General features: G+C 72.3%; 50 protein-coding genes and 3 pseudogenes (2 of these 53 only partly in view). 21 read left to right on the top strand and 32 right to left on the bottom strand.

Going from position 1 to position 56881, the window contains the following annotated elements:
• The 7 genes from QOL88_RS33325 to QOL88_RS33355 form a co-directional block, all read right to left on the bottom strand.
• On the bottom strand, positions 1-1173 hold the 5' portion of the coding sequence (locus tag QOL88_RS33325; protein WP_097221950.1) for a LamG-like jellyroll fold domain-containing protein. The gene continues 654 nt to the left of window position 1, outside the view; the window shows 1173 of its 1827 coding nt (coding positions 1-1173); its start codon is at positions 1171-1173; its stop codon lies off the left edge, out of view.
• Between the two features lie 34 nt (positions 1174-1207).
• A complete protein-coding gene (locus QOL88_RS33330) occupies positions 1208-4141 on the bottom strand; it encodes a glycoside hydrolase family 2 TIM barrel-domain containing protein (protein WP_097223297.1) in 2934 nt (977 codons plus the stop codon).
• Complete coding sequence (locus QOL88_RS33335; RefSeq protein ID WP_097223298.1) at positions 4138-5016, bottom strand: alkaline phosphatase family protein; 879 nt, start codon at positions 5014-5016, stop codon at positions 4138-4140. Before QOL88_RS33335 ends, QOL88_RS33330 begins: the two co-directional genes overlap by 4 nt.
• A gap of 163 nt (positions 5017-5179) precedes the next feature.
• The gene (locus QOL88_RS33340; protein ID WP_097221951.1) at positions 5180-6028 is read right to left on the bottom strand and encodes a carbohydrate ABC transporter permease; all 849 of its coding nucleotides are present in this window, start codon (positions 6026-6028) and stop codon (positions 5180-5182) included.
• The gene (locus QOL88_RS33345) at positions 6025-6909 is read right to left on the bottom strand and encodes a carbohydrate ABC transporter permease (protein ID WP_097221952.1); all 885 of its coding nucleotides are present in this window, start codon (positions 6907-6909) and stop codon (positions 6025-6027) included. Before QOL88_RS33345 ends, QOL88_RS33340 begins: the two co-directional genes overlap by 4 nt.
• A 124-nt stretch (positions 6910-7033) precedes the next feature.
• Complete coding sequence (locus QOL88_RS33350; RefSeq protein WP_097221953.1) at positions 7034-8311, bottom strand: ABC transporter substrate-binding protein; 1278 nt, start codon at positions 8309-8311, stop codon at positions 7034-7036.
• A gap of 3 nt (positions 8312-8314) precedes the next feature.
• The gene (locus QOL88_RS33355) at positions 8315-9427 is read right to left on the bottom strand and encodes a carbohydrate kinase family protein (protein ID WP_097221954.1); all 1113 of its coding nucleotides are present in this window, start codon (positions 9425-9427) and stop codon (positions 8315-8317) included.
• Positions 9428-9576: 149 nt separating this feature from the next.
• Here QOL88_RS33355 and QOL88_RS33360 point away from each other — a divergent pair, with 149 nt between their 5' ends.
• The 5 genes and pseudogenes from QOL88_RS33360 to QOL88_RS33375 all read left to right on the top strand — a co-directional run bounded on the left by QOL88_RS33360 (position 9577) and on the right by QOL88_RS33375 (position 15862).
• Positions 9577-10341 carry a DeoR/GlpR family DNA-binding transcription regulator gene (locus tag QOL88_RS33360; protein WP_097221955.1) on the top strand — a complete coding sequence of 255 codons (765 nt, stop codon included), beginning with the start codon at positions 9577-9579 and terminating at the stop codon, positions 10339-10341.
• Between the two features lie 190 nt (positions 10342-10531).
• A complete protein-coding gene (locus tag QOL88_RS33365; RefSeq protein WP_097221956.1) occupies positions 10532-11872 on the top strand; it encodes a 6-phospho-beta-glucosidase in 1341 nt (446 codons plus the stop codon).
• A 71-nt stretch (positions 11873-11943) separates the two neighbouring features.
• Positions 11944-14985 (top strand): alpha-mannosidase, encoded by a 3042-nt coding sequence (locus tag QOL88_RS33370; RefSeq protein ID WP_097221957.1) that lies wholly within the window; start codon positions 11944-11946, stop codon positions 14983-14985.
• 4 nt (positions 14986-14989) lie between these two features.
• Positions 14990-15099, top strand: a pseudogene (locus tag QOL88_RS39010) (alpha-L-fucosidase); the annotation flags it as partial.
• A gap of 244 nt (positions 15100-15343) precedes the next feature.
• Positions 15344-15862, top strand: a complete 519-nt coding sequence (locus QOL88_RS33375; protein WP_097221958.1) for a cupin domain-containing protein — start codon at positions 15344-15346, stop codon at positions 15860-15862.
• A 4-nt stretch (positions 15863-15866) separates the two neighbouring features.
• On the opposite strand, the gene QOL88_RS33380 is transcribed toward QOL88_RS33375, so the two are convergent.
• A complete protein-coding gene (locus QOL88_RS33380; protein WP_097221959.1) occupies positions 15867-17045 on the bottom strand; it encodes an ATP-grasp domain-containing protein in 1179 nt (392 codons plus the stop codon).
• A gap of 258 nt (positions 17046-17303) precedes the next feature.
• On the opposite strand from QOL88_RS33380, the gene QOL88_RS33385 reads away from it, so the two are divergent.
• Together QOL88_RS33385 and QOL88_RS33390 are read left to right on the top strand one after the other, a co-directional pair.
• Positions 17304-18164: a metallophosphoesterase family protein gene (locus QOL88_RS33385; protein WP_097221960.1), complete on the top strand. Its 861-nt coding sequence runs from the start codon at positions 17304-17306 to the stop codon at positions 18162-18164.
• Positions 18161-18820 carry a 4'-phosphopantetheinyl transferase family protein gene (locus QOL88_RS33390; protein WP_097221961.1) on the top strand — a complete coding sequence of 220 codons (660 nt, stop codon included), beginning with the start codon at positions 18161-18163 and terminating at the stop codon, positions 18818-18820. The genes QOL88_RS33385 and QOL88_RS33390 overlap by 4 nt, the downstream gene beginning before the upstream one ends.
• Before the next feature lie 161 nt (positions 18821-18981).
• On the opposite strand, the gene QOL88_RS33395 is transcribed toward QOL88_RS33390, so the two are convergent.
• The 3 genes from QOL88_RS33395 to QOL88_RS33405 form a co-directional block, all read right to left on the bottom strand.
• Positions 18982-19206: a hypothetical protein gene (locus tag QOL88_RS33395; RefSeq protein ID WP_031109019.1), complete on the bottom strand. Its 225-nt coding sequence runs from the start codon at positions 19204-19206 to the stop codon at positions 18982-18984.
• A 176-nt stretch (positions 19207-19382) separates the two neighbouring features.
• On the bottom strand, positions 19383-19913 hold the full coding sequence (locus QOL88_RS33400; RefSeq protein ID WP_097221962.1) for a toxin-antitoxin system, toxin component: 531 nt from the start codon (positions 19911-19913) through the stop codon (positions 19383-19385).
• A 32-nt stretch (positions 19914-19945) separates the two neighbouring features.
• Positions 19946-20605 carry a helix-turn-helix domain-containing protein gene (locus QOL88_RS33405; protein ID WP_097221963.1) on the bottom strand — a complete coding sequence of 220 codons (660 nt, stop codon included), beginning with the start codon at positions 20603-20605 and terminating at the stop codon, positions 19946-19948.
• A 237-nt stretch (positions 20606-20842) separates the two neighbouring features.
• Between QOL88_RS33405 and QOL88_RS33410 the strand changes: the two genes are divergently transcribed.
• The 7 genes and pseudogenes from QOL88_RS33410 (at position 20843) to QOL88_RS33440 (ending at position 27273) form a co-directional block, all read left to right on the top strand.
• Positions 20843-21508, top strand: a complete 666-nt coding sequence (locus QOL88_RS33410; protein WP_179879025.1) for an MmyB family transcriptional regulator — start codon at positions 20843-20845, stop codon at positions 21506-21508.
• A 100-nt stretch (positions 21509-21608) separates the two neighbouring features.
• The gene (locus tag QOL88_RS33415; protein WP_097221965.1) at positions 21609-22763 is read left to right on the top strand and encodes an NAD(P)/FAD-dependent oxidoreductase; all 1155 of its coding nucleotides are present in this window, start codon (positions 21609-21611) and stop codon (positions 22761-22763) included.
• Positions 22760-23056, top strand: a pseudogene (locus QOL88_RS33420) ((2Fe-2S)-binding protein); the annotation flags it as partial. The gene QOL88_RS33415 and the pseudogene QOL88_RS33420, both read left to right, overlap by 4 nt.
• 172 nt (positions 23057-23228) lie before the next feature.
• A complete protein-coding gene (locus QOL88_RS33425; RefSeq protein ID WP_097221967.1) occupies positions 23229-24593 on the top strand; it encodes an FAD/NAD(P)-dependent oxidoreductase in 1365 nt (454 codons plus the stop codon).
• The gene (locus QOL88_RS33430) at positions 24590-25480 is read left to right on the top strand and encodes a dihydrodipicolinate synthase family protein (RefSeq protein WP_097221968.1); all 891 of its coding nucleotides are present in this window, start codon (positions 24590-24592) and stop codon (positions 25478-25480) included. The genes QOL88_RS33425 and QOL88_RS33430 overlap by 4 nt, the downstream gene beginning before the upstream one ends.
• Positions 25481-25561: 81 nt before the next feature.
• A complete protein-coding gene (locus QOL88_RS33435; RefSeq protein ID WP_097221969.1) occupies positions 25562-26563 on the top strand; it encodes a proline racemase family protein in 1002 nt (333 codons plus the stop codon).
• Positions 26564-26601: 38 nt separating this feature from the next.
• Positions 26602-27273 (top strand): GntR family transcriptional regulator, encoded by a 672-nt coding sequence (locus QOL88_RS33440; RefSeq protein ID WP_097221970.1) that lies wholly within the window; start codon positions 26602-26604, stop codon positions 27271-27273.
• Between the two features lie 83 nt (positions 27274-27356).
• On the opposite strand, the gene QOL88_RS33445 is transcribed toward QOL88_RS33440, so the two are convergent.
• From QOL88_RS33445 to QOL88_RS33455, 3 genes are read right to left on the bottom strand one after another with little or no spacing between them, the layout of a single operon-like run.
• Positions 27357-28292, bottom strand: coding sequence for a PDR/VanB family oxidoreductase (locus QOL88_RS33445; RefSeq protein WP_097221971.1), 936 nt, complete (start codon positions 28290-28292; stop codon positions 27357-27359).
• Positions 28289-28468, bottom strand: a complete 180-nt coding sequence (locus QOL88_RS33450) for a hypothetical protein (RefSeq protein ID WP_097221972.1) — start codon at positions 28466-28468, stop codon at positions 28289-28291. The genes QOL88_RS33445 and QOL88_RS33450 overlap by 4 nt, the downstream gene beginning before the upstream one ends.
• Positions 28465-29535: an aromatic ring-hydroxylating dioxygenase subunit alpha gene (locus QOL88_RS33455; RefSeq protein WP_179879026.1), complete on the bottom strand. Its 1071-nt coding sequence runs from the start codon at positions 29533-29535 to the stop codon at positions 28465-28467. Before QOL88_RS33455 ends, QOL88_RS33450 begins: the two co-directional genes overlap by 4 nt.
• Positions 29536-29697: 162 nt before the next feature.
• On the opposite strand from QOL88_RS33455, the gene QOL88_RS39015 reads away from it, so the two are divergent.
• Entirely contained in the window at positions 29698-30123 is a 426-nt protein-coding gene (locus QOL88_RS39015; RefSeq protein ID WP_097221974.1) for a peptidoglycan-binding protein, read from the top strand.
• A gap of 227 nt (positions 30124-30350) precedes the next feature.
• Positions 30351-31325 carry a hypothetical protein gene (locus tag QOL88_RS33470; RefSeq protein WP_257027963.1) on the top strand — a complete coding sequence of 325 codons (975 nt, stop codon included), beginning with the start codon at positions 30351-30353 and terminating at the stop codon, positions 31323-31325.
• Here QOL88_RS33470 and QOL88_RS33475 read toward each other — a convergent pair.
• The gene (locus tag QOL88_RS33475; RefSeq protein ID WP_097221976.1) at positions 31304-32587 is read right to left on the bottom strand and encodes an MFS transporter; all 1284 of its coding nucleotides are present in this window, start codon (positions 32585-32587) and stop codon (positions 31304-31306) included. The genes QOL88_RS33470 and QOL88_RS33475 overlap by 22 nt on opposite strands.
• A 169-nt stretch (positions 32588-32756) precedes the next feature.
• Between QOL88_RS33475 and QOL88_RS33480 the strand changes: the two genes are divergently transcribed.
• Entirely contained in the window at positions 32757-34808 is a 2052-nt protein-coding gene (locus QOL88_RS33480; RefSeq protein WP_097221977.1) for a phosphocholine-specific phospholipase C, read from the top strand.
• Here QOL88_RS33480 and QOL88_RS33485 read toward each other — a convergent pair.
• Complete coding sequence (locus QOL88_RS33485; protein ID WP_097221978.1) at positions 34798-35745, bottom strand: DMT family protein; 948 nt, start codon at positions 35743-35745, stop codon at positions 34798-34800. The two genes, QOL88_RS33480 and QOL88_RS33485, sit on opposite strands and share 11 nt — an antisense overlap.
• Positions 35742-36584 (bottom strand): phosphatase PAP2 family protein, encoded by an 843-nt coding sequence (locus tag QOL88_RS33490; protein ID WP_097221979.1) that lies wholly within the window; start codon positions 36582-36584, stop codon positions 35742-35744. The genes QOL88_RS33485 and QOL88_RS33490 overlap by 4 nt, the downstream gene beginning before the upstream one ends.
• 166 nt (positions 36585-36750) lie before the next feature.
• Between QOL88_RS33490 and QOL88_RS33495 the strand changes: the two genes are divergently transcribed.
• The gene (locus QOL88_RS33495) at positions 36751-37359 is read left to right on the top strand and encodes a TetR/AcrR family transcriptional regulator (protein ID WP_097221980.1); all 609 of its coding nucleotides are present in this window, start codon (positions 36751-36753) and stop codon (positions 37357-37359) included.
• 159 nt (positions 37360-37518) lie between these two features.
• Here the strand turns inward: QOL88_RS33495 and QOL88_RS33500 are convergent, their stop codons facing one another.
• The 4 genes and pseudogenes from QOL88_RS33500 to QOL88_RS33515 form a co-directional block, all read right to left on the bottom strand.
• Complete coding sequence (locus tag QOL88_RS33500) at positions 37519-38625, bottom strand: hypothetical protein (protein WP_373559358.1); 1107 nt, start codon at positions 38623-38625, stop codon at positions 37519-37521.
• Between the two features lie 210 nt (positions 38626-38835).
• A pseudogene (locus QOL88_RS33505) lies at positions 38836-38952 on the bottom strand (DUF2510 domain-containing protein); the annotation flags it as partial.
• Between the two features lie 53 nt (positions 38953-39005).
• Complete coding sequence (locus QOL88_RS33510) at positions 39006-40160, bottom strand: anhydro-N-acetylmuramic acid kinase (protein ID WP_097221982.1); 1155 nt, start codon at positions 40158-40160, stop codon at positions 39006-39008.
• A gap of 18 nt (positions 40161-40178) precedes the next feature.
• A complete protein-coding gene (locus tag QOL88_RS33515; protein ID WP_097221983.1) occupies positions 40179-41483 on the bottom strand; it encodes an MFS transporter in 1305 nt (434 codons plus the stop codon).
• A gap of 180 nt (positions 41484-41663) precedes the next feature.
• Between QOL88_RS33515 and QOL88_RS33520 the strand changes: the two genes are divergently transcribed.
• Entirely contained in the window at positions 41664-44348 is a 2685-nt protein-coding gene (locus QOL88_RS33520; RefSeq protein WP_097221984.1) for an ATP-binding protein, read from the top strand.
• 67 nt (positions 44349-44415) lie between these two features.
• On the opposite strand, the gene pcaDC is transcribed toward QOL88_RS33520, so the two are convergent.
• From pcaDC to QOL88_RS33555, 7 genes are all read right to left on the bottom strand, one after another.
• Positions 44416-45534: a bifunctional 3-oxoadipate enol-lactonase/4-carboxymuconolactone decarboxylase PcaDC gene (gene pcaDC, locus QOL88_RS33525; protein WP_097221985.1), complete on the bottom strand. Its 1119-nt coding sequence runs from the start codon at positions 45532-45534 to the stop codon at positions 44416-44418.
• On the bottom strand, positions 45531-46826 hold the full coding sequence (gene pcaB, locus QOL88_RS33530) for a 3-carboxy-cis,cis-muconate cycloisomerase (protein WP_097221986.1): 1296 nt from the start codon (positions 46824-46826) through the stop codon (positions 45531-45533). Before pcaB ends, pcaDC begins: the two co-directional genes overlap by 4 nt.
• Positions 46823-47428, bottom strand: coding sequence for a protocatechuate 3,4-dioxygenase subunit alpha (gene pcaG / locus QOL88_RS33535; protein WP_097221987.1), 606 nt, complete (start codon positions 47426-47428; stop codon positions 46823-46825). Before pcaG ends, pcaB begins: the two co-directional genes overlap by 4 nt.
• Before the next feature lie 5 nt (positions 47429-47433).
• Complete coding sequence (gene pcaH / locus QOL88_RS33540) at positions 47434-48207, bottom strand: protocatechuate 3,4-dioxygenase subunit beta (RefSeq protein WP_097221988.1); 774 nt, start codon at positions 48205-48207, stop codon at positions 47434-47436.
• A gap of 115 nt (positions 48208-48322) precedes the next feature.
• On the bottom strand, positions 48323-49525 hold the full coding sequence (locus QOL88_RS33545) for a thiolase family protein (protein WP_097221989.1): 1203 nt from the start codon (positions 49523-49525) through the stop codon (positions 48323-48325).
• The gene (locus tag QOL88_RS33550; protein ID WP_097221990.1) at positions 49522-50166 is read right to left on the bottom strand and encodes a CoA transferase subunit B; all 645 of its coding nucleotides are present in this window, start codon (positions 50164-50166) and stop codon (positions 49522-49524) included. Before QOL88_RS33550 ends, QOL88_RS33545 begins: the two co-directional genes overlap by 4 nt.
• The gene (locus QOL88_RS33555) at positions 50166-50921 is read right to left on the bottom strand and encodes a CoA transferase subunit A (protein ID WP_097221991.1); all 756 of its coding nucleotides are present in this window, start codon (positions 50919-50921) and stop codon (positions 50166-50168) included. Before QOL88_RS33555 ends, QOL88_RS33550 begins: the two co-directional genes overlap by 1 nt.
• A gap of 206 nt (positions 50922-51127) precedes the next feature.
• On the opposite strand from QOL88_RS33555, the gene QOL88_RS33560 reads away from it, so the two are divergent.
• Positions 51128-51592, top strand: coding sequence for a MarR family winged helix-turn-helix transcriptional regulator (locus QOL88_RS33560; protein WP_097221992.1), 465 nt, complete (start codon positions 51128-51130; stop codon positions 51590-51592).
• Between the two features lie 49 nt (positions 51593-51641).
• Here the strand turns inward: QOL88_RS33560 and QOL88_RS33565 are convergent, their stop codons facing one another.
• Positions 51642-52655: a DUF3048 domain-containing protein gene (locus tag QOL88_RS33565; RefSeq protein ID WP_441349298.1), complete on the bottom strand. Its 1014-nt coding sequence runs from the start codon at positions 52653-52655 to the stop codon at positions 51642-51644.
• Between the two features lie 173 nt (positions 52656-52828).
• On the opposite strand from QOL88_RS33565, the gene QOL88_RS33570 reads away from it, so the two are divergent.
• On the top strand, positions 52829-54019 hold the full coding sequence (locus QOL88_RS33570; protein WP_097221993.1) for a zinc-dependent alcohol dehydrogenase: 1191 nt from the start codon (positions 52829-52831) through the stop codon (positions 54017-54019).
• A gap of 226 nt (positions 54020-54245) precedes the next feature.
• Here the strand turns inward: QOL88_RS33570 and QOL88_RS33575 are convergent, their stop codons facing one another.
• The 3 genes in view from QOL88_RS33575 to QOL88_RS33585 are tightly spaced (at most 15 nt apart) and all read right to left on the bottom strand, a layout consistent with a single transcriptional unit that may run on beyond the window.
• The gene (locus QOL88_RS33575) at positions 54246-55670 is read right to left on the bottom strand and encodes a GH1 family beta-glucosidase (RefSeq protein ID WP_097221994.1); all 1425 of its coding nucleotides are present in this window, start codon (positions 55668-55670) and stop codon (positions 54246-54248) included.
• A gap of 15 nt (positions 55671-55685) precedes the next feature.
• Entirely contained in the window at positions 55686-56525 is an 840-nt protein-coding gene (locus tag QOL88_RS33580) for a carbohydrate ABC transporter permease (RefSeq protein WP_097221995.1), read from the bottom strand.
• 6 nt (positions 56526-56531) lie between these two features.
• A protein-coding gene (locus QOL88_RS33585; protein WP_097221996.1) for a carbohydrate ABC transporter permease crosses the window boundary here: on the bottom strand, positions 56532-56881 show its 3' end. Its footprint extends 610 nt past the window's final position; the window shows 350 of its 960 coding nt (coding positions 611-960); the start codon falls outside the window, past its right edge — the gene reads right to left on this strand; the stop codon is at positions 56532-56534.

Genomic DNA, 56881 nt, shown 5'->3' on the forward strand with positions numbered 1-56881 from the left:
CCCGGACAGGTCGCGGACCCTCCCGTCCACGGGCTTCTCGAAACGCCAGTACGCCACCGTGTCCGGCAGCAGCATCGTCGAGACGGGCCGAGCCGGCCGTGCGGGTACGGGCGCGAAGCCGGAGAATCGTTTCTGGAAGTCGATCTCGACGGAGAAGCGGTCGGCGTCGCCGCTCAGCTCCATCTCCTGCCGCTCCAGCTCGTTGAGCCCCTTCGCCGCCCGGCCCAGGATCCACGGCGAGAGCGTGTCCACGTCGATCACGCCGCGGTCCAGGTCGAAGCGGTAGAGGCGGATCATCGCCGCGCCGCCGAAGTAGCGGTTCTGGTAGTTCGTCAGATGCAGATGGACGTCGTGCCCGGCCGCGTTCTTCCGGGTCGCGCGGGCGGCCGGCCAGTAGTGCCCGCCCAGGGCCAGGAAGATCTGGTCGTGGTCCTCGATCAGCTGGTCCCACAGCTGCTGCCCGTAGTCCGACAACGTGTCGTCCTCGACGACCAGTTCGTGCGTCGTGAGGACCACCGGCGTCTTCGGGTGCTTCGCCAGTACGCCCTTCGCCCACGCGTAGCCCTGCGGCGACAGTCGCCAGTCCAGGGCGAGCACCAGCCACTCCCGGCCGCCCGCCTCGAACCGGTGGAAGGAGTTGTAGCCGTCCGGGGAGGCCCCGCCGAACGTCCGCTGCTCCCCGAACCGCCGCGGCCCGAAGGCGTCCAGGTACGGGGTGCTGCCGCGCTGGTCGGTCGTCGACGACTTCACGTCGTGGTTGCCGGCCAGGACGCTGTAGCCCACGCCCCGCCGGTCCAGCAGCCGGAACGCCTCCCCGATCGCGGCGAACTCCTCCTTCGCGCCGTTCTGCGTGAGGTCACCGAGATGCGACAGGAAGACGATGTTCTCCTCCCGGCCGTGCTCCAGCAGATAGCGCAGCGAGGCCTCGACCGGGGCCTTGTCGATGCTCGGCCCGTCGAAGAGGTACTGCGTGTCCGGCATCACCGCGAGCGTGAAGCGGCGGCTGCGCGGGTCGGGGCGCCACGTCGAGGCCGCCGCCTCGGCGGTGACGGCCGGCAGCGCGGTCACCGCCGCCGCCGTCGCGCCGAGCAGCGCCGTCGCACGGAGGAAACCGCGTCGTCCGGCACCGGCCTGGGGCGCCTCGCCCGGGTCGTGGTCAAGCGAAGTGCACACGGGTGCTCCATGAGGTGACTGAGAGGGGAGGAACTCAGAGAACGCGCAGTGTCCAGCTCCAGCGGTGGACGCCTGCCGCGACGAGGTAGGAAGCGAAGGTGTCGGGCCCGCAGGAGGCCGTGCCCAGTCCGCGGTGCGCCGCGTCGATGTGCACCACGCACCCGGCCCGCGGCACCAGTTCGTCATGGTGCGCGACGGCGGCGAGATCGGCCGCGCGATGCCGGGTCACGGAGACCTGGCGGGCCCGGTCCAGCCGCACCGCGAGGCCGGTGGCGTCGGGCGCGGACAGCGTGAACCGCCGTACGCCGTGCCGCCCGCCGCTCTCCTGCGGCCGCAGATAGGGCGTGAACAGCTCGTCCACCGGAAGGCGGTGGTGGCCGACGGGCGCGCCCGCGGCCCGGTCCGGATACGACTCCCAGGGGCCCTGCCCGAACCACTCCAGCAGGTTCAGCCCGGCGACCGTCTCGAACACGGTCCCGACCCGGGCCACGTCGTGCAGCGCCTCGGGCAGTACGGCGCTCTCGTCGACGATCAGCCCGCCGTCCACGGCCGTCAGCACCTGCTCGTGCCGGACGGTGCCGCCCGCGCAGAGGTAGTCGGACACCACGGCGACCCGGCCGGGGGACCGCCGTACGGAGACGACCTCGCGGGTGGGCGCCTGAAGACCCCAGTCTCGCCAGCGGTCCGCCATGCCGCCCAGTACGTCGTTGTCGGTCGGCGCCCGCCACAGCGACAGGGTGGGCGCGGCCGTCAGCAGCGGATGGACCAGCAGCCCGTCCTCGTCGACCTCGACCGTGCCGTCCGGGACCCGGGTGTGCGCCGGCGGGAGCGCCGCCCGCAGCCGCACCTGCGGCAGGCACACCACCGTGCCGCGCGGTGCCCATGGCTCGTCCCCGGCCGTCGTGACCCGCAGGGTCAGCCACGCCTCGCCGCCGTCCTCCGGCACCGCGAACGGCAGCGGCACCGCGGCCGTCTCACCGGGCCGCAGTGCGGGCAGTTCGGCGGGCGCCGTCAGGGTGTCGCCGTCGGCGAGGGACAGCTCCCACTCGCCGGACAGCCACTCCAGGCCCCGGAAGTGCTGGTGGTTGCCCAGGACGACGCCCTCGTGCCGGAAGGCGGCGATCCGCACCGGTGCGGCGATCTGCCGGTGCTCGAACATCACCGGCTTGGGGGTGCGGTCGGGGAAGACGACCCCGTCGGCGATGAAGGCGCCGTCGTGGTCCGTCTCGCCGAAGTCGCCGCCGTAGGCCCAGCGGTGCCCGGGCGCGGCGACACCGTTGTCGTAGAGCCCGGCGCCCCCGCGCCCGGCGGGTCTGCCGTCGTTCACACGCTGGAGGATGCCGTGGTCCCAGAACTCCCAGATGAACCCGCCCTGAAGACCCGGGGTGGCCTCGATGGCCGCCCAATGGTCCGCCAGCGTGCCGTTGCTGTTGCCCATGGCGTGCGAGTACTCGCACTGGACGAGCGGCTTGGTCTGCGTGCCGGACAGGGCGTGCGCGAGGCACTCCTCCAGCGGGGCGTACATCGGGCAGGCGATGTCGGAGGCCAGGTCCGGGTCGGCCCAGCCGCGCTTGGCCGCGCCCTCGTACTGCACCGGCCGGGTGGGGTCGTGCCGGCGCACCCACCCCGCCGCCGCGTCGTGGTTCGCGCCGTAGTCGGACTCGTTGCCCAGCGACCAGATGACGACGCACGGGTGGTTCTTGTCCCGCAGCACCATCCGCGCGACCCGGTCCACGAACGCGCCCAGGTAGCGCGGGTCGTCGGCGATCTCGTGCGCGTGGTCGTGGGATTCGATGTCGGCCTCGTCGACGACGTAGAAGCCGAGCTCGTCGGCCAGGTCGTACAGGGCCGGGTCGTTCGGGTAGTGCGCGGTGCGGATCGCGTTGAAACCGAAGCGCTTCAGCAGGACGAGGTCCGCGCGCATGTCGTCGTAGGTCACCGTCCGCCCGGTCAGCGGGTGGAAGTCGTGCCGGTTGACGCCGCGGATGAACACCCGCTCACCGTTGACCAGCAGGTCCCGGCCGTCGATCTCGACGTCGCGGAAGCCGACGCGATGCCGGGAGGTGTCGGCGACCGTGCCGTCGGCGCGGTGGAGGCGGACGGTCAGGCCGTACAGCTCGGGCGTCTCGGCGTTCCAGGTGCGCACGTCCGGTACGGCGGTACGCAGCCGCGCCTCCCCGAGGAAGTCGGAGACGCGCTCGTCCTCGGCGTTGGCCCGGTCGAACTCCGTGTCCTGCGTGAGCAGCTGCCCGTCCAGCTCCCCGCTGACGTACCAGCCCTCGGGCAGCGCCCCGCCCGCGTCCCGCACCCGGCACTCCACCAGCAGGTCGCCGTCCCGCCGGGCCCGCACGGTCACGTCCGCGAGATGCAGGGGGTCGACGGCGTACAGCAGCACCGAGCGGGTGATCCCGCCGTGCCACCACTGGTCCTGGTCCTCGATGTGTGAGGCGTCCGACCACTTCACCACGGTCAGGCGCACGGTGGCCCGCTCCCCGGGGCGCACCAGGCCCGTCAGGTCGAACTCGGCGGCCAGGTGCGCGTCCTTGGAGATCCCGACGGGCCGCCCGTCCACATGCACCAGCAGCACGCTCTCGGCGGCCCCCACCTGGAGGACGATCCGCCGCCCGGCCCACTCGGCCGGCACGTCCACACAACGCTCGTACACCCCGGTCGGGTTGGCGGCGGGCACACCCGGCGGGAACTCGGCGAACGGCATGCGGATGTTCAGGTACCGCGGGAGGTCGTGGGTGCCCTGCATGGTCCACACCCCGGGCACGTACGACGACCCCCAGACCTCCCCGAGCGGGGCGTCCGGCGCGGGCAGCAGCTGGAAGCGCCAGTCGCCGTCGAGCGGGACGGCTCCGGAGCGCCGGTCGACGGCGTTCATCGGCAGCCGGCCCCAGGAGGTCACCTCGGGGGCCTCCCAGGGGCGCAGGGCTGTCAGGGGATCGAGGGGTGCGTCGTTCATGACCATTCCGAAGTCGGTGCGGTGGGCCCGGGCAGCACACGGCCCTGCAGGCCCCAGGCGGGGTCCACGGGGATGCCGAGACGGTCCAGGACGGTGGGGGCGATGTCGACGAGGCGGGGTGTGTCGAGCCGGGTGCCTCCGCGCCGGGCGGGTCCGCCCGGTTCGGCGAGGATGACGAAGACCTCCCGCTCGGCGCGGGAGTCGCCGCCGTGGCCACCGGAGTCGAGGTGCCCGTGGTCCGTGGTGATCAGCACGGTCCAGTGCTCCTCGGCGCGGCCGGGGTGCGACGCCCGGGCCTCGATCGCCGCGAGCAGCTGCCCGAGGTGGGCGTCCTGGGCGAGGAGGGCCCGGTCGTAGGCGGGGGAGAGGGGGCCCGTGTCGTGACCGGCCTCGTCGGTGGCGCCGAAGTACACGAACAGCACGTCCGGGTCGGACGTGGTGAGCCAGCGCAGAGCCGTGCGGGCGACGCGGCGGTCCGCGGTCTCGTAGCCCCTGGATTCGCCGTTGTGGCGCACCCGCCGGCCGATGGACCGGCCGAGGGTGCCGCGGCGGACCAGGGCCGGCCAGGACACCGCGGCCGCCGTGCGCAGACCGGGCCTGGCGCGGGCGGCGCGGGTCAGGAAGTCGGGGTAGCGGGCGTAGTCGGCGCCTTTGAAATCGTTGCCGGTGACCCCGTGGCGGTCGGGCCACACCCCGGTGAGGATGCTCGACCAGCCGGGGCCGGAGTCGGTGTAGGCCGTGTCGGCCGAGGGTTCGTCGTCCGCTCGGCCGTAGGGCAGCAGGCTCGTCCCGACGGCGCCTTCGGCCATCAGGGCGTGCAGGACCGGGGCGTTGGCCGACGAGTGGGTCAGCCGGTCGTAGCGCAGGCCGTCCATGCCGACGAGGAGGACCTTGGGGCGTGGGGCCTCGGTGTTGACGTCCGTCACAGGGTGCCTCTCTTGTGTGGCTGCCGAGAGCTCGGGGAGGGCTGCTGCCCGTTCCCGGCCGCGCGCCCGTCGTGGCTGATCGCGCAGTTCCCCGCGCCCCTTCGGGGGCGCGTCAACTGCCCTGCACCGCCCCCTCCGTGGCCCCCGCGATGAACCCGCGGGCGAAGATCGTGAAGACCACGACCAGCGGCACGGACGCCATGAGGACACCGGCCATGACCATGCTGTAGTCGGTGGTGTGGCCGACGTGGAGCTGGGCCAGGGCCACCTGGAGGGTGAGGTGGGTGGGGTCGTTGAGCACGACCAGCGGCCAGATGTAGTCGTTCCAGGCGCCGACGAAGGCGTAGATGGCGAGGAAGGACAGCGCGGGCTTGATCATCGGCAGCACGATGTTCCAGTACTGGCGGAGGAACCCCGCGCCGTCGATGCGCGCGGCGTCGAGGAGTTCGTCCGGCACGCCGTTCTCTATGTACTGGCGCAGCCAGAAGATGCCGAAGGCGTTGGCTAGCGCGGGCAGGACGAGCGCCTTGAGCGTGCCGACCCAGCCGATGTCGGACATGAGGATGAACTGCGGGAGGACGGCCAGCTGGAGCGGCAGCATCATGAACCCCACCAGCAGGGCGAACAGCGTCTTGCGGCCGGGGAAGTCGAACTTGGCGAACACGAACGCCGCCAGGGAGTCGACGAACAGGACCAGGACGGTCGTGACGGTCGCGACGACGAGGGTGTTCAGCATCGACCCGAAGAAGTCGATGGTGTCCAGCACGTGCCGGATGTTCTCCAGCAGGTGGGAGCCGAAGGTCAGCTTCGGCGGGCTCTTGTAAATGTCCTCGGTGCTGTTCGTCGCCATGACGATCGTCCACACGAACGGGAAGACCGAGATCAGCACGGCCAGGGCGAGGACGATGTGCGCGGTCAGGCCCTTGGGACGCCGGGACCGCCTGGGGGCCACTGCGGTCATGACTTCCTCCCGCGCTGGACCAGACGCCAGTTGACGACGACCAGCACCATGATCAGTACGAAGAAGGCCCACACGATGGCCGCGCCGTAGCCGTAGTCGTTGTTGACGAAGGCCGACTGGTAGAAGTACAGCAGCGTGGTCAGGCCCGCCTGGCCGGGGCCGCCGAGGTTCGGGTTGGCGGCGTTGCTGCCGAACAGGACCTGGGGTTCGCTGAAGCTCTGCAGGCCGTTGATGGTCGAGATGATGACAGTGAACAGGATGATCGGCCGCATGATCGGCACGGTGATCCGGAAGAACGTGCGGATCGGCCCGGCGCCGTCCAGCCTCGCCGCCTCGTAGATCTGGGTGGGGATGGCCTGGAGGCCGGCCAAGTAGATGATCATGTTGTAGCCGGTCCACATCCAGGTCATCAGCAGCGCGATGACCAGTTTGATCAGCCACGGATTGCTCAGCCACGGCACGGGCGAGATTCCGGCCGTGCCCAGGATCGCGTTGACCAGGCCGAAGTTGTTGCTGAACACCGCGCCGAAGAAGATCGACACGGCGACGATCGAGGTGACGTTCGGTACGTACAGGGCGATGCGGTAGAAGCCCTTGAAGCGGCGCACCGAGTGCAGCAGCGTCGCCAGCACCAGGGCGCCGAACAGCGTGGGGACGGTGGACAGGACCCAGATCACCAGGGTGTTGCGGATCGACAGCCAGAAGACCGGGTCGTCCCACAGGAAGCGGAACTGCTGCAACCCCACGAACTGCACGCTGCCCAGGCCGTCCCAGCGCTGGAAGGCGAGATACAGCGAGTAGAAGACCGGCAAGAACGAGAAGACGCCGAAGATCAGGAAGAAGGGCGAGATCGCGAGGTACTGCCGCCAGTGGGACAGCACACCGCGACGCCCTGGCCGCACGGCACCCGCGGGCGGCGTACGCCGCGGCCGAAAGCGGGCCGGGCCGGGCCCGTCGTGGTGCCGGGGCACCGTGGCGGAACCGGTGACCGGAGGTGAGGACACCTCAGTTCACCCCCTGCCGCCGGGCGATCTGCTTGGCCTGACCGACCGCGTCCTTCCAGGCGGCCTCGGGCTTCTTGCCCTTGGCCTCGATGCTGGACAGCTCGGTCATGAAAGGCGCCATGACGGCGGCGTCTGCGGGTGCCTCGTATGTGGACGGGATGGCCTTGGCGGCCGGACCGAAGACCTCGATGATCTTCTGCCCGCCGAAGAACGGGTCACCGCCGGTCATGGCCGGCATGGCGTAGGCCGCCGGTGCGGCGGGGAAGATGGCGGCGTCGGTGAAGCCGCGGGCGTCGTTCTCCGGGCTGAGGATCCAGCTGATGATCTTGAACGCCTCTTCGGGGTTCCGGCACTGCTTGGGCAGGGCCAGGTAGGAGCCGCCCTGGTTGGCCGGTCCGCCGGGCATCGCGCAGACCCGCCACTTGCCCTTGGTCCGCGGGGCCGCCTGCTCGATGTCCAGGGCGTGCCAGGCGGCCCCGAGTTCGGTGCTCAGGGTCTTGCCGACGGCGGCGTTCCAGGTGTTGTCGTTGATCTTGGCGTCGAGACCCAGTGTGTAGGGGCGGACCGCCGTGTTCCACGCCTTGCGGATGTGGTCCTGGTCGCCGATGAAGTGGTTGTCCTTGTCGATGAACCGCTCGGTGCCCTGCCCGACCGCCATGGTGAAGACGGAGCCGATGTTGTTGACCAGGTAGGTGCCCGGCACCTTCTTGCGCAGCTCCGTGCCGAGCGCGAAGTACTCCTCCCAGGTTCCGGCCCGGGCGGCGACCTTGTCGGGGTCGGTGGGCAGCCCCGCCTTGTCGAACAGGTCCGCTCGGTAGAAGAGCGCGGTGGGGCCGATGTCGATCGGGAAGCCGATCTGCTTGCCGTCCTCGGTCTGGGCGAGCTTGGTCTTCCAGTCCAGGTACTGGGACGCGATCTTCTCGAAGCCCAGGTCGTTGAGGTCGAGGAAGCGGCCCGCGTTGGGCAGGAAGGACGCCATGTCCTCGCCCTTGATGCCGGTGATGTCGGGCACGGAGGCGCCCGCGGCGAGCGTGGTGGTGAGCTTCTGCTTGAAGTCGCCGCCTATCGAGGCGGCGGTGAGCTTCACCTGGCCGCTGAAGTGCGTCTTCGCCTCGGCGACCACCTTGTCACTGAGTGCGCCTCCCCAGTACCACAAGGTGAGGTTCTTGCCGTTCTTGCCGCCGGTCGATCCCGAGCCGCCGCCGCAGGCGACGGTCAGACCGGAGGCGGCCGCGGTCAGCGCGGCGGCCTGGAGGAAGCCTCTACGAGAAAGGTCCACGGGTCACTCCTGTTGTTCCTGTTCGACGTGCAGAGGGTGCAGAGGGGGAGGGGGAGAGAGTCTGTGCCGCCCTGTTCCGGAGGCGTGGGGACCGGAGGGGGCGGGAGGGCTCGGCGGGGTGACGGGGGCGTGGTGCGGGGTCGGCCCGGGGTCGGCCGGGATGCGGTCGGCGAGGAACCCGTAGGCGCGTCGCAGTCCGGGGTCGGTCTGGGAGCGCCACCAGCGTTCGACGCCGTACCAGCCGGGAGCCGCGAGGGCACCGCCGTGGTGGCGGACGGACAGCCCGGCCGCGAGCACCGCGAACCGCAGCCGCTCCGCCAGCGGCCAGCCGCCGAGGGAGGCCGCCACGAAGCTCGCGCCGAAGACGTCGCCGGCGCCCGTCGCGTCCAGGACGTCCGTGTCCAGGGCGGGGACCTCGGCGTACTCGCCGGTGATCTGGTCGACGGCGAGTGCGCCGTCCCCGCCCCGGGTCACCACGGCTACCGGCACCAGCTCGGAGAGGATGCCGAGCGCGGCCACCGCGCTGTCGGTGCGGGTGTAGGCCATCGCCTCGGTCTCGTTCGGGAGGAAGGCGTGGCACAGGGACAGCTGCTCCAGCAGGGCCGTCGGCCACTCCTGGGTGGGGTCCCAGCCGACGTCGGCGTAGATCTGCGTGCCGTTCGCGGCGGCCTTGGCGAGCCATTCGCGCGGCTCGGCCTCGAGGTGCACCAGGGCGGTCCGCGCGTCGGGCGGGTCGCCCATCAGTGTGTCCTGCGAGTACGGCGGGGCCTGTCCGTGGGTGAGCAGGGCCCGGTCGTGGCCGTACGCGACGGAGACGGTGACCGGGGTCGGCCAGCCGTCCGCGGTACGCGAGAGCGCGAGGTCGACGCCTTCCTGGTCGCGCAGGACCTCGCGGCAGTGCGCGCCGTAGAAGTCGTCGCCGAACACCGTGGCGAGGGAGGTCCTGAGGCCGAAGCGGGAGGCGGCCACGGCGAGGTTCGCGATGCCGCCCGGGCCGCAGCCCATGCCCCCGGTCCAGATCTCCTCGCCCGGGGTGGGCGGCTTGCCGAGGCCTGTGAGGACGAGGTCGTAGAAGAGCAGCCCCGTCAGCAGCACATCGGGCCGGTCATCGTCCACGGATGTGTCCTCTCGCTCAGGGCTTCGACGGAGATCGTCAAAACTCGTCATTTCTCTGGCCGGAATCGTGCGCTGCCCAGAGAGATTGGTCAATACCCGAGCAGAACTGAGCATAGAAATGATTGAAGATGACGAGTAGTGTTCCGGCCGTGCTGGCAGAACGACGACACCAACTCATCCTGCGGGCCCTGCGCGCCGGCGGGCCCGCGGCCGTGACCGACCTCTCAGAGCAACTGGGGGTGAGTCCCGCCACCATCAGGCGTGACCTGGTCAAACTGGAAGAAGACGGACTGCTCACGCGCGTGCACGGCGGCGCCGTCGTGGAGGAGGGCGACCAGCCCTTCGCCGAGGTCGCCGAGGTGCGCGTCGATGAGAAGGACGCCATAGCCGCACGCGCCGCCGCGATGATCGAGGACGGCGAGTCGGTGCTGCTGGACATCGGGACGACGGCCTACCGGCTCGCCCGGCAGCTGCATGGACGCCGGCTCACCGTGATCACCAGCAATCTGGTGGTCTACGAGGAACTCGCCGACGACGAGGGCATCGAGCTGGTCCTGCTCGGCGGCATGGTCCGCCGCGAGTACCGCTCCCTGGTCGGCTTCCTCACCGAGGACAACCTGCGCCAGTTGCACGCCGACTGGCTCTTCCTGGGCACCAGCGGAGTGCGGCCCGGCGGGCAGGTCATGGACACGACGGTCGTGGAAGTGCCGGTCAAGCGCGCCATGATCAAGGCCGGCGAGAAGGTGGTGCTGCTCGCCGACGCGGCGAAGTTCCCCGGCCACGGGATGGCGAAGGTCTGCGGGCCCGAGGAGCTTGACGCGGTGGTGACCAACGAGCCGGCCGACGCGGCGACGCGGGCCTCCTTCCAGGAGGCGGGCGTCGAGGTGGTCGTCGTGGGAAAGGCGCAGACGTGAACCCATTGCCGGCCGAAGCGGACGGACTCCCGGCCCGGGCGGCCCCGCCCTTGCGCGCACAGCAAGGTCACACCCCCTCGACGCCGGCCGGGCCGCAACCGGCCCGGGGTCGTGAAGCGAGTTCAAGGAGGCGGCGCGTGCCCGGTTCTCACGACGTGCCGCGCGCGGCCTACCGAATCGGAGGAACCCGGTGAAGCTGACGATTCTGGGCGGCGGAGGATTCCGCGTGCCGCTGGTGTACGGAGCGCTCCTCCAGGACCACGCCGAGGGCCGGGTGACCCATGTCGTGCTGCACGACCTGGACGCCGGACGGCTGTCGGCGGTGACGCGGGTCCTCGCCGAGCAGGCGGTCGGCGTCCCCGACGCACCCGAGGTGAGCGCCACCACCGACCTCGACGAGGCCCTGCGCGGCGCCGACTTCGTGTTCTCCGCGATCCGCGTCGGCGGTCTGGAGGGGCGTGCGAACGACGAACGCGTGGCCCTGGCCGAGGGCGTGCTGGGCCAGGAGACGGTGGGTGCGGGCGGCATCGCCTACGGCCTGCGCACCGTCCCGGTCGCCGTCGACATCGCGCGGCGGGTGGCCCGGCTCGCCCCCGACGCCTGGGTCATCAACTTCACCAACCCGGCCGGACTGGTCACCGAGGCCATGTCGCGTCACCTCGGCGACCGCGTCATCGGCATCTGCGACTCCCCGGTCGGTCTCGGCCGCCGCATCGCCCGGGTGCTCGGCGTGAAGAACCCGGGCGAGGCGTGGATCGACTACGTCGGTCTCAACCACCTCGGCTGGGTGCGCGGCCTGCGCGTCGCGGGCCGTGACGAACTGCCGCGGCTGCTCGCCGACCCCGACCTGCTCGGCTCGTTCGAAGAGGGCAAGCTCTTCGGCGCCGACTGGCTGCGCTCCCTCGGCGCGATCCCCAACGAGTATCTGCACTACTACTACTTCAACCGCGAGGCCGTCCGCGCCTACCAGCAGGCCGAGAAGACCCGCGGCGCGTTCCTGCACGACCAGCAGGCCCGCTTCTACGCCGAGATGAAGAATCCGCACGCCCCCGCCCTCACGGTCTGGGACCGCACCCGCGCCGAGCGCGAGGCCACGTACATGGCCGAGAACCGGGAGACCGCGGGCGCCGGCGAACGCGACGAGGACGACCTGTCCGGCGGCTACGAGAAGGTGGCCCTCGCCCTGATGCGGGCGATCGCCCGGGACGAGCGCACCACCCTGATCCTCAACGTCCGCAACCGGCGCACGCTGTCGGTCCTGGACACGGAGGCCGTCATCGAGGTCCCCTGCCTCGTCGACGCCAACGGCGCCCACCCTGTCACCGTCGACCCGCTGCCCGACCACGCCACCGGCCTGGTCTGCGCGGTCAAGGCGGTCGAGCGCGAGGTGCTGGCCGCCGCCGGCTCCGGCTCCCGCGCGACGGCCGTGAAGGCCTTCGCCCTGCATCCGCTCGTCGACTCCGTCAATGTGGCCCGCAGACTGGTCGAGGGCTACACCGAGGTCCACCCGGGGCTGGCGTACCTTAGGTGAACGCCGATCGGTAAGCGCTTTCCCCCGCCGCTTCCCGCCTGCTCGCTCTTCCCGCTTCCTGGAGACATCCCATGCACGACGAAAGCCGCCGCATCGAGGAGCGCGTGCAGCGCCTTCACGACCAGCGCATCAAGACCGCGGTCTACGCGGCCACCGTCCCCTTCGAGGTCGAGGCCTGGCAGGCCCCAGGGGAGCCGGTCCCGTTCGAGGAGGCCGCCGCCGCTTCCTACGAGCCGTTCGCGATGGGCACCCCGTGGGGGCCGCCCTGGGGCACCACCTGGTTCCGCATGCGCGGGCAGGTGCCCGCCGAGTGGGCCGGCAGGCGCGTCGAGGCCGTCATCGACCTCGGCTTCGTCGGCGACTGGCCCGGCAACCAGGCCGAGGCCCTCGTCCACCTCACCGACGGCACCCCGCTGAAGGCCGTCAACCCGCTCAACCAGTACGTGGCGATCGCCAACCCCGCGCAGGGCGGCGAGAGCGTCGACTACCTGGTCGAGGCCGCCTCCAACCCGGACATCCTGGCGGACAACTTCTCCAAGATCACGACCCTCGGGGACAAGCTCACCGCGGGCGACAAGCCCCTCTACACCTTCCGCGCCGCCGACCTCGCCATCCTCGACGAGGAGGTCTTCCACCTCGACCTCGACGTGCAGGTGCTGCGCGAGCTGATGCTGGAGCTCGGCGAGCACGACCCGCGCCGGCACGAGATCGCCCACGCCCTCGACCGGGCGATGGACCTGCTCGACCTCGACGACGTCTCCGGCTCGGCCGCCGCGGTCCGCGAGGCCCTGAAGCCGGCGCTGTCCAGGCCCGCGCACGCCAGCGCGCACACGATCTCCGGCGTCGGCCACGCCCACATCGACTCCGCCTGGCTCTGGCCGATCCGCGAGACCAAGCGCAAGACGTCCCGCACCTTCTCGAACGTCACCTCGCTCGCCGACGAGTACGACGACTTCATCTTCGCCTGCTCGCAGGCCCAGCAGTACGAGTGGGTCCGCGACAACTACCCCAAGGTCTGGGCCCGCATCCAGGAGTCGGTCAAGAACGGCCAGTGGGCGCCCGTCGGCGGCATGTGGGTCGAGTCCGACGGCAACCTGCCCGGCGGGGAGGCCGTCGCCCGCCAGTTCGTCCACGGCAAGCGGTTCTTCATGGACCACTTCGGCATCGAGACCAAGGGCGTCTGGCTGCCGGACTCCTTCGGCTACAACGCGGCCTATCCGCAGATCGCCAAGCTCGCCGGGAACGAGTGGTTCCTCACCCAGAAGATCTCCTGGAACCAGACCAACAAGTTCCCCCACCACACCTTCTGGTGGGAGGGCATCGACGGCACCCGCATCTTCACCCACTTCCCGCCGGTCGACACCTACAACGCCCGCTTCAGCGGCGAGGAGATGTCCCGCGCGGTCCGCAACTACTCCGAGAAGGGCGGCGCCTCCCGCTCCCTGGCCCCCTTCGGCTGGGGCGACGGCGGTGGCGGCCCCACCCGCGAGATCATGGAACGGGCCCGCCGGCTGGCCGACCTGGAGGGCTCCGCGAAGGTCGTCGTCGAACACCCCGACGCGTTCTTCGCCAAGGCCCGCGAGGAGTACCCGGACGCGCCCGTGTGGGTCGGCGAGCTCTACCTGGAGCTGCACCGCGCCACCTACACCTCCCAGGCCCGCACCAAGCAGGGCAACCGCCGCTCCGAGCACCTCCTGCGTGAGGCCGAACTCTGGGCGACCACGGCCGCGCTGCACGCGCCGGGCTACAGCTACCCGCACGAGAAGCTGGACCGGCTGTGGAAGACGGTGCTGCTGCACCAGTTCCACGACATCCTGCCCGGCTCCTCCATCGCCTGGGTGCACCGCGAGGCCGAGGCGGAGTACGCCCGCGTCGCGCGGGAACTGCACGCCCTGACCGCCGAGGCGGTGGCCGCGCTGGGTGCCGGGGCGCCCCGCGCCTTCAACACCAGCCCCTACGACCGCGCCGAAGTGGTCCGCTCCGCCGACGGCACACCGGTGTACGTGGAGGTGCCCGCGAGCGGCTCCGCGCCCCTGACCGACACCGCACCCCCGCGGCCGGTGACGGTGGACGGCCTGGTCCTCGACAACGGACTGGTCCGCGTGGAGGTGGCCGAGGACGGCACCCTCTCCTCGGTCCGTGACCTGCGCGCCGGCCGCGAGGTGCTCGCCGAGCCGGGCAACCTGCTCCGCCTGCACACGGACCTGCCCAACTACTGGGACGCCTGGGACATCGACAAGCACTACAAGAACCGCTACACGGACCTCCTGGACGCGTCGTCCGTCACGGTCGTCGAGCAGGACCCGCTGGTCGGCGCGATCCGCGTCGAGCGGTCCTTCGGCAAGGGCTCCACGATCACCCAGACGATCACCGTCCGCGCCGGCAGCCCCCGCATCGACATCGAGACGGACATCGACTGGCACGAGACGGAGAAGATCCTCAAGGCGGCCTTCCCGGTCGACATCCGCGCCCCGCACTCCTCCGCCGAGATCCAGTTCGGCCACATCCAGCGCCCCACCCACACCAACACCAGCTGGGAATCGGCCCGCTTCGAGGTCTCCGGCCACCGCTGGGTGCACCTCGCCGAGCCCGGCTACGGCGTCGCCGTCATCAACGACTCGACCTACGGCCACGACGTCTCCCGCACCGTCCGCGAGGACGGCGGCACCACGACCACCGTCCGTCTCAGCCTGGTCCGCGCCCCGCGCATCCCGGACCCCGAGGCCGACCAGGGCCGCCACCGCTTCACCTACGCGCTGCTGCCCGGCGCGACCATCGAGGACGCCGTCGCCGAGGGCTACGCCCTCAACCTGCCGCTCCGGGTGGCGGACGCGGCCGGCGCCCCTGAGCCGGTCGTCTCGGCCGAGGGCGAGGGCGTGACCGTGGAGGCGGTCAAGCTCGCCGACGACGCCTCCGGCGATGTCGTCGTACGGCTCTACGAGTCCCGCGGCGGCCGGGCCACCGGCACCCTGCGCACCGGGTTCCCGCTCGCCGGCGCCCAGATCACCGACCTGCTGGAGCGTCCGCTCCAGGACGCGGAGATCACCGACGGCGCCGTCGCCGTCGCGCTGCGGCCCTTCCAGATCCTCACCCTGCGCCTGCGAAGGGGCTGACCGCATGGCCGTGCAGCCGTGGTTCGAGGACGCCAAGCTCGGCATCTTCGTCCACTGGGGCATCTACGCCGTCGACGCTTCCAGGAGTCCTGATCGTTCTACGACGGCCTCGTCTACGCCTCCACCCGCAAGCCGGGCCGCCCTATGCGATTCGACGGCGAGTGGGATGCATCCTCTGGATCGCACCTCCGGCGGCGGCGGACCTCGACCCGCACGCCACGGTGCTGGCCGTCGAAATGGAAGGAGAGCTGGGCCTCTACCGGGGCGGGGGCCGCTTCTGACACCTTCGAATTGACCCACGATCACGGCACCGGAATGCCCCCTGTCGTGGGTCGCCAGGCTCCCTAGAGTCGATGTCATGACGACGACACAGAACGACACGCGCAACAGCGGCGGCTTCGCACCGGTCCTCACCCGCGCCGCCGAGGCCGAGACGACGCACGACCCCAGCAGCGTGATGACCCTGCTCGCCGACTCCGGGAACACCGGCGGACGGCTCACCGCCTACCGGTCGACGTTCGCCGAGGGCGCGGTCGGCGCACCCGCCCACCTGCACACCGAGGCGTCCGAGATGTTCTACGTCCTCGACGGCGCGCTCCAGGTGCTGGTGGGCGAGGAGATCACCGTGCTGCGAGCCGGCGACTTCCTTCTCGTACCGCCGAACACACCGCACGCCTTCGCCGCCGCGCCCGGTGCGACAGCCGACGTGGTGTTCGTCTTCACCCCGGGCGCGGGGCGCTTCGACTACCTTCGGCTGCTGGGCCGGGTGATGCGCGGCGAGGCCGACCCGCAGGAGATCAAGGACTCCTCGGAACGCTTCGACAACCACTACGTCGACAGCCCCGTGTGGCGTGAGGCGATCGCCGCCAGGCTCTGAGGCCTCAGAGGGGAAGCGCCTGGGCCGCCGACCCGACGGAGTCGGCCGGTTCGGCCGACGGGGGTGCCGGTACCGCCGGCAGCGAGTCCGTCGTCTCCGGCAGCGGGTCCGTCGTCTCCGGCCGCTGGTCCGTCGTCTCCGGCCGCTGGTGCGGCAGCGACACCGGTCGCAGCGGACGCGGCCCCGACACCACCGTGTAGTCCTGGCCCAGGAACGGCGGCACCACCTCTCCCAGGTCCTCGCCGAGAGCCAGCTGCACGGCGGCCCAAGGGGCGTTGACACCGCACAGCGACAGCTGGTGCAGTCCGCCGGCCGGGCGGGTGTTGACGTCCATGAGAACCGGCCGGTCGCCGAACATCCGGAACTGGATGTTGGACAGGTAGTGCAGACCGAAGCCCTCCGCGATCCGCCGGGCCGGCTCCAGCCACTGCTCGTGCAGGGTGAAGCCCCGGCGGCGGCCGTTCTTGGTACGGCCCACCGCCAGCCGGACCCGGTTGTCCGGGCCGGTCAGGCAGTCCACCGACACCTCGGGCTGCTCCAGACGCGGCATCACCAGCCAGTCGACCGGCTCCTCGGCCTGCCGCAGCGCCTCCAGCACCAGATCGAGCGGCACGTACGGGCTGGGAAATCCGCTCAGATGCGTCAGCGAGAAGGGCGTACGTGTGATCACCCGGAAGCCCACCCCGCCGGCCCCGGACGCCGGCTTGAAGCAGGCCTTGTGCCCTCCGGACTCCAACTCCTCGACAGCTGTGAGGAGTTCGTCCGCCGAGCGGACCCGGTACCACGGCGGAACCGGCACGCCGATCGCCTGGACCGCCTCGTAGGCGATCACCTTGTCGTGGAAGACGGCCACGGCCTCCGGCGGCGGCGCCAGCACCGCGGTGCCGGCCGCCTCAAACTCGGCGCGGTGCGCCACGATCGCCGACTGGTGCAGCCGGGGCACGAACACGTCGATGCCGCGCCGCGCGCACTGGTCCAGCGCGTACTCGACGTACCCGGCCGGGGACAGGTTCTCGGGCTCCAGCTCCGCGGTGTCGGCGGCGGCCAGCACCGGCGAGTCGGGGTCGCCGTGGGTGGCGTGGATCTCGACGGCCCGGTCACTGGGATTTCTCCGCAGCTGATCCATGAAGAACACGTTCTCCGCGTACGTGCGGTTGAGCCAGACGCGTACGCGAGAGACCATGCAGGCCGCCTTTCACGGTTCGCGGGCAGGGCTGAGCAGCCCGTGCCCGGGCAGGAGAATGGAGGGACACCAAACCGCCCCTGTGAAAGGGAAGTTCGTAGCGGTGGTGTTGGGCCAGATCATACGGCTTCGGCGAGCCCTGTCGTGCAACGCGCGTGTGAAGGAATTCTCCGGCCACGGCCCCCGGCCCGCTCTTGCTCCCCGTCGCGCGGATGTGATCTCTTGATGACGTCCGGGTGCGTGCGGAGGGGGCGAGAGGTGACGTCGACGGCCGGTGACGCCGCACAACTGCTGGCCATCAGCGATCTGCACATCGGCTACCCGGAGAACCGCGCCCTGGTCGAGGGCATGCGGCCCGGGACGGACGACGACTGGCTGCTCGTGGCCGGTGACGTCGCGGAGACCGTCGCGGACATCCGCTGGGCCCTGGAGACGCTCGCGGGCCGCTTCCGCAAGGTCGTCTGGGTGCCCGGCAACCACGAGCTGTGGACCCATCCGAGCGACGCCGTCACCCTGCGCGGCGTCGACCGCTACACGTACCTGGTCGAGCTGTGCCGCGAACTCGGTGTGACGACACCCGAGGACCCCTACCCCGTCTGGGACGGCCCCGGCGGCCCGGTCGCCGTCGCCCCGCTGTTCCTGTTGTACGACTACTCGTTCCTGCCGGCCGGCTGCACGACCAAGGAGCAGGGCCTGGAGTACGCGCAGGGCACCGGGATCGTGTGCACCGACGAGTACCTGCTGCACCCCGACCCGTACCCGAGCCGGGAGGCCTGGTGCCGGGCCCGGGTCGCCGAGACCGAGCGCAGACTCGCCGAACTCCCCGGTGACCTGCCGGTGATCCCCGTCAACCACTACCCGCTGCACCGGCATCCGATGGACGTGCTGTGGCACCCCGAGTTCGCCATGTGGTGCGGCACGGACCTGACCGCCGACTGGCACCGCAGGTTCCGCGTGCACACCATGGTCTACGGCCATCTGCACATTCCCCGCACCACCTTCCACGAGGGCGTGCCCTTCGAAGAGGTGTCGGTGGGCTATCCGCGCGAGTGGAGCAAGCGGGCCCAGCCGCCGGGACGGCTGCGGCGCATCCTGCCGAGGGAGAGCGAGGAGCGGTGATCGAGGAACTGCTGCCGGACGCCGTGGTCACCGTGGAGGCGTACGGCCACGAGGACGCGGACACCCCGCTGTACCCCGAGGAAGCGGCGCTCGTGGCCCGGGCGGTCGCCAAGCGGCGCAGGGAGTTCGCCGCCGTGCGCTCCTGCGCCCGCAGGGCCATGGAGAAGCTCGGTGTGCCGCCGCAGCCGATCCTGCCCGGGGAGCGCGGCGCCCCCCGCTGGCCGGTAGGTCTTGCCGGCAGCATGACCCACTGCGACGGCTACTGCGCCGCGGCCCTGGTCCGCGCCGGCGACCTCGCCTCGCTCGGCATCGACGCCGAGGTCCACGGGCCGCTGCCTGAGGGCGTCCTGCAGTCCGTCGCCCTGCCGGCCGAGGCGGACCGGCTGCGCGGGCTCGCGGCCGAACGCCCCGACATCCACGGGGACCGGCTGTTGTTCAGCGCGAAGGAGTCCGTCTACAAGGCGTGGTTCCCCCTCACCGGGAAGTGGCTGGACTTCATGGAGGCCGACATCGAACTCACCGCCGACGGCACCTTCCGCGCGGCGCTGCTGGTCCCCGGCCCCTGGGTGGGCGGCCGCCGCATCGGCCACTTCGACGGCCGTTGGACGGCGGGGCGGGGTCTGATCGCGACAGCGATCGCGCTGCCGCACGACTGATCCCCCCCGTCCCACGCAACCCGGCCCGGGTCTGCCGCACGGCCGCCCCGCCCCGCACAGCCCAGCCCGGGTGCCGAACGGGCGCCCCCGCTCTCCCAATCCGGCCCGGGTCTGCCGCACGGGCGCTCCCGCCCTTCCAGTCCGGCCAGGGGCGCCCCGGGTCAGGGGCCCGGCTCCGGGCACCAGTTCTCCAGGAGGCGGAAGAACGCCTCCTCGTTGCCGGTCAGCCCCGCGCGCTCCAGGGCCTGCTCCGCCTCGGCGAGCACCGCGGGCGGGACGAGCGGCGGGCTGCCCTCCAGGTCGAAGGCGGCGCGCACGGTGTGCAGCAGCCGCAGATAGGCCTGGACGGCGGTGCGTTCACGATCGGTCAGAACGGCGGTGGGCATCGGTCGGCTCTCCCCGTGTCGGCGTCGTCGGTCCCGCGCCCTCGCGGCGCGCACGCCCCGCATGGCGGTGGCGCCCCTCCAGCTTGCCGCCCACCACTGACAATCCGGTCCCGCCGCCCTCCGGTTCGCCCGCTCGGCGGAGGCGGACCGCACCACGTCGCCGTGGCGGCGGTCCGTCAGCCCTGCGGTCCGCGATACCCCAGCGACGCCTCGATCCGACCCGCCAGATGGTCCCGCTGCACCGGCCCCCGCGACGACGAACCCGCGAGCCAGGCCCGGCACTTGCTGGCGAGCAGCAGGCCGAAGCTCTCGGCCTCCATCTCGTCGGCGAGGTCGAAACGGGTGCGCGCGGCGACCTTCAGCACCGTCGCCTCGAGGTCGGCGCCGTCGTCGAGCAGCCGGGCCGCCACGGCCGCGCCCTCGACGTGGTGGGAGCAGTGCCCGGCCTTCATGTGCCACAGCTCGTGGCCCAGGATCACCAACTGGTGGTCGGGAGCGGTGCGTTCCTCGATCACGACGAGGTCCTGGTCGGCCATGTCGAGCCAGAGCCCGCTGGCGGTCCCGGGTGGGAACGCGGCCGTGCGGAAGAGGACGGGGCGGCCGCGGCGTCTGCTCATGCCGTCGCACAGGGCGGCGTACAGCTCCTCGGGCCGGGCGGGCGCGGGGAGGGTCAGCTCCGCGACCAGCTCGCCGCACAGACGGCGCATTTCCTTACCGATGCCCACAGTTCTCCCCACGGTCACGACTCGGGCCGCTTGACGCTCTCCAGGAGCATGTCCAGCCACTCCGCGACCTTGTCGCGGTGCTGGTCGGTGGGCAGTTGCGCGGCCCGCCAGGCGATGCCGCGCACGCCGTGGTCCTGCAGCAGCCGCTCCAGCGGGTCGTTCGCCGCCGCGGCCGCCTCCCGCTCGCGATCGGCGAGCTTCTGCAACAGCTCCTGCTCGGTGTGCTGGAGGGCGCTCACAAGCGCCTCGGGGTCCTCGGCCGTCAGGAAGCCGGCGTGCACCCGGAAGAACCTCTGGAGGGCGTCGCAGTGTTCCATGGTCGGCCGCCGGTCGCCGTTGATGAGGGCGCCGGCCTGCTGGCGCGACATGCCCGCGCCGTCGGCGATCTCCTGCTGGGTGTACTTGCGGCCGTTGGGCTTGAGCCGGGTCCGGCGCAACAGGTCCAGGCGCTGCAGGAACCGGGCCTGGACGTCGGGCTCGCCCGCCGGCCGGCCGCAGAGCAGGGCCTTGACCACGGGATCCGGGACGCCGGAGGCGACGGACAGCCGGCCGATGTCGAAGACCTCGGCGTGCGGTACGCCGAGCCGGTCGGCGAGCGCGCCGACACGGGAGACGACGGCCGGTAGCACGGCCGTCGGCGTGGCGCCCGGACCCTCGACGAAGCCACCCGTCACCGACAGATCTCCTACGTATCTCACAGGCTTCTCACAAGTGGATGCCGTGACCTACCCGGCGTGAACTTCCCGGAGCGTAGCCGGTGCTTCGAACTCACATCCAGGTCTCGCCACAACTGTGGCCAATTTCAGCCGTCAACAGGCACGGAATGCCACGATAGTTGACACGCCTCAACCCGGGGCAGCAGGATCGGGGCGCCGCGTCAAGGCCGCACAGGCAAGAGGGGTGACCTCCCGATGGCATATCAGGCAGGAGGGCAGTGGCCGGCACCGCGGCCCGTCCCCGAGACTCCCGAGGCCCAGGCCTACCTGGAGGACTACGCCGGGCTCCTGGAGGGAGTCCCCTTCCCCTCCGTCGTCGTCGACCACTGCTGGGACGTGGTGCTGACCAACAGCGCCTTCCGGTCACTTTTCCGTGAGGTCGGACCGCACCCGACGGCGATGCCGGGCGACAACTTCCTCAGGTTCGTGCTGTTCCACCCGGACGCTCCCGGCGTGCTCGGCGACCACGAGGCCAGCTGGTGCCTGCCGATGCTCGCGCACTTCGCGCGGACCGTGGAGGGCCACGGCCCCGATCACGGCCTGCAGGCCATCCGCCGCGACATCGCCCAGGACCCGATCATGGAGGCCGCCTACCGGCACGGCCTGCCGCACTGGATCCGCGCGGTCGGCGAGGGCGCCGTCGAGCAGGACGGTGCCGTACGGCCACTGCTGCACCCCGATCCGCGCCGGGGCGCCACCGAGTGCAGGATCGTCGTCGAGACGTCCAGGACGCTCGAGGAACTGGGCTGCGCCCGGGTCACGTTCGTCCTGCGCGAGGCCCGCCGCTCCGCGTCCCGGGAGCGCCGAACGCGCCGCACCGCGACCGTGTCCCACCTGAGGGTCGTCCCCGCGGCCGACTGACCGCTCCCACGCGTTCGCCTCTCTTCGACCGCTCCCATGCGTGCGCCGGTCCTTGTCCCGCACCCTTTCCAGGTTCTGTGGTGTGTGACATGGTACTGACGTGAGCGAGTCGCTGACCTGCGATGTCGTGGTGGTCGGAGCCGGCGTGGTCGGCGCCGCCACCGCCCTGTACGCGGCCCGCGCCGGCCTGGACACCGTCGTGGTGGACCGGGGCCCGGTGGCCGGCGGCACGACCGGAGCGGGGGAGGGGAACCTCCTCGTCTCCGACAAGGAACCCGGACCGGAACTCGAACTGGCCCTGCTGTCCGCCCGGCTCTGGGCCGGACTGGCCCGGGAGGGGCTCGGCGAAGCCGTCGAGTACGAGGCCAAGGGCGGTGTCGTCGTCGCCGGCACGGACCGGGCCCTGACCGGGCTGGAGAAATTCGCCGCCGAGCAGCGCGCGGCCGGGATCGAGGCCGTCCCGGTGCCGCCCGACCGGCTCACCGACCTGGAGCCCTGCCTGGCCCCGGGCCTCGCGGGCGGCATGCACTATCCGCAGGACGCCCAGGTGATGCCCGCCCTCGCGGCGGCCCATCTGCTGCGCGCCTCCAAGGCCCGGGTGCGCACCGGCCGGGAGGTGACCGGCTTCCTGCGCGGCCCGGGCGGTGCGGTGCGCGGCGTGCGCACCGACCGGGGCGACCTGCACGCGCCCGCGGTCGTCAACGCGGCCGGCACCTGGGGCGGCGAACTGGCGGCCCGCGCCGGAGTCCTGCTGCCGGTACGGCCCCGGCGGGGTTTCGTGCTGGTCACCGAACCGCTGCCGCCCCGCATCCGGCACAAGGTGTACGCCGCCGACTACGTGGCCGACGTCGCCAACGACTCAGCGGCGCTGCAGACCTCCCCGGTGGTCGAGGGCACCCCCGCCGGACCCGTCCTCATCGGCGCCAGCCGCGAACGGGTCGGCTTCGACCGCTCCCTGTCACTCCCGGCGCTGCGCGCGCTGGCGGCCGGCGCGACCGCGCTCTTCCCGTTCCTCTCCGAGGTCCGGGCCATGCGGACGTACGCCGGCTTCCGGCCGTATCTGCCGGACCACCTGCCCGCGATCGGCCCCGATGCACGGGTGCCCGGGCTCTTCCACGCCTGTGGGCACGAGGGCGCGGGCATCGGACTCGCCACCGGCACCGGGCATCTGATCGCCCAGGCGCTGACCGGCCGGACGCCCGACCTGGACCTCGGCCCGTTCCGGCCCGACCGCTTCACCGAGGAGGCCGAGTGAACCCGCTGGAGCTGGCGGCGGCCAGGCCCGGCCCCGCCTTCACGGTCACGTTCGACGGGCGGCCGGTCGAGGCGCTGCCCGGGCAGACGGTCGCCGCCGTGCTGTGGTCGGCAGGGGTGACGTCGTGGCGTTCCACCCGGGGCGAGGGCCGTCCGCGCGGGGTGTTCTGCGGGATCGGCGTCTGCTTCGACTGCTTGGTCACCGTCAACGGCCGCCCCAACCAACGGGCTTGCCTGGTGCCGGTCCGGCCGGGGGACGAGATCGGCACGCAGGACGGCACGGGCCGTGGGGAGGTGGGCGCGCGGGGCGGCACGGGCCGTGGGGAGATGGGCGCGCAGGACGGCACAGGCCGCGGGGACATCGCCGCTCAGGACGGCACAGGCCCCGAGGACATCGGTACTCGAGGCGGCACAGGCCAAGGGGCGATCGGCCCCCAGGACGGCACCGATGACGAGGAGGCGCGTCATGCGGACTGACCTCGTCGTGATCGGCGCCGGACCGGCCGGGCTCGCCGCCGCCCTCGCGGCCTCCGCGCGCGGCGCGGGAGTCACGCTCGTCGACGCCGCGGCGCAGACCGGCGGGCAGTTCTACCGGCAGCCCGCCGCCGGACTCGGCGCCGGGCGGCCCGAGGCGCTGCACCACCAGTGGCGGACCTGGGAGCGGCTGCGGGACGGGCTCGCCGCCAGTGCCGTACGCGTCCTGACGGAACACCACGTGTGGTGCGTGGAGCGCACGTCGGACGGCTTCACCGTGCACGCCCTGCTCGGCCCGGAGCAGGAGGAGCCCGTCGAGGTGCACGCCCGCACCGTGCTCCTGGCCACCGGCGGCTACGAACACGTGCTGCCCTTCCCCGGCTGGACCCTCCCCGGCGTCGTCACGGCCGGGGGAGCCCAGGCCATGCTCAAAGGCGGTCTCGTGGTGTCGGGGCACCGAACCGTGGTGGCCGGGTCCGGGCCCCTGCTGCTGCCCGTGGCGACCGGGCTCGCGGCGGCCGGCGTAGAGGTCGCCGCACTCGTCGAGTCCACCGACCCCAAGCGTCTCGCCCGGCACGCCCCCGCCCTGGCCGGCAAGCTCCCCGAGGGCGCCGGATACGCCGCCGCGCTGCTGCGCCACCGCGTCCCGACCCTCACCCGGCACACCGTCGTGCGCGCCCACGGCGACGAGCGGCTGACCGGCGTCACCGTCGCCGCGCTCGACGCCGACGGGCGCGTCCGGCCCGGCACCGCACGGCACCTGCCCTGCGACACCCTCGCCGTCGGCCACGGCATGCTCCCGCACACCGACCTCGCCGAGACCCTCGGCTGCCGGCTCGACGGCCTCACCGTGGCCGTCGACACCGAGCAGCGCACCGACGTGCCCGGCGTGTGGGCGGCCGGCGAGGCCACCGGCATCGGCGGCGCCGCCCTGGCCCTCGCCGAGGGGCACATCGCCGGCTGCTCGGCCGCCGCCCACCTGCAGGGCACCGCCCCGGATCCGGCCCCCGCCGCCCTCAAGGCCCGCACCAAACTCAGACGATCGGCAGCCGCCCTCGACTCCGCCTGCGCGCCGCCCGCCCACTGGCCCGAGCACCTCACCGACGACACCGTGGTCTGCCGCTGCGAGGAGGTCACCGCGGGGTCCGTGCGCGAGGCCCTGGACCTCGGGGCGGGCGACGAACGCACCGTGAAGCTGCTCACCCGGGCCGGGATGGGCTGGTGCCAGGGCCGGATGTGCTCCGCCGCGATCGCCGGTCTCGCCGGCCGCGCACCCACCCCGGTCAAGCGCCCGTTCGCCCGGCCCGTGCCGCTCGGCGTCCTCGCCCGCCAACACCCCCAGGAGGGACAGTCATGACCGAACACCGCCCCTGGCGCGGCGTCCTCGTCGCCACCGCGCTCCCGCTGAACGACGACCTCTCGGTGAACTACGACGGCTACGCCGAGCACTGCGCCTGGCTGGTCGAGAACGGCTGCGACGGCGTCGTGCCCAACGGCTCCCTCGGCGAGTACCAGGTGCTCACGCCCGAGGAGCGGGCCCGGGTCGTCGAGACGGCCGTCGCCGCGATCGGCGGGGAGCGCGTGATGCCCGGCGTCGCCGCGTACGGGTCCGCCGAGTCCCGGCGCTGGGCGGAGCAGGCCGGCGAGGCCGGCTGCCGGGCGGTGATGCTGCTGCCGCCGAACGCCTACCGCGCCGACGAGCGTTCCGTCCTCGCCCACTACGCCGAGGTGGCCCGGTCGGGCCTGCCGATCGTCGCGTACAACAACCCGATCGACACCAAGGTCGACCTCGTGCCCGAGCTGCTCGCCCGGCTGCACGGCGAAGGGCACATCCAGGGAGTGAAGGAGTTCTCCGGTGATGTCCGCAGGGCCTACCGGATCGCCGAACTGGCCCCGGAACTCGACCTGCTGATCGGCGCGGACGACGTCCTGCTGGAGCTGGCCGTCGCGGGCGCCAAGGGCTGGGTGGCGGGCTACCCGAACGCGCTGCCCCGGGTCTCGGTGGAGCTGTACCGCGCGGCGGTCGACGGCGACCTCGACACCGCGCTGCCCCTGTACCGGCAGCTGCATCCGCTGCTGCGCTGGGACTCGCAAGTGGAATTCGTCCAGGCCATCAAGCTGTCCATGGACATCGTCGGCCGTCACGGGGGGCCCTGCCGTCCGCCCCGGGCGACCCTGCTGCCCGGGCAGGAGGCGGCGGTCCGCGCAGCCACGGAGAAGGCCGTCGCGGCCGGACTGGCCTAGGTCGTGTCCGCAAACCCCGACCTAGGTCGTGTCCGCAAACCCCGACCTAGGCCGTGTCCGCACGAGAATCTGGGGACCGACATGCGCAGCAAACTCGTCCTGCACGCCGTCGACTCGCACACCGAGGGCATGCCGACCCGCGTGATCACCGGCGGCATCGGCACCATCCCGGGTGCCACCATGAACGAACGGCGGCTGTGGTTCCGTGAACACCGCGACGACGTCAAGCAGTTGCTGATGAACGAGCCGCGCGGCCACTCCGCCATGAGCGGCGCGATCCTCCAGCCGCCGACCCGCCCCGACTGCGACTGGGGCGTCGTCTACATCGAGGTCTCCGGCTATCTGCCGATGTGCGGTCACGGCACCATCGGTGTGGCGACCGTGCTCGTCGAGACCGGCATGGTCGAGGTCGTCGAGCCGGTCACCACCATCCGGCTCGACACCCCGGCCGGCCCGGTCGTCGCCGAGGTGGCCGTCGAGGACGGGGCGGCCAAGGCGGTCACCCTGCGGAACGTGCCCTCCTTCGCCGTCGGCCTCGACCGCAAAACCACCCTCGCCGACGGCCGGACGGTGACGTACGACCTCGCCTTCGGCGGCAACTTCTACGCGATCCTGCCGCTGAAGCAGTTCGGCCTGCCCTTCGACCGGGAACGCAAGGACGACATCCTCGCGGCCGGGCTGTCCCTGATGGCGGCCGTCAACGCCGAGGACCCGCCCGTCCACCCGGAGGACCCCTCCATCCACGGCCTCCACCACGTCTACCTGGCCGCCCCCGGCTCGACAGCCCGCCGCTCCCGGCACGCCATGGCCATCCACCCCGGCTGGTTCGACCGATCGCCCTGCGGCACCGGCACCAGCGCCCGCATGGCCCAGCTGCACGCCCGCGGCGAACTCCCGCTGCACACCGAGTTCGTGAACGAGTCCTTCATCGGCACCCGGTTCACCGGCAGACTGCTCGGCACGACCGAGGTCGCCGGACGCCCGGCCGTGCTGCCCAGCTTCACCGGACGCGCCTGGATCACCGGCACCGCCCAGTATTTGCTGGACCCCGAGGACCCGTTCCCGGCCGGGTTCGTCCTGTAGGCACCCCTGTACTGGACACGAGAGGAACCCCGACCGTCATGGCCCCGCAGCACACCCCCGCCCTGCCCGTGCTGGGCAGCAGGAAGCCCAGCCACCGGGAGCGGGTCGCGGACGCGCTGCGGGCCGCCCTGATCGCCGGCGAACTGCGGCCCGGCGAGGTCTACTCTGCCCCCGGCCTCGCCGCCCGCTTCGGCGTCTCCGCCACGCCCGTGCGCGAGGCCATGCTCGACCTGGCCAAGGAGGGCTTGGTCGACACCGTGCCCAACAAGGGCTTCCGGGTCACCGCCGTCTCCGAGCAACAGCTCGACGAGTACACCCACATCCGCGCGCTGATCGAGATCCCCACCACGGCGGAGCTGGCCCGCACCGCCGACCCGGTGGCCCTGGAGGCACTTCGCCCGATCGCCCAGGAGATCGTCACCTCCGCCGCGTCCGGCGACCTCATCGCCTACGTCGAGGCCGACCTGCGCTTCCACCTCGGCCTGCTGGCCCTCGCGGGCAACGGCCATCTCGTCGACGTCGTACGCGACCTCAGACGCCGCTCGCGGCTCTACGGCCTGACGGCGCTGGTGGAACAGGGGCGGCTGGAGGCGTCGGCCGAGGAGCACCTGGAGATCCTCGACGCGCTGCTCACCCGGGACGAGGAGGCCGTACGGGCCGTGATGGCCCGGCACCTCGGGCATGTCCGGGGGCTGTGGGCCGCGCCCTGACGGGCCGGTCCGCCCGTCAGGGCCGCACGAGATCGAGCGCCGCCCCGGTGCCTACGGGCCGGGACGGCGCTCGGGCGACCGGTTCACAGGTCCAGCACGAGCCGCTTCCCGAGGCAGCGGGACACACAGATCAGCATGGTCTCGCCGGCCGCGCGTTCGTCCTCCGTCAGCACCGAGTCACGATGGTCCGGCTCACCGTCGAGGACGTCGGTCTCACACGTGCCGCAGGTGCCCTCGGTGCAGGAGTACAGCACCTCGACCCCGGCCTCGCGCACGGCGTCGAGCACGGACACGTCCGGGGCGACGGTGAGCGTCCGGCCGCTGCGCGCCAGCTCCACCTCGAACACCGTCTCGCCGCCGCTCTCCTGCGTCTTCGGCCGGAACCGCTCGACGCGCAGGACCCCGGACGGGCACCGGGCCTCGACCGCGTCCAGCAGCGGCCCGGGGCCGCAGCAGTAGACGAGCGTGCCCTCGGGCACGTCGTCCAGCACGGAGGGCAGGTCCAGCAGGCCCGTCTCGTCCTCGGGCGCGATCGTCACGCGGTCCCCGTAGCGGCCCAGTTCCTCGCCGAACGCCATGGAGCCGCGGGTGCGCCCGCCGTACAGCAGCGTCCACTCGGCGCCCGCCGCCTCGGCCGCCGCAAGCATCGGCAGGATCGGCGTGATGCCGATGCCGCCCGCGACGAAGCGGTACCGGGCGGCGGGCTCCAGGCCGAAGTTGTTCCGGGGACCGCGCACCCGCACCCGCGCCCCCTCGCCCAACCGCTCGTGCACATGGGCGGAACCGCCCCGCCCGGCGTTCTCGCGCAGCACCGCGATCCGCCAGGCCGACCGGTCCGCCGGATCGCCGCACAGCGAGTACTGCCGCTCCAGACCGGGCTCCAGCAGGACGTCGACGTGGGCACCCGGCTCCCAGGCCGGAAGCTGCTCGCCCAGTGGATGGCGCAGGGTCAGCGCGAGCACGCCCTCGGCCGCGAACTCCTTCCGCTCGACGACGAGTTCGGCCTCGTACACGCTCATGAGCTGTTTCCTCGCGGCTCGTCGACACAGTGCCCCTGCGGATGGGCGAGCATCCACTCCCACATCTCGACCGGGTCCTGCGCGGTGTGCTCACGGCCGCAGTGGCAGGTGCCGTGCAGGGTGTCGGTGCCGGGCAGCCAGGCGATGCGGTAGATCTCGCCGGTCGGCGCGGTCACCGGACCTTCTCCACGGGCTTCTCTCCCTGCTCCACCAGGCGGGCGAGGATGCGGCGGGCGGCCAGGCCACCGGTGTCGATGTTGATGCTCAGCTCCTGGTAGCCGGTGCGTTCGGTGCCGAGCGTCTTCTGGAGCAGGTTGAGCGCGGTGACGTCCTGCATCACGACCGTGTGGTTGTTGCCCCGCAGGAACTCGGTCACTTCGGCGTCGTCCGTCGCCCAGTCCCGGGAAACCGCCCAGAAGTCGTACACCGTGCCGTCGCCGGACGGCGTGATCGCGTAGGTGATCTCCGTGTGGAAGCCGTTCGGGTCGCTGCCGTCCGCCTCGGGCAGCACCCCGGCCGGGGCGATGCGGCTGTGCAGCAGATACAGGCAGGGGGCGTGGTACTCGATGTCCTGCCAGCGGGTGATCCGGCCCTGGATGCCGGTCGACCTGGCGTAGAACGGCGGGCACTCGGCGTCGTCCATGTGCCGGCTCACCCGGACGATCCCGGCGCCCTCGTCGACCTCGGTGGTGATCGGCGTCTCGGCGACCTCGGGGGTGCCGATGTAACCGCCGTGCAGATACGTCTCGTGGGACAGGTCGAGGAGGTTGTCGACGAGCAGCCCGTAGTCGCAGTCGATGGGTTCCATGCCGCGCACGGTGACCCAGCCGGGGGAGTCGAGGTGCCGGGCCCGGGGGATGGTCTGCGCGTCGGCGAGGGCCGGGTCGCCCATCCACACCCAGATCAGCGAGTCCTGCTCGACGACCGGGTAGGAGGCGATCCGGGCCGTGCGTGGCACGCGTTTCTGCCCGGGCACGTACACGCACGTACCGGACGTGTCGTACGTGAACCCGTGGTACCCGCACACGATCCGGTCCCCGTCCAGCCGCGTCGGCGCCTCCGACAGCGGATAACGGCGGTGCACGCACCGGTCGTGCAGCACGACCGGCGTCCCGTCCTCCTCGGTCCGGTACAGCACGAGCGTCTCACCGAGGATCGTCCGGCCGAGCAACTCCCGCCCCACCTCGTGACTGTAGGCGGCGACGTACCACTGGTTCCTGGCGAAGGCGGTCATGTGAGGCATGGGCGCTGGCTCCCGTCTCTGGTCGTGCCGTCATCGTCGGCGCGGCTCTCCCGGCGCCGCAACGGGCCTTCCGTCAGACGGAAGCGGTTGCCGCGTCAAAAAGTGAAAGCGCAACGGAATTCCCGACTTTTTCGTCACGGCGAATCCGCTTAATCTGGGTATATGGAAAAGACAGAGTTCTATGTGGTCAAGCACGGTGACACCCTCGCCAAGATCGCGTCCATGCATCATGTGACGCTCGGCCAGATTCTCGAGTGGAATCCCGAGATCGAGAATCCTGACATCATCCATCCCGGTCAACGGATCCGTGTGGCCGCACCGTCCATGCACGGGGAATTCGAGCCGTTCCCGGGCAGCGACTTCTTCCAGTCCTCCGTGACGAGCCCGGTCATCGAGGCGATGGGCTTCCGCCTCATCGAGGAGGAGTGCTCGGCGTACGCCGCCGGGCCCGACTCCCAGTGGAGCGAGGCGGACCGGAAGTCGTACGCGATGTGGCAGCGCAAGCTCGGATTCACAGGCCACGACGCTGACGGCACGCCGGGCCGGAAGTCCTGGGAGAGGCTTCACGTACCCGCCGTCTTCGAATGATCGGCATCGCGTCGGGCCGGCCTCCGCGGACGGCCTGGCGCGCACGGGCCCGGGCTCGTATCGCGTATCTCGAAGCGGAACTGGAACACGAAAGCGCCAGACGGGTTCGCGGAGACAGGAAGGCGCTCGTCGAGGGAATGCGGGGGCATCTCGAAAAGGCCCGTGCGGCTGCGGACGAGGATTTCGGGTGGCGGAAGCCGTGGTCCGGCTCGGCGGCCCGTGAGGGCGTGTGCTCGAATATCCGCAGCGCCGAGGTATTGCTGATTCAACTGGTTTCCGACGAAGAAGCCGCGGGCCGCGCCAGCGAGGTCATGGCGCTGGTCAAGGATCACATGGACGCCGACGACCCCCGCCGGGTCCGGCTCGCCCTGCGGCTCCGTCCCATCATCTCCGGTGACATCACGCCGAGCGACCGGGACCTCATGGCGCGGGCGCTCGACGCCGCGTACAGCCACTTGGACGACGAACTGGCCCGGGTGCGCAGCCTGCGCAACATCCTGTGGGCCGCGACGTTCCTCGTGCTGTTCGGGGTGGTGAGCCTGGCTCTCTACGGGTGGTTCTCGCCCAGCTCGCTGAGCTTGTGCTTCTCGCCCGGAAGCGGCTCCTCGCGCGACGTCGATGTCGTCTGCCCTACCGCGGAGCATCACATCGTGCAGAAACCGGGCGAGGCGAAAATCGATCCCAGCAGCAAGGCCGACCCCACGGACATCGTCACCATCGAGATCGCCGGAATCGCCGGTGCCGCCCTCACCGTCATCGCCTCGCTGCGCCGCATCCGGGGGACCGACTCCCCCTACATGCTGCCCCTGGCGTCGGCGGTGCTGAAGCTCCCGACCGGCGCCCTGTCGGCCTTCCTGGGGCTGCTGCTGATCAGAGGGGCCTTCGTCCCCGGGCTCAGTGACCTCGACACCAGGGCCCAGGTCCTCGCCTGGGCCGCGGCGTTCGGCGCCGCACAGCACCTGGTGACCCGACTCGTCGACGACCGCGCCCAGATGACGCTGTCGGAGGTGGGCAGGACCACCGACGCCGTGGTCGATCCCGAGCGGGTCGCCGTCAAGGAGGGGCTGCCGGCCCCTGCCGCCACCGGGTCGCCCAACGGAGCGGGACCGCACGACGAACCGGACGGGGGAGCGCGCGAGAAGGGCGAGGACGGCGAACCCGCCCCCGACGGCGCCCCCGCTCACCGCCGCAGCGGTGCGTGAGCCGTCTCCGGGAGCCGCAGATACACCACCGAGGACACCAGGCAGAGCACCGCGACGTACCAGGGGAACAGCCCCGCGTGCCCCAACTCCTTGAACAGGGTGCCGACGTAGGGGGCCGTGCCGCCGAAGAGGGCCACCGTCAGGGAGTAGGGGAAGCCGATGCCCGCCGCGCGGACCCGGGGCGGGAAGATCTCCGCGTTCACGGCCGCGCTGATCGAGGTGAACCCGGTCAGCAGCACCATGCCCGCGCACTGCACGAGCAGCAGCACGGCGAACGAGTCGCGCAGGGTGTGCAGCAGCGGCACCGCGAGCAGCGCGAAGCCCAGACCGAAGAAGAGCAGCAGGGGGCGGCGGCCGAAGCGGTCCGAGAGCAGACCGCCGAGCGGCTGGAGCAGCGCGAAGAAGGCCAGTGAGATCGTGCCCGCGAGCAGCGCGTCCGACTTCTCGATGCCCGCGTTGAGCTCGGCGTACGTCGGCAGGTACGACGTCCACGTGTAGTAGGCGATGGTGCCGCCCGCCGTGATGCCGCCGATGAGGAGCGACTCGCGCGGGTGCCGGCGCAGCGCCTCGAACAGTCCGGGGCGCGGAGCCTGCTGCTGCTCGGCGCTGCGGGTCTCCTGCGCGCCCTGCCGGATCCAGAAGCCGACCAGGCTCAGCACGGCCCCGAGGACGAACGGCACCCGCCAGCCCCAGCCGTTCATCTGCCCGTCGCTGAGCGTGTCCACCAGCAGCGTCGCGATACCGGAGGCGATCAGCTGTCCCACGGTCGTCGACACGTACTGGAAGCTGGAGAACAACCCGCGCCGGCCGGGGCCCGCCGACTCCACCAGGAAGGTCGTCGAGGCTGCGAACTCGCCGCCCACGGACAGGCCCTGGAGCAGCCGCGCCAGCACCAGGATCACCGGCGCGAGCACGCCCACCGCGGCGTACGTCGGGGTCAGTCCGACCAGCAGACTGCTGCCGCCCATCAGCAGGATCGTGACCGTGAGGGCGGCCCGCCGCCCGTGCCGGTCCGCGACGGCGCCCATCAGCAGCCCGCCCACCGGCCGCATGAAGAAGCCGACCGCGAACACCGCGAACGTGGACAGCAGCGGCACCAGTGAGTTGTCCGCGCTCTTGGGGAAGACCTGGGCGGCTATGTAGGTGGCCAGAAACGTGTACGCGTACCAGTCGTACCACTCGACCGCGTTGCCCACGGAGGCGGCGAGGAGCTGGCGAACGGGCCGTTTCGTCGGCGGGGAAACCGTCTGCGTCTCTGTCACGCCTCCCACCCTCCCCTGACAACGCCCTGGCACACCCTCCGTACCGGCGACTTTCACATGAGTGTCACGCGCCCCTTCCTTGTCGTTTGGTGTTCCTGAAACACTCCTTCCGCGCAGATTCCGTCACGTTCCGGCCATCCCGTACCTCAGGATGAGAGGTCTGTCCTTCATGTCCGAAGTCAACCGGCGCCGCTTCCTCCAACTCGCGGGTGCCACCACGGCCTTCAGCGCGCTGTCCGCCAGCATCCAGCGCGCCGCCGCTCTTCCGGCGAACCACCGCACCGGGTCGATCGAGGATGTCGAGCACATCGTCGTCCTCATGCAGGAGAACCGTTCCTTCGACCACTACTTCGGCACCCTGAGAGGCGTCCGCGGCTTCGGCGACCCCCGCCCGGTCACCCTCGACAACGGAAAACCGGTCTGGCACCAGGAGAAGGACGGCAAGGAGATCCTGCCGTTCCACCCGGACGCCGACGACCTCGGCATGCAGTTCCTGGAGGGCCTGCCGCACTCCTGGCCCGACGGCCACCAGGCCTACGACGGCGGCAAGTACGACCGGTGGGTGCCCGCCAAGGGCACCACGACCATGGCGTACCTGACCCGCGAGGACATCCCGTTCCACTACGCCCTCGCCGACTCCTTCACGGTCTGCGACGCCTACCACTGCTCGTTCATCGGCTCGACCGACCCGAACCGCTACTACATGTGGTCCGGGTACACCGGCAACGACGGCACCGGCGGCGGCCCGGTCCTCGGCAACGACGAGCTCGGCTACGGCTGGACGACCTACCCCGAGCGCCTGGAGCAGGCGGGCATCTCCTGGAAGATCTACCAGGACATCGGCGACGGCCTCGACGCCCAGGGCTCCTGGGGCTGGATCCAGGACGCCTACCGCGGCAACTACGGCGACAACTCGCTGCTGTACTTCAACAAGTACCGCGAGGCCAAGCCAGGCGACCCCTGGTACGACAAGGCCCGCACCGGCACGAACGCCAAGGCGGGCGAGGGCTACTTCGACCGGCTGAAGGCGGACGTCAAGGCCGGCGAGCTGCCCCAGATCTCCTGGATCGCCGCCCCCGAGGCCTTCTCCGAGCACTCCAACTGGCCGTCGAACTACGGCGCCTGGTACATCGCCCAGGTCCTTGACGCCCTCACCTCCAACCCGGAGGTCTGGTCCAAGACGGCCCTGTTCATCACCTACGACGAGAACGACGGCTTCTTCGACCACGTGGTGCCGCCGCTGCCGCCGAAGGACGCCTCGCGGGGCCTGTCCACCGTCGACGTCTCCCTCGACCTCTTCCCTGGCGACGGCAAGAACACGGCCGGTCCGTACGGCCTCGGCCCCCGGGTGCCGATGCTGGTCGTCTCGCCGTGGAGCAAGGGCGGCTACGTCTGCTCCGAGACCCTTGATCACACCTCGATCCTGCGGTTCATGGAGCGCCGCTTCGGCGTGCGCGAGACCAACATCTCGCCGTGGCGCCGGGCCATCTGCGGTGATCTGACCGCCGCGTTCGACTTCTCCCGCAAGGACGCCCGCCCGGCGCCGCTGCCCGGCACCGACGGGTACGAGCCCCAGGACCGCGAACGCCACCCCGACTACAAGCCGGTCCCGCCCGCCGACCCGCGCATGCCCCGGCAGGAACGCGGCCCGCGCCGCTCCCGGCCGCTGAAGTACGCCCCTCGCGTGGACGCCTCGGTCGACGCTGCGGCCGGGAAGCTCACCCTCACCTTCGCCTCCGGCGCGAAGGCCGGCGCCGCCTTCCACATCACCTCCGGCAACCGCGCCGACGGCCCCTGGATGTACACCACCGAGGCCGGCAAGACGCTCTCCGACACCTGGAACTCGGCGTACTCCGGGGGCTTCTACGACCTGACCGTGCACGGCCCGGGCGGCTTCGTGCGCGTCTTCAAGGGTGCGAACAAGACGGCCGGCTGCGAGGTCACCGCCCGCCACAGCGGTGACGACATCGAGCTGACCTTCACCAACAAGGGCTCGGGCACGACCCGTCTGAAGGTGTCCAACGGCTACGGCGGACGGCCCACGACCGTCACGGTGCGGCCGGGCGCGACGGTGTGCCGGACCGTGGAACTCGCCGCCAGCCGCCGCTGGTACGACCTGACCGTCACCGCCGAGGGCGACCAGGCGTTCCTGCGGCGGTTCGCGGGGCACGTCGAGAACGGGCAGCCGGGGGTGAGCGACCCGGCGATCATCACCGTGTAGCGGGAGTGAGGTGCCCCGGATCGTGCGGCCGGGGCACCAGCACGGGTTCGGCCGTCGCCGAGCCGGGTTCCAGCGCCAGGACGGCGGCCACCGGATGGTCGTCGTCCACCGGGGCAGCGGCGGGTGCCGCCCGGCTGAGCAGCACCACTCCCCAGGACGCCAGCCCCGCCCCGGCGAGCGCGAGCAGCACCCCCGCCGGGCCGCCCTGGAGGCGTTCACCCAGCAGCGACAGGCCGATCACCGCGGCGGCCAGCGGGTTGGCCAGCGTCACCATCGCGAGCGGTCCGCCCAGGCCGCCCCGGTATGCCGTCTGCGACAGCAGCAGCCCGCCGGCCGCGAAGGCCGCCACGAGCAGGGCCACGCCGACCACCTGGACACTCAGGACCGGACCGGACCGGTCCGTCGCGGCCACCGTCACCGTCTGCGTGAGGGCCGAGGCGACCCCGGAGGCCAGACCCGACGCGGAGGCGTGCCGCAGCCCGGGGCGCGCGCCCGGCCGGGACAGCACCCCGATGAGGGCCGCGGTGGCGCCCGCCACCACCAGCGCCTCGGGAACGCTCAGCGCATCGTCCGGCGCCGCGCCCGACGCCGTGACCAGGATCGCGCCCAGGCCGAGCAGCGTCAGCGCGGTGCCCTTCCACTCGACCGCGCTCACCCGCCGGCCCGCCAGCCGCGCCCCCATCGGTACGGCCGCGACCAGGGTGAGCGCGCCGAGCGGCTGCACGACGGTCAGCGGACCGTATCGCAGGGCGACGACGTGCAGCAGCGCGGCCGACGCGTTCAGCCCGACCGACCACCACCAGGCGCCGCTGCCGAGCAGCCGCAGCGTGCCGGCGCCGGGGGAGCGGGACGCGAGCCGCTCCTGGGCGACCGCGGCGGCCGCGTAGGCGACGGCGGAGACGAGGGACAGGGCGACGGCGATCAGGACGGCGTTCATCGGCTCGCTCCCACGAGTGCCTGCTCGTCCCGCTGGGCCGGTACGAGGGTGCCGTGGGCCCGGCCGGCCGTGGTCGCCGTGCGGCGCGGCGAACGAAGCGAGACGGGGCTCCCCCCGGACGGGGTCCGGGGGCGGATCACCGCGAGCGCGAGAGCGAGCAGGGCCGCCGCGACGATCGCGTCGAGCCAGTAGTGGTTCGCCGTACCGACGATCACCAGCAGCGTCAGCAGCGGATGCGCGAGCCAGAGCCAGCGCCATCGCGAGCGGGTCGCGACGATCAGGCCGATCGCCACCATCAGCGCCCAGCCGAAGTGCAGCGACGGCATCGCCGCGAACTGGTTGGACAGGGAGTCGGTCGCGGGATCGCCGTACACCGAGGGCCCGTACAGCCGCGCCGTGTCGACCAGACCGGCCGCCGCCGGCATGCGCGGCGGGGCGAGCGGGAACAGCAGGTGCAGCGCCAGCGCCGCGGCGGTGACCGCGGCCAGCACCCGGCGGGACCAGACGTAGTGGGCCGGGCGGCGCAGATAGAGCCAGATCAGGAAGGCGGCGGTGGCCGGGAAGTGGACGGCCGCGTAGTAGGTGTTCGCGAGGTGCACCAGGCCGTCGCCGTGCAGCAGCAGGGACTGCACCGCCCCCTCACCGGGCAGATGGACCGCTCGCTCGAAGTCCCACACGCGATGCGCGTTGCGGAAGGCCTCACCGGTGTGGCCCGTGGCCAGCTGACGACCGAACTTGTAGACGAGGAAGAGCCCTGCGACAAGCAGGAGCTCCCGGACGAGCGGCGGTCGCGCTATCGCGTCGGACCCCGCCGGCGCAGGCTCGGTGCGGGCATTCATCCCCCGGCCCCTTCGGTGACGGTGGTGCGTTATCGGTACGAGAGCGTACCGATACGCCAGTGTACCGATACGGCTGCGTACCGGTACACTGGCGTATCGATAGACGTAGAACACATCGCGGGCCGGGAATTTTCCGGCCGCCCGACGAAAGCCAGGAGCACCGCCCATGACGTCGCAGGCTGCGGACCGGCCCGAGCCGGTCGGTGTCACGCGCCGCTCCAAGATCACGCCCGAGCGTGAGCAGGAGTTCTACGACGCCGTGCTGGAGCAGCTGAGGGAGTGCGGCTACGACTCCGTCACCATGGAGGGGATCGCCGCCAGCACCCGGTGCAGCAAGTCCACGCTCTACCGCCAGTGGAAGACCAAGCCCCAGCTCGTGGCGGCGGCGCTGCGCTCGCACCGGCGGTCGCGCTGTATCGACACCGGCTCGCTCGCGGACGACCTGCGCGAGGCGGCCCGGGCGGCGGGAGAGCTGTCGGGCCGGGACACCAAGCTCCTCCAGGCGCTCGTGCATGCGGCCCCTCAGGACCCGGAGTTGCAGCGCGCCCTGCGCGAGGCGCTGGTCGAGCCGGAGATCGCCGCGCTGAAGGAAATCATCCGCCGGGGCGTCGAGCGGGAAGAAGTGCCCGCCGACCATCCTGCGCTGGAGTACATCCCGGCGCAGATGTTCGGTGTCCTGCGCATCCGGCCCGTCCTGGAGGGCCAGTACGCCGACCCGGACTACCTGGTCCGCTTCGTGGAGGCCGCCGTGCTCCCGGCACTGGGCCTGACCTGAGACCCGGGCCGCCGTCCGCCGGATGACCGGACGGTGACCCGACCGCGCCGACCCGTGGGGACGGGGGCGGCGCGCACCCCCCGGCCGGGTGGGGTTCCCCTGTGAGCGGCAGGGGCGCCCCACCCGGCCGACCGGTGTCCGCGGGGCGCCCGCTGGGGGTCAGATGTCCTGGCCGTTGCCGCTGCCCGTCGACACCTTGATGCCCTGGGCGATGTCGTCGAGCACGGTCTCCTTCTGGTCCGCGTCGACGCCGAACCGCACGACCACCATCTGCTTCGCGTTGGCGGGGGAGGGGAACGCGAGCGACTCCACGATGCCGTCGGCGCCCTTGCTCGTGACGGCCTTCCAGCGGACCAGGTAGCCCTTCTGCCCGGCCACGGTCACGGCCTTGGAGTCCAGCACGTCGTGGGAGGTGATCCCGCCGTACGACTTGCCGCCGTAGGACTCCTCGGCGTTCTTCGCGATGTCCGCCTTCGCGATCTCCTCGGCGGTGGCGCCCTTGGTGCCGAGCAGCAGGGCCGGTGCCGAGTAGGCGCCGCCCTTCGTGCAGGTCGATGAGGTGTCGCCGGGGCACTTGTAGGAGTCGTCGGACGTCACCTGGGCGCCGGCGTTGGCCTGCTGGCCGTACCAGCCCTTCGGGATCGGCAGGCTGATCCCGCTGACCGGATCGGTCACCGACCCGCTCCTGATCTTCGGTGGCTCGGACTGCTCGGGCCGTGGACTCTGCCCACCGGAGCCGCCGTCGCCGCCGGACCCGCCCGATCCTCCGGAGCCGCCGGACCCGCCCGATCCTCCGGAACCGCCGGACCCACCCGATCCGCCTGGCCCGCCCGTGCCACCGGGCGCACCCGGCCCGCCAGGTCCCTGCGAGGTGGGCGAGCCGCCACCGCCGCCGTCCGTCAGCGCGTACACGCCGACGCCGATACTGGCGAGGACGACCACGGCCGCGGCGACGGCGGCGCCCATGCGAAGCCGCCGCCCCTTTCCGCCCTCGGGCGCGGCGGGATGGGCGGGGTAGGCGGGATACCCGGCGGCCCCCGGGTACGCACCACTGCCGGGCTGCCCCCCGGCCCCCGACTGCCCGACGGCACCTGGATACGCGGCGGACCCGGAGCCCCAGGCACCCGCGGGCTGCCCGGCCCCGCTGAGCTGCCCTGCGGATCCCGGGCCTCCTGCGGATCCCGGGCCCCCTGCGGACCCCGGACCTCCGGCGGACCCCGGAACCCCGGCGGCCCCCGGCCCCCCGCCCTCGGCCGACTGCCCGATTCCCGCCGCCTCGGCGGCACTCGGCTGTCCGGTTCCCGGTATCTCGCTCCTGGCCCGCTCGCCCGCTCCCGGCGCTCCGGTCCCGGTCGGCTCACCGGCCGTGGCCGGGCGGTCCGCCGGTGGCGTCGAAGTCCCGGCAGGGGGCGTTTGATCCGTCGGTGAGGGGCCGGCGGACGCCGGCCCCGTCGGGGGACCCCAGGTCGCGGGCGGCTGCGCCGGGCGGATGCGGTCCGTCCAGGCCTTGCCGTCCCACCAGCGCTCGGTGGCGGGCCCGTCACTTGTCTGTCCGGGATCGGCGTACCACCCGGGAGGAGTCTCCTGCGTCATGCCCCCACCGTATGAGGCGTCGGTGAAAGAGGCATGAGAGGAGTCGGAACCGGCTATTCCAGGAGCAGCCGCGCCGGCTGCCGAACCGCCCGCGGCGGAAGCCGCAGCCCCTCCCGGCCCGGGGTCACCGACCCCAGCACACTCGGGTGACGAGCCCCCGTGCTCGCCGGGTCCGTGCCCGGCAGGCCGTGCAGGGTCAAAAACCCCAGCACCGCGAAGGCGTACGCCTCCTTGGCGTCGGACGGCAGACCCAGATCGTCGGAGGTGCGCAGGGCCACGCCCCGCAGCGCATCCGCGAGCATCGCCATCAGCACCGGGTTGCGCGTCCCGCCGCCCGAGGCCACCACCTCCGTCGCACCCACCGACCCCACGGCGTCCGCCACGGTCCGGGCCGTGAGCATCGTGAGCGTCGCGACGACGTCCTCGGCCGGCAGCGTCCCGAACCCGGCCAGCGCGTCCCGCAGATGACCGAGGTGGAACAGCTCCTTGCCCGTCGTCTTCGGCGCGGGCAGCGCGTAGTACGGCTCCTGGAGGAACCGGTCCAGCAACGGCCCGTGCACCCGGCCCCGCGCGGCCAGCACCCCGTCCGTGTCGTAGGCCAGCGCCCCGCCGCTGAACCCCCGGGCCGCCGCGTCGATCAGTGCGCAGCCCGGCCCGGTGTCGTAGGCCGTCCCGTCGGGCGCGGTGAGGTTGGCGATCCCGCCGATGTTGAGGGCGACGGGCCTGCCCGGCCTGCCGCGCAGCCACAGCAGGTCGACCAGGCTGACCAGCGGCGCGCCCTGCCCGCCGGCGGCGATGTCACGCGGCCGGAAGTCGGCGACCACGGGCAGCCCGGTCGCCTCGGCGATCCACGCCGGCTGCCCCAGCTGGAGCGTGCCGTGGACCTCGGCGCCGGCGACCCAGTGGTAGACGGTCTGCCCGTGCGAGGCGACCAACTCCGCCCGTCCCTCGCACAGTTCGCGGTCGGCCCGGACGGCCGTCGCCGCGAAGGCCTGCCCGATCCGGGTGTCCAGCCGGCACACCTCGCCCAGTGTGGTGGTCCCCGGCGGCAGCGCGGCGGCCAGCGCCTCGCGCACTTCTTCGCCGTACGGTTCGCTCACGCTGCCGAGCGGCTTCAGCACCAGGCTGTCGCCGACGAGGCCCAGCTCGGCCGCCGCCGCGTCGATCGCGTCGTACGACGTGCCCGACATGAGACCGATCACCCGCATCCGATCACCCGCATCCGCTCAACCCGCCCTCTCCACCCCCGCTTTCGGTACCCCGGCCCGCCGCGCGGACGGCAGCGTGAGAAGCGCCGGCACGCTCACCGCACACGCCGCGGCCGCATAGTACGCGGGGACGTCCACGCTGCCCGTCCGCTCGATCGTCTCCGTGATGATGAGCCCGGCACACCCCGAGAACACCGCATTGGACAGCGCGTAGGCGAGTCCCAGGCCCGTGCAGCGGACCCGGGTCGGGAACATCTCCGACAGCATCGCGGGCCCCGGCCCCGCCATCAGCCCCACCACCGCACCCGCGCCGCACAACGCCACGCCCTTCACGGTGTTCGAAACGCCGGGTTGCTGCAGAAGGTTGAGCAGCGGCACCGCGAGGACCACCACCAGCACCGCCCCCGACACCATCACCGCCCGCCGTCCGAGCCGGTCGCTGAGCAGCCCCGCCGGCACGATCGTCGCCGCGAAACCGAGATTGGCCAACACGGTCGCCATCAGGGCCTGCTGGAACGTCGCGCCCAGCGAGCTCTGCAGATACGACGGCAGCACGACGAGGAACGTGTACCCCGCCGCGGCCCAGCCCATGATCCGCCCCGCGCCCAGCACGACGGCCCGGACCACCTCGCGCGGCGGAGGCGTCTCCTCGGACCGCCCCGCCACGAACGCCGGCGTCTCGTCCAGCCGCAGCCTCAGCCACAACGCGCCCAGCCCCAGGGGCAACGTCAGCAGGAACGGCAGCCGCCATCCCCACGCGCCCAGCTGCTCCGCCGTCAGCACGGTGGCGAGCAGCGCCGCCGCCCCCGCACCGGCCAGCAGGCCCAGCGCCACCGTGAACGACTGCAACGACCCGTACAGCCCACGCCGGCCCGGCGGCGCGAACTCCGTCATCACCGACACCGCCCCGCCGAACTCCCCACCCGCCGACAGCCCTTGGAGCACCCGCAGGAACGTCAGCAGCCAGGGCGCCAGGGCACCAGCCTGCGCGTACGTCGGCAGCGCGCCGATCAGCGTCGTCGCCACGGTCATCAGCGTGATCACGAGGACCAGCACCGGACGCCGCCCGATCCGGTCGCCGAGTCGGCCGAAAAGCGCCGCGCCGACGGGTCGGAAGAAGAACGCGAGCGCGAAGGACGCGTACGTCTTCACCAGGGCCTCGGCCTCGCTGCCGCCCTCCGGCGTGAAGAACCGCGCCGCGATGATCGTCGCGAAGTAGCCGTAGACGCCGAACTCGTACCACTCGATGAGATTGCCCACCGACCCCGCGACCAGCGCCCGGCGGCCGTGTCGTGTCTCCCGTTGCTGCTGAATGGACGTCACCTCCCGTGTCTTTGCGCGCTGTTGACCCGAACGCGGCTGGTGGCGTGCCCGTCGCGTCGCCCGGCTGCACGCGGTGTCACCCGTCACGGCAAGAGGTGCCCCGACCACCCTCCACTCAGGCAATCGGACGGCTACGCTCGACGTCTGTACGTCGTTCGGGCGACTTGGGGAGGTAGCGGGATGACGGAGGTACGGCCCACGGCCGCCGCCTCGGCTTCCCTGTGGGAGCGCGACGAGGAGGTCGCTGCCGTCACGCGGGCGGTCGACAGCCTGTGCACGGACCGATCCTCGTCCGGCGCACTGCTGGTCTTCCGCGGCGAGGCAGGACTCGGCAAGACCGCGCTGCTGGCCGAAACCCGCCGCATCGCGGAGGCCCGCGGCTGCACGGTCTGGTCGGCGCGGGGCGGCGAGACCCTCAGGTCCGTCCCCTTCAACGTGGTACGGCAGTTGCTGCAGCCGGCCCTGGTGTCGATGCTGCCGGAGGAGGCCCGCGAGTACCTCGGCGACTGGTACGACATCGCCGGCCCCGCCCTCGGCATAGCGGAACCCGGCGACCGGCGGGCCGACCCGCAGGGCGTGTGCGACGGCCTGGTCGCGGCCGTGCGCCGGCTCGCCCGCCGGGACTGGCCACTGGTGCTGCTGATCGACGACGCCCACTGGGCGGACCAGGAGACCCTGCACTGGCTCGCGGGGCTCGCCGAGCGCCTCGACGAGATGTCCGTCCTGGTCGTCGTCGCCCGCCGCTGCGAGGAGGTCTCCGGCCCGAGCGCCCGCCACCTCGACACCGTCGCCGCCGCGGCCGACGGCCCCGTCACGACCCTGAGCGCCCTCACCCCGGACGCCACGGCCGGGCTCACCCGCGCCACCCTGGGCCGGCACGCCGACGCCGCGTTCTGCCGCGAGGTCTGGGCCGTCACCGCCGGCAACCCCTACGAGACCGTCGAACTCCTCGCCAAGGTGCAGGACAGCGAGCTCGACCCGGTCGAGGCCCGGGCCGGCGAACTGCGCGAGCTGAACCGCTCGGCCCGCGGCGGCGGCCTCGTCGCCCGCCTGGAGGAACTCGGCATCGACGCCACCCGGTTCGCCTGGGCCGCCGCCATCCTCGGCACCGGCATCTCCGTCGGCCTGGTAGCCAAGCTCGCCACCCTGCGCCCGGACGACGCCCGCCGCTGCGCCGAACTGCTGCGCACCGCCCGCATCCTCACCGCGCCCGACCCCGCGACCGGCCGCAGCACCGACGGCGACCTGGAGTTCGTCCACCCGCTGATCGCGACCGCCGTCTACAACTCCATCCCCGACGCCCTGCGCACCGCCATGCACGGCATCGCCGCCCGGATCGTCTCCGACGAGGGACACGGCGCCGCGGCCGCCGCCCGCCACCTCCTGGAGGTCCACCCGGACGACGACGAGGAACTCGTCGGGCAGCTGCGCGAGGCCGCCCGCGAGCACCTCGCCGTGGGCGCCCCGGACGCCGCCCGCCGCTGCCTGGAGCGCGCCCTGAAGGAACCGCCCCGGCCCGACTCCCACCCGCACGTGCTCTACGAACTCGCCGGGGCCACCTTCCTCACCGCGCCGGCCCGCACCATCGGCCATCTGCGGACCGCCCTCGGCATGCCCGGCCTCGACGGCGACCAGCGGGTGGACGCCGTCTTCCGGCTCTCCCAGGCGCTCCTGCACAACGACCAGCTGGAGGAGGCCGTCCGCACGGTCGAGGCGGAGGCCGCCCGGCTCCGGTCCGGACCCGCCCGGATGCGGCTCCAGGCCGTGCACTTCATGTGGGAGGGCCTGCACGCCGGCGAGGCCACCTCACCCGACCGCTCCCAGCGGCTCGCCGACCTCGCGAGCACCTGCACCGGCCGGGACAACTCCGAACGCGCCCTGCTCATCCTGCGCGGCTTCGACGCCCTGATGCACGGCGAGAACGCCGAGGAGGTCGCCGAACTGTGCGACCGCGCCCTCGTCAACGGCCGGCTGGCCCCCGGACTCGGCTGGACCGACACCGAGTGGGGCATCGAACTGCTGCTGATGCTGGCCAACGCCTACTGCTTCACCGACCGCCTCGACCGCGCCGAGACCCTCTACAACGAAGCGCTGCGCGCCTACGAGACGGCCGGCTGGAGCGGCGGCCACCTCGCCCTGGCCCACGCCTACGTCGGGATCGGCCACCGCAGGCGGGGCCGGCTGAAGGAGGCCGAGGCGTCCCTGCGCGAGGCACTGCGCCTCGCCGAGCGCGTCGGCCGCGGCCTGCCCCTGTACTGGTCGGCGACCTGCAGCCTGGTGGACACCCTGCTGGCCCGCGGCCATGTCGAGCAGGCCTGGGACGTCGCCGAACGGCACGGCTTCGCCCCGCCCTACCCGTCCACCATCGTCCTGCCGGATCCCCGCTCGGTGCGCGGGCGGCTGCTGCTGGCCGTCGGCCGCACCAAGGACGGCATCAACGAACTGGAGGCGGCGGAGAAGGCCGCGGCGGCCCGGGGGCACCACAACCCCGTGCTCGTCCCCTGGGCGGCCGACCTCGCCCGTGCCCTCAGCGCCGAGGACCCGGCCCGGGCCGCCCGGCTCGCCGTCGACGTCCGCCGCCAGGCGGAGCGCTTCGGCACGGACACCGCGATAGGGGAGGCCCTGCGCTGCGCCGCCGACCTGGAGACCGGGCAGCGCGCGGTCCGGCTCTACGCCCAGGCCGTCACCTACCTGGAGGCCTCGCCCTGTCAGTACGAGTACGCGGCGGCCCGCATCGAGTTCGGCGTCGCCGCCCGCTCGCTGAGCGACCTCCATCGCGGCCTGGACCTGGCGGTCTCGTGCGGGGCCGACGGACTGGCGGAGCGGGCGCGGGCGGCGCTCACGTCCGGCGTCGGACCGGCGTAGTCCGGGGGCGCGGTCAGGCGCGCGCGGTCATGTCCGCGGTCAGGCGTGCGCAGTCAGGTGCGCGCAGTCATGAGGTGCCGTCCTCCTCGGCCAGCACCCGCTGAGCCGTCGCGAACGCCGAGTTCGCCGCCGGTACCCCGCAGTACACCGCCGTCTGGAGCAGCACCGCGCCGATCTCCTCCGGGGTGAGACCGTTGCGGCGGGCCGCGCGGACGTGCATGGCCAGTTCGTCGTAGTGGCCGTGCGCGACCAGCGCGGTGAGCGTGATCATGCTGCGCTCGCGGCGTGACAGGGTCGGGTCGGTCCAGATCTCACCCCAGGCGTAGCGCGAGATGAAGTCCTGGAAGCGGGCCGTGAACGGTGTCTGCCGGGCCTGCGCCCGGTCGACATGCGCGTCGCCGAGCACCTCCCGCCGTACGGCCATGCCCCGCGGGGCCCCTGGGCCGAGGTGGGCGCGCAGGGCGGTCAGCACCGCCTCCGGGCACTGCGCGGGCGCCAGATGGGAGGCGCCCGGCAGTTCCACGAGCGTCGCGCGCGGCACGGCGTCGGCGATCTCCCGCAGATGCGAAGGGGGCGTCGCCGGGTCCTCGCGGCCGGCGACCAGCAGGGTCGGCACGGCGATCTCCGTGAGCCGGTCCCGCAGATCGAACGCGGCGAGCGCGTCACAGCAGGCGGCGTACGCCTCCGGGTCGGCGTCCCGATGGTCGCGGACCAGGCGCGGCACGGTGAAGTCACCGGCGAACCAGCGCGCGTCGGCGTTCTCCGCCAGCCCGGCGAGCCCCTCCCGCCGCACCAGCGCGGCCCGCTCCTCCCAGGGCCCAAAACCGTTGAAGTGCGCCGACGAACAGATCACGGCGAGCGACGACAGCCGCTCGGGACGGTGCGTCGCGAGATGCAGCCCGACGGCCCCGCCCAGGGACACGCCCGCGTACGCGAACCGCTCGATGCCGAGCGAGTCGGCGAGCGCCAGCACCAGCCCCGCGAGGTCACCGACCGTCGCGCCCGCTTCGATGAGACCGGCCGCCGAACCGCCGTGCCCCGGCAGGTCCCAGCGCACCACCCGGTGGCTGATCGACAGCTCGGGCGCCACCTCGTCCCACAGGGCGTACGACGTGCCGAGCGACGGGCCGAGCAGCAGCGGGGGAGCGGAGACGGGCCCTTCGGCGTGGTGGTTCAGGAGGGTCAACGTCGCTCCAGAGCACGGTCGGTGAGGGCCCCGGCGGAGCCCGTGTAATGGGTGGGGTCAAGGTCCACGTCCGTCAACTCCGGTGCCTCCGCGAGGGGTTTCCCGGCGGAGGCCAGCCGGGTGAGGAGTTCCTTGGCGCGAGCGCGGCCCAGCACCGGGGCCAGCTCGGCGGACAGCCGCTCGGAGACGATCAGCCCGTGCGTGAGATCCAGGTGTGCGCGCATCGCCCCGGGCCTGACCCGCAGTCCCTCCGCCAGTTCGGCGGCGTCCCGGGCGGCCCCGCCGACCAGGCGCAGGAGGTCGCGCAGCGGCTCCCACTCGGCGTGCCAGGCCCCGGCCGGGCGTTCGTCCTCGGCGGCCATGGATCCGTACAGTGTGGCCGCGAGCTGCGGTGCCCGCCGCGCGGCGGAGGCGATCAGGGTGGACCGTACGGGATTGGACTTGTGCGGCATGGCGGACGACCCGCCGCCACTGCCCTCGGCGACCTCGGCGATCTCGGTGCGCGACAGGGTCAGGACGTCCACGGCGAGCTTGCCGAGCGCGCCGGCCGCGAAGGCCAGGCACCCGGCGAGATCACCCATCGGCGTCCGCAGGGTGTGCCAGGGCAGATCGGGCGCACGGAGGCCGAGTTCGCGGGCGTAGATCTCCGGCAGCCCGGCCGGGTCGCTCGCGCCGTACGCCCCGAAGGCCGCCAGCGTCCCCGCCGCACCGCCCAGTTGGGCCGGCAACGACTCCCGCACGGCCCGCACCCGGTCCCGTGCGTCGAGCACCAGCGACCGCCATCCGGCCGCCTTCAGGCCGAACGTGGTCGGTACGGCGTGCTGGGTGAGGGTCCGCCCGGGCATCGCCGTGTCACGGTGCTCGGCGGCCAGCCGGGACAGGGCCTGCTCGGTACGGCCGAGGTCGGCGAGGACCGGGTCGAGGGTCCGCGCGGCGACCAGCATCATCGCCGTGTCCATGATGTCCTGGCTGGTCGCGCCCCGGTGGACGTAGGGGCCGTAGGCGTCGCCCACGGCCTTCGTCAGATCGGCGACCAGGGGGATGACGGGGTTGCCGCCCGCGCGCGCCCGCTCGGCGAGGGAGCGTACGTCGAAGACGCCGGCGTCGGCCGCCCCGGTCACCGCCGTCGCCGCCTCGGCCGGGGCGAGGCCCGCGGCGGCCTGGGCCCGGGTCAGCGCGGCCTCCGCGTCGAGCATCGCCCGCAGGAACGCGTCGTCCCGGGTGGCGGAGGCGGCCGCGGAGTCGGACCACCCGGGGGCGAGCAGGCCGGTGTCGCCGGGGTGAGCTGTCACTGGAACTCCAGGAAGACCGTTTCGCCTTCGCCCTGAAGGCGGATGTCGAAACGGTACGTGCCGTCCCCCTCCTCGGCGGCGATCAGCGTGTCGCGGCGAGCGTCCTCCAGCCCGGACAGCAGCGGATCGGCGGCGAGCGCCGTCGCGTCGCCCGGCAGGTAGATCCGGGTGTACAGGTGCACGAGCAGCCCGCGTGCGAAGACGCACACGCTGAGGTACGGGGCGCTGCGCCCCCGGGCGCCGGGCCGCAGCGTCCGCGCGTACCAGTGGCCGTTCGCGTCGGTCTGGATGCGTCCCCAGCCGGTGAACTCCACGCCGTTGCGCCCGAGGAAGCCGCCCGAGGCCGGGTCGCGCCGCATCGAGCCGTCGGCGGTCGGGATGGTGCCGTCGGGGTCCGGGCCCCACAGTTCGATCAGGGCGTCCGGCAGCGGGTCGCCCTCGCCGTCGGTGACGTAGCCGTGCACGGTGACGGTGTCGGGGTGCCCGAGGGGTGCGATGTCCTCGCCGCCGCGGAAGGGCAGGGCGTGGCCGTAGAACGGGCCTACGGTGTGCGAGGGGGTGGGCAGCACGCTGTCCGGACGGCTGGTGTCGATCTTCGTCATGGCTGTCAGCGCCCTTCTTCGATCCAGGTGGCCCGCGGGCCGTCCAGCACGATGTCCCAGTGGTAGCCCATCGAGAACTCGGGCACCGACAGGCTGTGGTCGTACGTCGCGACCAGCCGCTGCCGGGCCGCGTCGTCCGTCACGGACTGGATGATCGGGTCGTAGGGGAACAGCGGGTCGCTCGGGAAGTACATCTGCGTCACGAGCCGCTGGGTGAACGCCGAGCCGAAGAGCGAGAAGTGGATGTGCGCCGGCCGCCAGGCGTTGACGTGCTGGCGCCACGGGTACGGGCCCGGCTGGACGGTGGTGAAGCGGTAGTGGCCGTCGGCGTCGGTGAGGGTGCGGCCCACGCCGGTGAAGTTGGGGTCGAGCGGGGCGTCGTGCTGCTCGCGCTGGTGGGCGTAGCGGCCCGCCGAGTTGGCCTGCCAGATCTCCACGAGCTGACCGCGCACCGGCCGTCCGTCGCGGTCCAGCAGCCGTCCGGAGACGGTGATGCGCTCACCGATCGGCTCGCCCTCGTGCTGTCGGGTGAGGTCGTTGTCGATCTCGGTGATGTCCCGCTCCCCGAAGGCGGGGGAGGACAGCTCCACCAGCTCCGGGTCCTTGGCGACGTCGATGGTGACCGGTGGCTGTTTGGGGTGCCGGAGCAGCGAGGACCGGTACGGCGCGTAGTCGCGCCGCGGCTGGTGCTCGACGGGCCCGCCGTCGGCGAGGTGCTTCTCGTACGCGGCGTGCTTGGCCGCGATCTCCTGGTCGATGTCGTGCTGGGTGAGAGTCATGGGGGTCCCTGAGGTTCTTGAGGATCGTGCCCCGTCAGGGGCGCGGGCCGGATCGATATGCGGCTCCGCCGCGCGGGCGCGACCAGCCACGTGCGGCCCGCAGTCTTGAACGGCGCTAGCGCTCCAGGACAAGGGCAAGGCCTTGGCCCACGCCGATGCACAGAGTGGCGACACCGACGCCACTGCCCCGCCGGGCCAGCTGATGGGCGACGGTCCCGGCCAGCCGGGCCCCGGACGCACCCAGCGGATGCCCCAGCGCGATCGCGCCACCCTGCGGATTGAGGATCGCGGGATCGAACGCGGGCCACTCGGCCACACACCCCAGCACCTGCGCGGCGAACGCCTCGTTCAGCTCCAGCACCGACAGGTCGTCGAACCCCCTGCCCGCCTTGGCCAGCGCCCGGTTGACCGCCTCCACGGGCGCCAGCCCGAAGTAGTGCGGGTCGGTCGCCGAGACACCCGTCGCCCGGACGCGGGCGAGCGGCTCGCGGCCCGTCGCCCTCAGCCCCTCCTCGTCGACGAGCAGCAGCGCCGCCGCACCGTCGTTCAGGGGCGAGGCGTTGCCCGCCGTCACCGTGCCGCCCTCCGTGCGGAAGGACGGCTTCAGCTTGGCCATCGCCGCCAGGGAGGCGTCCGGCCGCACGCACTCGTCGGCGGCGAAGACCACCGGCTCGCCCTTGCGCTGCGGGATCGCCACGGACGTCAGCTCGCCGTCGAACAGGCCCTCGGACTGCGCCCGGGCCGCCTTCTCGTGGCTGCGCAGGGCGAACTCGTCCTGCTGCTCCCGGCCGATCTTGTGCTTGTCCGCGATGAGTTCGGCCGACTCGCCCAGCGGGATCGTCCACTGCGGCTCCATCCGCGGGTTGACCATCCGCCAGCCGAGCGTCGTCGAGTACAGCTCGGTGTGCCCGGCCGGGAAGGGCTTGTCGCTCTTCGGCAGCACGTACGGCGCCCGCGTCATGGACTCGACACCACCGGCCAGCACGACGGACGCGTCGCCGAGCGCGATGGCCCGGGCCGCCTGGATCACGGCCTCCAGGCCGGACGCGCACAGCCGGTTGACCGTCACGCCCGGCACGGACGTGGGCAGACCGGCGAGCAGCGCGGCCATCCGGCCGACGTTGCGGTTCTCCTCACCGGCCCCGTTCGCGTTGCCGACGTACACGTCCTCGACCCGGGCCGGGTCCAGCTCCGGCGTACGGCCGAGGAGTTCGCGGACGGCGTGCGCGGCCAGGTCGTCGGGGCGCACGCTCGCGAGGGCGCCGTTGTAGCGGCCGATCGGCGTGCGGACCGCGTCGACGATGTAGACGTCCTTCACTTCAGGCCCTCCGGCACGGTCAGTTCGGCGTCGGTCCTGGCGACGATCTCGCCGGCGGTCACACCCGGCGCGGTCTCGACCAGGACGAGCCCGTCGTCGGTGACGTCGAGGACGCCGAGGTCGGTGATGATCCGGTTCACGCACCCCTTGCCGGTCAGCGGCAGGGCGCACTCGGCGAGGATCTTCGGCGAGCCGTCCTTGGCGGTGTGCGTCATGACGACGACGACCGTGCGGGCGCCGTGCACCAGGTCCATCGCCCCGCCGATGCCGGTGATCAGTTTGCCGGGGACGGCCCAGTTGGCCAGGTCGCCCCGCTCGGACACCTGCATGGCACCGAGCACGGCCACGTCGATGTGCCCGCCCCGGATCATCGAGAACGACAGCGCCGAGTCGAAGAAGGACGCGCCGGGCAGGACCGTCACCGTCTCCTTCCCGGCGTTGATCAGATCCGGGTCGACGGCGTTCTCGGTGGGGTAGGGGCCGGTGCCCAGGATGCCGTTCTCCGATTCGAGGACGACCTCGACGCCCTCGGGGAGGTGGTTCGGGATGAGCGTGGGCAGGCCGATGCCGAGATTGACGTACTGGCCGTCCCGCAGCTCCCGCGCCGCCCGTGCGGCCATCTCCTCGCGCGTCCAGGCCATCAGGACCTCACCGTCCGCTGCTCGATCTTCTTGTCCGCCGCCTGCTGAGGGGTGAGCGCGAGCACCCGCTGCACGAAGATGCCCGGCAGGTGCACCGCGTCCGGGTCGATCTCGCCGGGCTCCACCAGCTCCTCCACCTCGGCGATCGCGACCCGCCCGGCCATCGCGGCCAGCGGGTTGAAGTTCCGGGAGGACTTGTTGAAGACCAGGTTGCCGTGCCGGTCGCCCTTCCAGGCCCGGACCAGGGCGAAGTCGGTGCGGATGCCCCGCTCCAGCACGTACTCGGTGCCGTCGAAGTCCCGGACCTCCTTGGGCGGCGAGGCGAGGGCGACCCCGCCCGCACCGTCGTAGCGCCAGGGCAGTCCGCCGTCGGCGACCTGGGTGCCGACGCCGGCCGGGGTGTAGAAGGCGGGGATCCCGGCGCCGCCGGCCCGCAGCCGCTCCGCCAGCGTGCCCTGCGGGATCAGCTCGACCTCCAGCTCCCCGGCCAGGTACTGCCGGGCGAACTCCTTGTTGGCGCCGATGTAGGAACCCGTGACCCGGGCGATCCGGCCGGCGGCCAGCAGCACCGCCAGGCCCGACTCCATCGCCCCGCAGTTGTTGGAGACCACCGACAGCCCGGCCACGCCGCGCTCGTACAGCGCCTCGATCAGCACGTTCGGCACACCGCTCAGCCCGAAACCGCCCACCGCGAGCGACGCGCCGTCGGGTACGTCGGCCACCGCCTCCAGGGCTGTGGCGACCACCTTGTCCATCCGAGAAGCCCCATCTCTTCCGAGCGACCCGACCAAATTAATCAGGGCACTGAGTATTTCAGCAAGCTGTCTCTCACGCTGCCATCGGGGCGGTGGGGCGTCAAGACTCTGGCAGACAGGCCTGTGATCCTTTGCGAAGGCGGCAGACAGTACCCGACGGGTTGAGTATTGTTCAGTGCACCGACGAAAACGACCGAGGGGTGCACATGGCGGCCGCGGACCTCACCACCCACCCCGGGCACCTGGCCCGGCGGCTCCAGCAGGCGCACTACCTGCTGTGGAACGCGATGGTCTCCGAGGAGATCACCTCGCCCCAGTTCGCCGTCCTCAACACCCTCGTCGCCGAGCCCGGCCTGGACCAGCGCACGGTGGGGGAGCGGGTGGGGCTCGACCGGTCCACCATCGCCGAGGTGATCAGCCGGCTCAGCAGGCGGGGCTTGCTCGACAAGGTCCGCGATCCCCAGGACGGGCGCCGCTCCCTGTTGCACCTCACGGACGAGGGGGCCCGTACGCATCGCAAGCTGACCGTGCGCACCGCCCGGATGAACCAGGTCTTCCTCGCCCCGCTGACCGCCGACGAGCGGACGGTCTTCTTCGACCTCATCCGGCGGGTCGCGGACGCCGCCGAGGGGCTCCGCAATCCGGAGGAGCCCCTGGTGGCGCCCCACTGACGGACGCCGCCCGGGTGGGCCGGGCGGCGTCCGGCGGAAGGCGGGCCGGTCAGGGCGTTTTGGCGAACACCACCCACACCTGGCCCCTCGCGAAGTTCACCGGCGTGCCGTCCCCGGTGGTGAACGTCGTGCCGTCCGCCGCCTTCTCCCGCTTCCAGTGCACGTCCCAGGCCCGCCCGTCGCGCAGCACCGTCGCCTTCCCCGAGCCGACCGTCTCGGTGTACGGCGTGTTGTTGCCGAGGAAGTCCCGGAAGGCGGACTCGCGCACCTTCACGTACTGCACGACGACCGTCGCGGCCGCCATCCGCTCGCCGTCGGCCGTCGTCGCGGGCGTGCCGTCCATGCCGACCAGCCAGCGGTCGCGGGAGTCCGACCAGGTGAAGGCGAAACCGGCCGCCGGGTAGCGCACCGTCCGGGACGCCGTCGCCGTGCCGCCCGCGGGTGCCGCCCCGTAGTGGAATCCGGTGGTCAGGGCGGCCTTCCCCGGGGCCTCGGGCACGATCCGCTCGGGCCGCAGGTAGAGGTTGTGCGGGGCGGGCTTGCCGGAGCCGCGGAAGAAGGCGTCGGCGGCGTTGCCCGGTGTCTCCGCCCGCAGCGGCGCCTTGTCGATCAGCGGCAGGAGCTTCTTCTGCGCGCCGGAGAAGGCCAGCGTGGGCCGGTCGAACTGGCGCAGCAGTTCCAGGTCCGACTCGCGTGCGCTGCGCACCGGCCCGACGGTCTTCGGCAGCCGGGTCGCGTACACGGCCATCAGCCGGCTCAGCCCGCCCTCGACCTGCTCCGCGTAGACGACGTCCGCGGCGTCGACGCCCGTGTGCGGGCGGGCCGGGGCGGCGTTGTCGATCTTTACGACGAGAGGGGCGGGGCCCCTCGCCGAGGGCGATTCCCCCTGTCCCGACTCCTTCGGTGATCCCCGTCCGTCGTCGCCCGGGCCGCCGCCACCGGTCGTGCAGCCCACCGCCAGCGCGGCCGTCACCGTGGCGGCCAGCAGCGCCGCCGTCGTCGTGGCGCGCCGTCCGCGCGCCCCTCGTCCCATGCCCACCGTCGCCACCGCGCCTCTTGTCATCGATCTGTCTTGATTGTGCGCTTATCTGAACATCGATGGCCACAGGCGACCGTTCTTGACGAGGAAGTGTCTCCGCCGCGTCCGTCGATCGGCGCAAGGTTCAGCGTGGGGCGTCCGGGTACCCGGACGGCGCCGAACGACCGACGCGCACGCTACGGAGGGAGCGCGAGGCGATGAGGGCAGTGACCTGGCAGGGCAAGCGGGACGTGCGGGTGGAGAACGTGCCCGATCCGAGGATCCAGGAGCCGACGGACGCGGTCATCCGCATCACCTCCACCGGGCTGTGCGGGTCCGACCTGCACTTGTACGAAGTGCTCACCCCGTTCATGACGCCGGGCGACATCCTCGGCCATGAACCCATGGGCATCGTCGAGGAGGTCGGCGCCGGAGTCCCGGACCTCCAGGTGGGCGACCGGGTCGTGGTGCCGTTCCAGATCGCCTGCGGCAACTGCTGGATGTGCCTCACCGGCCTTCCCACCCAGTGCGAGACCACCCAGGTCCAGGGCGAGGGCATGGGCGCCGCCCTGTTCGGCTACACCCGCCTGTACGGCGCGGTGCCCGGCGCCCAGGCCGAGTACCTGCGCGTTCCGCAGGCGCAGTTCGGCCCGATCAAGGTCCCCGAGGGCCCGCCCGACGACCGCTTCGTCTACCTCTCCGACGTCCTGCCCACCGCCTGGCAGGCCGTCGCCTACGCCGATGTCCCGAAGGGCGGCAGCGTCGCCGTGCTCGGTCTCGGCCCCATCGGCGACATGGCCTGCCGCGTCGCCCAGGTGCAGGGCGCCGGCCGGGTGTTCGGCGTCGACCTGGTCCCGGAGCGGCTGCGCCGGGCGAAGGCGCGGGGCGTGGAGACCTTCGACCTGAGGTCCTTCGACGACGAGAAGGAACTCGTCGCCGCGATCCAGGACCGGACCGACGGCCGTGGACCCGACGCCGTGATCGACGCCGTCGGCACCGAGGCCCACGGCAGCGCGGCCGCGCGCATGGTGCAGAACGCCGCGGCGATCCTGCCCCGCAAGATCGGCGCCCCCATCGCCGAGCGCTTCAGCGTCGACCGCCTCGCCGCGCTCTACACCGCCATCGACCTGGTGCGCCGCGGCGGCACCATCTCGCTGTCCGGCGTCTACGGCGGCATGGCGGACCCGCTCCCGCTGCTCACCCTGTTCGACAAGCAGATCCAGATGCGGATGGGCCAGGCCAACGTCCGCCGCTGGAGCGACGACATCATCCCGTACCTGACCGACGAGGACCCCCTCGGCGTGGACGACTTCGCCACCCACCGGGTGCCGCTGTCCGAGGCCCCGCACGCGTACGAGATGTTCCAGCGCAAGCAGGACGGCGCGGTCAAGGTCCTCATGCAGCCGTGAGGGCCGGCGGGCGCTGCTCTCTGCTACTCGTAGCGTCGGGCGGAAGCGGGGATGGAAACCTCGCCCTCCACCCGCCCGCGCCCCCGCCCACGGGCGGGTGGAGCAGGCGCAGAACCCTCAGTCGAAAGGACGCATGGGTAACCGGTCCTCGACCTGGACGTCGGCGGCCCCGCGGCGTACGCCGCCTGGACGCCTTCGCGCATCAGCCGGTAGCCGTCGGTGAACGTCATCGGGTGTCCTCATCAGGGGTGGTGCGGGCCCGGTGGGCGGCGATCAGCCGCCGGTACCAGCGGTAGCTGTCCTTGGGTGTGCGTACTTGTGTGTCGTAGTCGACCCGGACGATGCCGAAGCGCTGGCCATAGCCACGGGCCCACTCGAAGTTGTCCAACAGCGACCACACGTAGTAGCCACGCACGTCGACGCCCGCGCGCAGGGCGGCGGCGAGCGCGTCCAGATGGCTGCGGAGGTAGTCGACCCGCTCCACGTCGCGGACCCGGCCGTCGGCGTCGACGGCGTCCGCCTCCGCCGAGCCGTTCTCGGTGATCAGGAGCGGTGGCAGCGTGGGATAGCGCTCGGCGAGGTCCAGCAGCAGATCCGTGAAACTGTGCGGGACGACGGGCCAGCCCATGGTGGTGTGGCGGACATCGTCGCGCCAGGTCTCCTCGGCCCGGACGTCGACCGCCGTGCGGGTGGCCGGGGTGGCGTCCCGGTACGGGGCGTCGCGGACGGTGATCGGGCGGTAGTAGTTGACGCCGACGAAGTCGAGCGGCGCGCCGATGAGGCCGAGGTCGCCGTCGAGCCGGTACTGGCCGTCGCCGGAGGGCAGCAACTCGCCCCACGTCTCGGCTTCGTGCTCCGGGTAGCGCCCGGCGAACAGCGGCTCGAACCACACGTCGTTGTGGAGCGTCTCGACGCGGCGTACGGCGGCCAGGTCGGCGGGGGAGTGCGTGGCCGGCAGCAGCCGGTCGGGGTTGAGCGTGATCCCGACCTCCCGTGCACCCGCCGCGCGCAGCGCGTGCACGGCCAGCCCGTGGCCGACGAGCAGATGGTGCGCCGCGGCGAGCGCGCCGCGGCCCTCGCGGGCGCCGGGGGCGTGGGCGCCCGCCGCGTAGCCGACGAAGGCGCTGCAGAAGGGCTCGTTGAGCGTGATCCAGCGGTCCACCCGGTCGCCGAGCCGGGCGGCGACCGTCCCGGCGTACTCGGCGAACCGCTCCGCCGTCTCCCGTACCCGCCAGCCGCCCCGGTCCTCCAGGGCCTGGGGGAGGTCCCAGTGGTAGAGGGTGGCGGCGGGGGAGATGCCGGAGGCCAGCAGCTCGTCCACGAGCCGGTCGTAGAAGCCGAGCCCGGCCGCGTTGGCCGGGCCGGAACCGGTCGGCTGGACACGCGGCCAGGCGATGGAGAAGCGGTAGCTGTCCACGCCCAGCTCGCGCAGCAGCGCGATGTCCTCGCGGTAGCGGTGGTAGTGGTCGCAGGCGACGTCACCGGTGGCGCCGTCCGCGACGCGCCCGGGCTCGCGGCAGAAGGTGTCCCAGATGGACGGGCCTCTGCCGTCCTCGTCGTACGCACCCTCGATCTGGTAACTGGCCGTGGCGGCACCGAAGAAGAAGCCGGCGGGGAACTCGGGGAACTCGACGGACTCGGAGTGACTCACAGGAGAGGAACCGCCCTACTTGACCGACCCGCCGGTGATCCCGGCGGCGATGTACTTCTGGGCGACGACGAGCAGGACCGCTGCCGGTACGGCGGAGAGCACCGCGGTCGCCATCACCGCGCCCCAGTCGCTGACATGCGCGCCGACGAACTGGTAGATGCCGAGTGTGACGGGCTTGACGTCGTCCGTGGTGTTGAGGGTGAGCGCGAACATGAAGTCCGACCACGCGAAGAGGAAGGTGAACAGTCCCGCGGTGATCAGGGCGTTGCGGCTCATGGGCAGCACGATCCGGACGAACGCGGTGAGGCGGTTCGCCCCGTCCACCATCGCGGCTTCGACGACCTCGCTCGGGATCGACACCATGAACGCCCGCAGCAGTACGACCGCGAACGGCAGGCCGAGCGAGGCGTCCGCCAGGATCAGCCCCAGGTAGGAGTTGACGAGGTCGAGCTGTGCATAGGCGCTGTAGAGGGCGTTGGCGATGACGATGCCCGGAACCATCTGCGTGATGAGCGTGGCGAAGACGATGCTCTGCCCGCCGCGTAGTCCGAACTGGGCGAGCCCGTACGCGGCGGGCGCGGCGAACGCGAGGCAGACGACGACGGCGCCGAGTGCCACGACGAGGCTGGTGAGCAGCGAACCGCCCTGGGTGCTGAGCGCCGTGTCGAAGTTCTTCAGGGACGGCGGGACGGGGAACCACTCGGTGGCGGCGATGCTCGACTCGGGCTGGAGAGCGGTGTTGAGCATCCAGTACACGGGGAAGAGCAGCACGGCGAGGATCAGCAGCGCGGCGGCGGTGTTCCACACCGAGCGAACGCGCAGAAGGCTCGCCGGTCGTTTCAGCGGTCGGTTCATCGACGGTCACTTCCCCTTGCCGAAGTCGGCGCGGTCGGCCCGCAGGTACAGCACGGCGAAGACCGCGCTGATGAGGATCAGGACATTGCCCACCACGGCCCCCTGGCCGAAGTCGAGCCGAAGGAAGGAGAGCTGGTACGTGACGGTGCCCAGGGTCTGTGTGGAGTCCGCGGGCCCGCCCGAAGTCAGTGCCAGGATCAGGTCGAGGATCTTCACCGTCGACATGAAGCCCAGTACGAGTACGACGGTGATCACCGGGCGCAGCATCGGCAGCGTGATGCTGCGGAACGTCCGCCATGGGCCGCAACCGTCGAGCGAGGCGGCCTCGTGCAGGTCGCGCGGTATTTCCTGGAGGC

It is taken from the genome of Streptomyces sp. Ag82_O1-12 (assembly GCF_900182715.1).
GTDB lineage: Bacteria > Actinomycetota > Actinomycetes > Streptomycetales > Streptomycetaceae > Streptomyces > Streptomyces massasporeus.

Coding starts and splice junctions, on each gene's coding strand:
- QOL88_RS33495 (WP_097221980.1), top strand. CDS start 36,751: ATGACGTCGCAGGCTGCGGACCGGCCCGAGCCGGTCGGTGTCACGCGC.
- pcaG (WP_097221987.1), bottom strand. CDS start 47,428: ATGACGAAGATCGACACCAGCCGTCCGGACAGCGTGCTGCCCACCCCC.
- QOL88_RS33440 (WP_097221970.1), top strand. CDS start 26,602: ATGGCCCCGCAGCACACCCCCGCCCTGCCCGTGCTGGGCAGCAGGAAG.
- QOL88_RS33560 (WP_097221992.1), top strand. CDS start 51,128: ATGGCGGCCGCGGACCTCACCACCCACCCCGGGCACCTGGCCCGGCGG.
- QOL88_RS33335 (WP_097223298.1), bottom strand. CDS start 5,016: ATGGACGGCCTGCGCTACGACCGGCTGACCCACTCGTCGGCCAACGCC.
- QOL88_RS33480 (WP_097221977.1), top strand. CDS start 32,757: ATGTCCGAAGTCAACCGGCGCCGCTTCCTCCAACTCGCGGGTGCCACC.
- QOL88_RS33580 (WP_097221995.1), bottom strand. CDS start 56,525: ATGAACCGACCGCTGAAACGACCGGCGAGCCTTCTGCGCGTTCGCTCG.
- QOL88_RS33435 (WP_097221969.1), top strand. CDS start 25,562: ATGCGCAGCAAACTCGTCCTGCACGCCGTCGACTCGCACACCGAGGGC.
- QOL88_RS33375 (WP_097221958.1), top strand. CDS start 15,344: ATGACGACGACACAGAACGACACGCGCAACAGCGGCGGCTTCGCACCG.
- QOL88_RS33410 (WP_179879025.1), top strand. CDS start 20,843: ATGGCATATCAGGCAGGAGGGCAGTGGCCGGCACCGCGGCCCGTCCCC.
- QOL88_RS33395 (WP_031109019.1), bottom strand. CDS start 19,206: ATGCCCACCGCCGTTCTGACCGATCGTGAACGCACCGCCGTCCAGGCC.
- QOL88_RS33455 (WP_179879026.1), bottom strand. CDS start 29,535: ATGCCTCACATGACCGCCTTCGCCAGGAACCAGTGGTACGTCGCCGCC.
- QOL88_RS33445 (WP_097221971.1), bottom strand. CDS start 28,292: ATGAGCGTGTACGAGGCCGAACTCGTCGTCGAGCGGAAGGAGTTCGCG.
- QOL88_RS33555 (WP_097221991.1), bottom strand. CDS start 50,921: ATGGACAAGGTGGTCGCCACAGCCCTGGAGGCGGTGGCCGACGTACCC.
- pcaH (WP_097221988.1), bottom strand. CDS start 48,207: ATGACTCTCACCCAGCACGACATCGACCAGGAGATCGCGGCCAAGCAC.
- QOL88_RS33330 (WP_097223297.1), bottom strand. CDS start 4,141: ATGAACGACGCACCCCTCGATCCCCTGACAGCCCTGCGCCCCTGGGAG.
- QOL88_RS33570 (WP_097221993.1), top strand. CDS start 52,829: ATGAGGGCAGTGACCTGGCAGGGCAAGCGGGACGTGCGGGTGGAGAAC.
- QOL88_RS39015 (WP_097221974.1), top strand. CDS start 29,698: ATGGAAAAGACAGAGTTCTATGTGGTCAAGCACGGTGACACCCTCGCC.
- QOL88_RS33380 (WP_097221959.1), bottom strand. CDS start 17,045: ATGGTCTCTCGCGTACGCGTCTGGCTCAACCGCACGTACGCGGAGAAC.
- QOL88_RS33400 (WP_097221962.1), bottom strand. CDS start 19,913: ATGCGCCGTCTGTGCGGCGAGCTGGTCGCGGAGCTGACCCTCCCCGCG.
- QOL88_RS33430 (WP_097221968.1), top strand. CDS start 24,590: ATGACCGAACACCGCCCCTGGCGCGGCGTCCTCGTCGCCACCGCGCTC.
- QOL88_RS33485 (WP_097221978.1), bottom strand. CDS start 35,745: ATGAACGCCGTCCTGATCGCCGTCGCCCTGTCCCTCGTCTCCGCCGTC.
- QOL88_RS33340 (WP_097221951.1), bottom strand. CDS start 6,028: ATGACCGCAGTGGCCCCCAGGCGGTCCCGGCGTCCCAAGGGCCTGACC.
- QOL88_RS33520 (WP_097221984.1), top strand. CDS start 41,664: ATGACGGAGGTACGGCCCACGGCCGCCGCCTCGGCTTCCCTGTGGGAG.
- QOL88_RS33510 (WP_097221982.1), bottom strand. CDS start 40,160: ATGCGGGTGATCGGTCTCATGTCGGGCACGTCGTACGACGCGATCGAC.
- QOL88_RS33565 (WP_441349298.1), bottom strand. CDS start 52,655: ATGACAAGAGGCGCGGTGGCGACGGTGGGCATGGGACGAGGGGCGCGC.
- QOL88_RS33490 (WP_097221979.1), bottom strand. CDS start 36,584: ATGAATGCCCGCACCGAGCCTGCGCCGGCGGGGTCCGACGCGATAGCG.
- QOL88_RS33425 (WP_097221967.1), top strand. CDS start 23,229: ATGCGGACTGACCTCGTCGTGATCGGCGCCGGACCGGCCGGGCTCGCC.
- QOL88_RS33370 (WP_097221957.1), top strand. CDS start 11,944: ATGCACGACGAAAGCCGCCGCATCGAGGAGCGCGTGCAGCGCCTTCAC.
- QOL88_RS33550 (WP_097221990.1), bottom strand. CDS start 50,166: ATGGCCTGGACGCGCGAGGAGATGGCCGCACGGGCGGCGCGGGAGCTG.